Annotated in this window: 53 protein-coding genes (2 of these 53 cut by a window edge); 32 read left to right on the top strand and 21 right to left on the bottom strand. The window is 67.0% G+C overall.

Going from position 1 to position 54,469, the window contains the following annotated elements:
- Window positions 1-381, bottom strand: partial view of a TetR family transcriptional regulator gene (locus tag HMPREF1224_RS37215; RefSeq protein ID WP_003082643.1) — the 5' portion only. It extends 213 nt beyond the left edge of the window; 381 of the gene's 594 nt are visible here — the first part of the coding sequence; its start codon is at window positions 379-381; its stop codon lies beyond the left edge, outside the window.
- Between the two features lie 111 nt (window positions 382-492).
- Between HMPREF1224_RS37215 and HMPREF1224_RS37220 the strand changes: the two genes are divergently transcribed.
- A complete protein-coding gene (locus HMPREF1224_RS37220; protein ID WP_003116035.1) occupies window positions 493-1,332 on the top strand; it encodes an alpha/beta hydrolase family protein in 840 nt (279 codons plus the stop codon).
- A gap of 21 nt (window positions 1,333-1,353) precedes the next feature.
- Here HMPREF1224_RS37220 and HMPREF1224_RS37225 read toward each other — a convergent pair whose 3' ends face one another.
- Entirely contained in the window at window positions 1,354-2,208 is an 855-nt protein-coding gene (locus HMPREF1224_RS37225) for a sulfurtransferase (RefSeq protein WP_010793954.1), read from the bottom strand.
- Window positions 2,209-2,508: 300 nt separating this feature from the next.
- Window positions 2,509-3,570 carry an SMP-30/gluconolactonase/LRE family protein gene (locus tag HMPREF1224_RS37230; RefSeq protein ID WP_003082649.1) on the bottom strand — a complete coding sequence of 354 codons (1,062 nt, stop codon included), beginning with the start codon at window positions 3,568-3,570 and terminating at the stop codon, window positions 2,509-2,511.
- Between the two features lie 140 nt (window positions 3,571-3,710).
- On the opposite strand from HMPREF1224_RS37230, the gene rnd reads away from it, so the two are divergent.
- From rnd to HMPREF1224_RS37245, 3 genes are all read left to right on the top strand, one after another.
- Complete coding sequence (rnd, locus tag HMPREF1224_RS37235) at window positions 3,711-4,835, top strand: ribonuclease D (protein ID WP_003145300.1); 1,125 nt, start codon at window positions 3,711-3,713, stop codon at window positions 4,833-4,835.
- Window positions 4,832-5,125 carry a YcgL domain-containing protein gene (locus tag HMPREF1224_RS37240; protein WP_003082651.1) on the top strand — a complete coding sequence of 98 codons (294 nt, stop codon included), beginning with the start codon at window positions 4,832-4,834 and terminating at the stop codon, window positions 5,123-5,125. The genes rnd and HMPREF1224_RS37240 overlap by 4 nt, the downstream gene beginning before the upstream one ends.
- A gap of 254 nt (window positions 5,126-5,379) precedes the next feature.
- A complete protein-coding gene (locus HMPREF1224_RS37245; protein WP_003082652.1) occupies window positions 5,380-6,312 on the top strand; it encodes a D-2-hydroxyacid dehydrogenase in 933 nt (310 codons plus the stop codon).
- Window positions 6,313-6,323: 11 nt separating this feature from the next.
- On the opposite strand, the gene aitP is transcribed toward HMPREF1224_RS37245, so the two are convergent.
- Window positions 6,324-7,307: a CDF family iron/cobalt efflux transporter AitP gene (aitP, locus tag HMPREF1224_RS37250; RefSeq protein WP_010793955.1), complete on the bottom strand. Its 984-nt coding sequence runs from the start codon at window positions 7,305-7,307 to the stop codon at window positions 6,324-6,326.
- 67 nt (window positions 7,308-7,374) lie between these two features.
- On the opposite strand from aitP, the gene HMPREF1224_RS37255 reads away from it, so the two are divergent.
- The 5 genes from HMPREF1224_RS37255 to hxuC all read left to right on the top strand — a co-directional run bounded on the left by HMPREF1224_RS37255 (window position 7,375) and on the right by hxuC (window position 12,516).
- A complete protein-coding gene (locus HMPREF1224_RS37255) occupies window positions 7,375-7,650 on the top strand; it encodes a metal/formaldehyde-sensitive transcriptional repressor (protein ID WP_003082658.1) in 276 nt (91 codons plus the stop codon).
- 76 nt (window positions 7,651-7,726) lie between these two features.
- Entirely contained in the window at window positions 7,727-8,176 is a 450-nt protein-coding gene (locus HMPREF1224_RS37260; protein WP_003082662.1) for a YcgN family cysteine cluster protein, read from the top strand.
- Between the two features lie 148 nt (window positions 8,177-8,324).
- Window positions 8,325-8,852: an RNA polymerase sigma factor gene (locus tag HMPREF1224_RS37265; RefSeq protein WP_003082669.1), complete on the top strand. Its 528-nt coding sequence runs from the start codon at window positions 8,325-8,327 to the stop codon at window positions 8,850-8,852.
- Window positions 8,849-9,832 carry a FecR family protein gene (locus HMPREF1224_RS37270; protein ID WP_010793956.1) on the top strand — a complete coding sequence of 328 codons (984 nt, stop codon included), beginning with the start codon at window positions 8,849-8,851 and terminating at the stop codon, window positions 9,830-9,832. The genes HMPREF1224_RS37265 and HMPREF1224_RS37270 overlap by 4 nt, the downstream gene beginning before the upstream one ends.
- A 128-nt stretch (window positions 9,833-9,960) precedes the next feature.
- A complete protein-coding gene (gene hxuC / locus HMPREF1224_RS37275; protein WP_003112363.1) occupies window positions 9,961-12,516 on the top strand; it encodes a heme receptor HxuC in 2,556 nt (851 codons plus the stop codon).
- A gap of 6 nt (window positions 12,517-12,522) precedes the next feature.
- Here the strand turns inward: hxuC and lepB are convergent, their stop codons facing one another.
- Entirely contained in the window at window positions 12,523-13,062 is a 540-nt protein-coding gene (gene lepB, locus HMPREF1224_RS37280) for a signal peptidase I (protein WP_010793957.1), read from the bottom strand.
- Window positions 13,063-13,138: 76 nt separating this feature from the next.
- Window positions 13,139-15,190: a S9 family peptidase gene (locus tag HMPREF1224_RS37285; RefSeq protein ID WP_010793958.1), complete on the bottom strand. Its 2,052-nt coding sequence runs from the start codon at window positions 15,188-15,190 to the stop codon at window positions 13,139-13,141.
- A 148-nt stretch (window positions 15,191-15,338) separates the two neighbouring features.
- On the opposite strand from HMPREF1224_RS37285, the gene HMPREF1224_RS37290 reads away from it, so the two are divergent.
- The 4 genes from HMPREF1224_RS37290 (at window position 15,339) to HMPREF1224_RS37305 (ending at window position 17,665) form a co-directional block, all read left to right on the top strand.
- A complete protein-coding gene (locus tag HMPREF1224_RS37290; protein ID WP_003086834.1) occupies window positions 15,339-15,812 on the top strand; it encodes a hypothetical protein in 474 nt (157 codons plus the stop codon).
- Between the two features lie 63 nt (window positions 15,813-15,875).
- A complete protein-coding gene (locus HMPREF1224_RS37295) occupies window positions 15,876-16,337 on the top strand; it encodes an HIT family protein (protein ID WP_003145285.1) in 462 nt (153 codons plus the stop codon).
- Between the two features lie 3 nt (window positions 16,338-16,340).
- On the top strand, window positions 16,341-17,114 hold the full coding sequence (locus HMPREF1224_RS37300) for a class II glutamine amidotransferase (protein WP_003082680.1): 774 nt from the start codon (window positions 16,341-16,343) through the stop codon (window positions 17,112-17,114).
- Between the two features lie 26 nt (window positions 17,115-17,140).
- Complete coding sequence (locus HMPREF1224_RS37305; protein ID WP_003082681.1) at window positions 17,141-17,665, top strand: DUF2937 family protein; 525 nt, start codon at window positions 17,141-17,143, stop codon at window positions 17,663-17,665.
- Between the two features lie 8 nt (window positions 17,666-17,673).
- Here HMPREF1224_RS37305 and HMPREF1224_RS37310 read toward each other — a convergent pair whose 3' ends face one another.
- Entirely contained in the window at window positions 17,674-18,534 is an 861-nt protein-coding gene (locus tag HMPREF1224_RS37310; protein WP_003082684.1) for a LysR substrate-binding domain-containing protein, read from the bottom strand.
- Window positions 18,535-18,701: 167 nt separating this feature from the next.
- On the opposite strand from HMPREF1224_RS37310, the gene phnW reads away from it, so the two are divergent.
- Together phnW and phnX are read left to right on the top strand one after the other, a co-directional pair.
- A complete protein-coding gene (gene phnW, locus HMPREF1224_RS37315) occupies window positions 18,702-19,817 on the top strand; it encodes a 2-aminoethylphosphonate--pyruvate transaminase (protein ID WP_003086851.1) in 1,116 nt (371 codons plus the stop codon).
- A gap of 35 nt (window positions 19,818-19,852) precedes the next feature.
- Window positions 19,853-20,680 (top strand): phosphonoacetaldehyde hydrolase, encoded by an 828-nt coding sequence (gene phnX / locus HMPREF1224_RS37320; protein ID WP_003100114.1) that lies wholly within the window; start codon window positions 19,853-19,855, stop codon window positions 20,678-20,680.
- A 50-nt stretch (window positions 20,681-20,730) separates the two neighbouring features.
- Here the strand turns inward: phnX and HMPREF1224_RS37325 are convergent, their stop codons facing one another.
- Window positions 20,731-21,642 (bottom strand): LysR family transcriptional regulator, encoded by a 912-nt coding sequence (locus HMPREF1224_RS37325; RefSeq protein ID WP_003082689.1) that lies wholly within the window; start codon window positions 21,640-21,642, stop codon window positions 20,731-20,733.
- 107 nt (window positions 21,643-21,749) lie between these two features.
- Between HMPREF1224_RS37325 and HMPREF1224_RS37330 the strand changes: the two genes are divergently transcribed.
- Entirely contained in the window at window positions 21,750-23,108 is a 1,359-nt protein-coding gene (locus HMPREF1224_RS37330) for an MFS transporter (RefSeq protein ID WP_010793959.1), read from the top strand.
- A gap of 13 nt (window positions 23,109-23,121) precedes the next feature.
- Window positions 23,122-23,508, top strand: a complete 387-nt coding sequence (locus HMPREF1224_RS37335) for a DUF4440 domain-containing protein (RefSeq protein ID WP_010793960.1) — start codon at window positions 23,122-23,124, stop codon at window positions 23,506-23,508.
- A gap of 7 nt (window positions 23,509-23,515) precedes the next feature.
- Here the strand turns inward: HMPREF1224_RS37335 and HMPREF1224_RS37340 are convergent, their stop codons facing one another.
- Complete coding sequence (locus HMPREF1224_RS37340) at window positions 23,516-24,130, bottom strand: TetR/AcrR family transcriptional regulator (protein WP_003082696.1); 615 nt, start codon at window positions 24,128-24,130, stop codon at window positions 23,516-23,518.
- A 157-nt stretch (window positions 24,131-24,287) separates the two neighbouring features.
- On the opposite strand from HMPREF1224_RS37340, the gene HMPREF1224_RS37345 reads away from it, so the two are divergent.
- The 12 genes from HMPREF1224_RS37345 to HMPREF1224_RS37400 all read left to right on the top strand — a co-directional run bounded on the left by HMPREF1224_RS37345 (window position 24,288) and on the right by HMPREF1224_RS37400 (window position 39,014).
- The gene (locus HMPREF1224_RS37345; RefSeq protein WP_003100101.1) at window positions 24,288-25,829 is read left to right on the top strand and encodes an MFS transporter; all 1,542 of its coding nucleotides are present in this window, start codon (window positions 24,288-24,290) and stop codon (window positions 25,827-25,829) included.
- 626 nt (window positions 25,830-26,455) lie between these two features.
- A complete protein-coding gene (cyoA, locus tag HMPREF1224_RS37350) occupies window positions 26,456-27,451 on the top strand; it encodes a ubiquinol oxidase subunit II (RefSeq protein WP_003082702.1) in 996 nt (331 codons plus the stop codon).
- A 6-nt stretch (window positions 27,452-27,457) separates the two neighbouring features.
- Complete coding sequence (gene cyoB / locus HMPREF1224_RS37355) at window positions 27,458-29,434, top strand: cytochrome o ubiquinol oxidase subunit I (RefSeq protein WP_003082705.1); 1,977 nt, start codon at window positions 27,458-27,460, stop codon at window positions 29,432-29,434.
- A 3-nt stretch (window positions 29,435-29,437) separates the two neighbouring features.
- The gene (gene cyoC / locus HMPREF1224_RS37360) at window positions 29,438-30,067 is read left to right on the top strand and encodes a cytochrome o ubiquinol oxidase subunit III (protein WP_003086858.1); all 630 of its coding nucleotides are present in this window, start codon (window positions 29,438-29,440) and stop codon (window positions 30,065-30,067) included.
- Complete coding sequence (cyoD, locus tag HMPREF1224_RS37365) at window positions 30,067-30,402, top strand: cytochrome o ubiquinol oxidase subunit IV (protein WP_003109258.1); 336 nt, start codon at window positions 30,067-30,069, stop codon at window positions 30,400-30,402. The genes cyoC and cyoD overlap by 1 nt, the downstream gene beginning before the upstream one ends.
- A 10-nt stretch (window positions 30,403-30,412) precedes the next feature.
- Window positions 30,413-31,303, top strand: coding sequence for a heme o synthase (gene cyoE, locus HMPREF1224_RS37370; RefSeq protein ID WP_003082726.1), 891 nt, complete (start codon window positions 30,413-30,415; stop codon window positions 31,301-31,303).
- Between the two features lie 238 nt (window positions 31,304-31,541).
- Window positions 31,542-33,740, top strand: a complete 2,199-nt coding sequence (locus HMPREF1224_RS37375) for a TonB-dependent receptor (protein ID WP_003082728.1) — start codon at window positions 31,542-31,544, stop codon at window positions 33,738-33,740.
- 132 nt (window positions 33,741-33,872) lie between these two features.
- Window positions 33,873-34,205, top strand: a complete 333-nt coding sequence (locus HMPREF1224_RS37380) for an ElaB/YgaM/YqjD family protein (RefSeq protein ID WP_003082731.1) — start codon at window positions 33,873-33,875, stop codon at window positions 34,203-34,205.
- Between the two features lie 59 nt (window positions 34,206-34,264).
- Window positions 34,265-34,777, top strand: a complete 513-nt coding sequence (locus tag HMPREF1224_RS37385; protein WP_003123080.1) for a hypothetical protein — start codon at window positions 34,265-34,267, stop codon at window positions 34,775-34,777.
- A gap of 265 nt (window positions 34,778-35,042) precedes the next feature.
- Window positions 35,043-35,450 (top strand): YybH family protein, encoded by a 408-nt coding sequence (locus tag HMPREF1224_RS37390; RefSeq protein ID WP_003082737.1) that lies wholly within the window; start codon window positions 35,043-35,045, stop codon window positions 35,448-35,450.
- Window positions 35,447-36,994, top strand: a complete 1,548-nt coding sequence (gene ilvA / locus HMPREF1224_RS37395) for a threonine ammonia-lyase, biosynthetic (protein WP_003159875.1) — start codon at window positions 35,447-35,449, stop codon at window positions 36,992-36,994. Before HMPREF1224_RS37390 ends, ilvA begins: the two co-directional genes overlap by 4 nt.
- A 91-nt stretch (window positions 36,995-37,085) precedes the next feature.
- On the top strand, window positions 37,086-39,014 hold the full coding sequence (locus HMPREF1224_RS37400; protein WP_003159877.1) for a DNA/RNA non-specific endonuclease: 1,929 nt from the start codon (window positions 37,086-37,088) through the stop codon (window positions 39,012-39,014).
- A 3-nt stretch (window positions 39,015-39,017) separates the two neighbouring features.
- Here HMPREF1224_RS37400 and HMPREF1224_RS37405 read toward each other — a convergent pair whose 3' ends face one another.
- Window positions 39,018-39,926, bottom strand: coding sequence for a LysR family transcriptional regulator (locus tag HMPREF1224_RS37405; RefSeq protein ID WP_010793961.1), 909 nt, complete (start codon window positions 39,924-39,926; stop codon window positions 39,018-39,020).
- A gap of 84 nt (window positions 39,927-40,010) precedes the next feature.
- Between HMPREF1224_RS37405 and HMPREF1224_RS37410 the strand changes: the two genes are divergently transcribed.
- Window positions 40,011-40,442: a GlcG/HbpS family heme-binding protein gene (locus HMPREF1224_RS37410; protein ID WP_003082743.1), complete on the top strand. Its 432-nt coding sequence runs from the start codon at window positions 40,011-40,013 to the stop codon at window positions 40,440-40,442.
- 5 nt (window positions 40,443-40,447) lie between these two features.
- Window positions 40,448-41,227 carry an SDR family oxidoreductase gene (locus HMPREF1224_RS37415; protein WP_003082745.1) on the top strand — a complete coding sequence of 260 codons (780 nt, stop codon included), beginning with the start codon at window positions 40,448-40,450 and terminating at the stop codon, window positions 41,225-41,227.
- Window positions 41,228-41,282: 55 nt separating this feature from the next.
- Here the strand turns inward: HMPREF1224_RS37415 and HMPREF1224_RS37420 are convergent, their stop codons facing one another.
- Complete coding sequence (locus HMPREF1224_RS37420) at window positions 41,283-42,830, bottom strand: TerC family protein (RefSeq protein WP_003159878.1); 1,548 nt, start codon at window positions 42,828-42,830, stop codon at window positions 41,283-41,285.
- A 325-nt stretch (window positions 42,831-43,155) separates the two neighbouring features.
- Here HMPREF1224_RS37420 and HMPREF1224_RS37425 point away from each other — a divergent pair, with 325 nt between their 5' ends.
- Entirely contained in the window at window positions 43,156-43,779 is a 624-nt protein-coding gene (locus HMPREF1224_RS37425; protein WP_003449511.1) for a class I SAM-dependent DNA methyltransferase, read from the top strand.
- 5 nt (window positions 43,780-43,784) lie between these two features.
- Here the strand turns inward: HMPREF1224_RS37425 and HMPREF1224_RS37430 are convergent, their stop codons facing one another.
- The 10 genes from HMPREF1224_RS37430 to HMPREF1224_RS37475 form a co-directional block, all read right to left on the bottom strand.
- Window positions 43,785-43,991 (bottom strand): hypothetical protein, encoded by a 207-nt coding sequence (locus HMPREF1224_RS37430; protein ID WP_003086874.1) that lies wholly within the window; start codon window positions 43,989-43,991, stop codon window positions 43,785-43,787.
- A 194-nt stretch (window positions 43,992-44,185) separates the two neighbouring features.
- On the bottom strand, window positions 44,186-45,298 hold the full coding sequence (locus tag HMPREF1224_RS37435; protein WP_003082755.1) for an alkene reductase: 1,113 nt from the start codon (window positions 45,296-45,298) through the stop codon (window positions 44,186-44,188).
- A gap of 327 nt (window positions 45,299-45,625) precedes the next feature.
- On the bottom strand, window positions 45,626-46,951 hold the full coding sequence (locus HMPREF1224_RS37440; protein WP_003104097.1) for a two-component response regulator AauR: 1,326 nt from the start codon (window positions 46,949-46,951) through the stop codon (window positions 45,626-45,628).
- Window positions 46,948-48,849, bottom strand: coding sequence for a sensor histidine kinase (locus HMPREF1224_RS37445; protein ID WP_003115580.1), 1,902 nt, complete (start codon window positions 48,847-48,849; stop codon window positions 46,948-46,950). Before HMPREF1224_RS37445 ends, HMPREF1224_RS37440 begins: the two co-directional genes overlap by 4 nt.
- Before the next feature lie 95 nt (window positions 48,850-48,944).
- A complete protein-coding gene (locus HMPREF1224_RS37450) occupies window positions 48,945-50,033 on the bottom strand; it encodes an asparaginase (RefSeq protein ID WP_003104093.1) in 1,089 nt (362 codons plus the stop codon).
- 85 nt (window positions 50,034-50,118) lie between these two features.
- A complete protein-coding gene (ggt, locus tag HMPREF1224_RS37455) occupies window positions 50,119-51,792 on the bottom strand; it encodes a gamma-glutamyltransferase (RefSeq protein ID WP_003086881.1) in 1,674 nt (557 codons plus the stop codon).
- Window positions 51,793-51,869: 77 nt separating this feature from the next.
- Window positions 51,870-52,604, bottom strand: a complete 735-nt coding sequence (locus HMPREF1224_RS37460) for an amino acid ABC transporter ATP-binding protein (protein WP_003159882.1) — start codon at window positions 52,602-52,604, stop codon at window positions 51,870-51,872.
- Window positions 52,601-53,269, bottom strand: coding sequence for an amino acid ABC transporter permease (locus HMPREF1224_RS37465; protein ID WP_003082765.1), 669 nt, complete (start codon window positions 53,267-53,269; stop codon window positions 52,601-52,603). The genes HMPREF1224_RS37460 and HMPREF1224_RS37465 overlap by 4 nt, the downstream gene beginning before the upstream one ends.
- On the bottom strand, window positions 53,266-54,012 hold the full coding sequence (locus tag HMPREF1224_RS37470) for an amino acid ABC transporter permease (protein ID WP_003082767.1): 747 nt from the start codon (window positions 54,010-54,012) through the stop codon (window positions 53,266-53,268). The genes HMPREF1224_RS37465 and HMPREF1224_RS37470 overlap by 4 nt, the downstream gene beginning before the upstream one ends.
- Window positions 54,013-54,214: 202 nt before the next feature.
- A protein-coding gene (locus HMPREF1224_RS37475; protein WP_003082770.1) for a glutamate/aspartate ABC transporter substrate-binding protein crosses the window boundary here: on the bottom strand, window positions 54,215-54,469 show its 3' portion. Its footprint extends 654 nt past the window's final position; only the last 255 of its 909 coding nucleotides appear in the window; its start codon lies beyond the right edge, outside the window; the stop codon is at window positions 54,215-54,217.

Here is a 54,469-nt window from a genome sequence, read left to right on the forward strand (position 1 = left end):
CGAGTCGATGCGTTTCCATCGCTCCCAGCCGACGACCGTGATCACCTCCTGCAGCGACAGTTGCCGCTTGCCGCGCGCCATCACGCTGTCGATGAAGGCCTCGGCCAGTGCGGCGGCCTCCGCCCACTTGTCGACATGCGCCGGCACCCTGTCCAGGTCCTCGGCGATCGTCCGTACCTGGCGTTCGTAGCATTCGGCGAGCAGTTCCTGCTTGCTGCCGAAGTGGTGGTAGAACGCGCCCTTGGTCACGCGCGCCTCGCGGGCGATGGCGTCGATGGAGACGCCGCCATAGCCATGTTCGATGAAGGCGGAGAGGGCGCTTTCCAGCAGCGCCTCACGGGTCGCCTCGGCATTTTCCTGCTGCCTGCTCTTGACATTCATACTGCTGCCTTCTTACATACCGTCGGTATGTTCATGCTAGCACGCCTGGCGATCCGTCGAGCATTGCGTCCGTCCCGGCTGCTCGAACCCGCACGGCAAAGGAGGGAGCGAATGAGTACCGCAGTGGAGATCGCCTGCCGTGACGGTGTGCGCCTGGCCGGCGACCACTTCCCGGCCGTCGGCGATGCGCAGGGGAGCATCGTGGTGGCCTGCGCGCTCGGCGTCAGGCGCGCCTTCTACCAGCGCTTCGCCGTCCTGGCCGCGGCTTCCGGCTATGAGGTGCTGTTGTTCAGCTACCGCGGCAGCGAAGGCGACGACCCTGCCGTGGCTAGCTATCGCCTGGCCGACTGGGGACGCGAGGACATCGATGCGGCGCTGGCCTGGTGCCGAGCGCGCGCGCCGGAGCTACCGCGCTATTTCGTCGGCCACAGCATCGGCGCGCAGTTGCTCGGTCTGGCTGGTCAGGCCAGCGGATTGAGCGGCGCCGCGTTCGTCGCCGGTTCGTTTCCGTACTGGAGGCGCTGGCGAGGCAGGCAACGCTGGCAGATGTTCGGCCTGTTCTGCGTGGCGGTGCCGCTACTGACCGGACTGCTCCGACGCTTTCCCAGTCGTTTCTTCGGCCTCGGCAGCCTGGATATGCCGAGTCATTTCATGCGCGACTGGGCGCGCTGGGTGCGGCAGCCGGACTACCTCCTGGCACCGCGCTTCGGATTGCAGCGGCAGGGTTACGAGGCGCTGGACATCCCCGTCGCCAGCTTCCTGTTCGAGGACGACGACTACGTGCCGTGGGCTGCGGCGGAAAAGCTTCACCAGGTCTATGCCGCGGCGCACCTGGAGTTGCGTCGCAAGGGACGGGCCGAGGGGGCGGTCGGGCATTTCGGGCTGTTCCGCAACGAGGCGTTGCAGAAGGAGTTGCTCGACTACTTCAGGAAGCTGCCCGACGCGGCGTAAGCCGCGTCCGAGCGTATGGCGTCAGTCGCCGGTGGCGACCGGGCGGCGCGGGTCGGTGATCCACTCGCTCCACGAGCCGGCGTAGAGGCGCGGAAGCGGGAAGCCGGCGAGGCTCAGGGCGAACAGGTTGTGGCAGGCGGTGACGCCGGAGCCGCAGTAGGCGACCAGCTCGTCCACCGGGCGACCGCGCAACAGGGCGGAGAACCGCAGGTGCAATTGTTCCGGCGGAAGGAAGCGGCCGTCGCTGCCAAGGTTGTCGGTGAAGGCGGCGCACTGGGCACCGGGAATGTGTCCGGCGACCGGATCTATGGGCTCGACTTCGCCACGGAAGCGCGGCTGCGCGCGAGCATCGAGCAGCGCCAGTCCGGGTTGGCCCAGTTGGGCCTGGAGGGTGGCGGCGTCGATCAACAGCGAGGCATCGGGCTGGCCCTGGAAATCGCCGGGTCGAAGACTGCTTTCGCCATTGGTCAGTGCCAGCCCCGCAGCCTTCCAGGCCGCCAGGCCACCATCGAGGAGGTAGACCCCATCGCGCTTGCCCAGCCAATGCAACAGCCACCAGGCGCGGGCGGCGAATGCGCCGGGGCCGTCGTCGTAGAGCACCACCTGGCTATCCTGGCGCAGGCCCCAGGCTTGTAGCTTGAGCGCTAGCTCGGCGGGATCCGGCAGCGGATGGCGACCGGTCACGCCCTTGCGCACGGGAGCGGAAAGATCCCGTTCGAGGTCGGCGAAATGCGCGCCGGGAATGTGGTTCTCCTGATAGACGCGGGCACCGTAGGACGGGTCTTCGAGGGCGAAACGGCAGTCGAGGACCAGCAGGTCGGGTTCGCTGAGGCGGGCGGCCAGTTGTTGCGCGGTCAGCAGTTGGGCGGACGACATCGCGGACTCCTTGGGTCGGGAAGCAAAGCCGGTGGCGAATGGGTGGATCATGCCCCTTGGACCGCGTCGCGTCATCCCGGCGTCGCGCGGCGAGGTGGAGAAATGGCGAAAGGAAAGGGCTGGCTCCAGGCGAGGAAGATTCCTACTCGGTCATCAGCCTCGCCCGGCAGCGGGGGATTTGTCCAGACATGCAGAATCGGCTCGTTCCGAGATACCCGCTCCTGTGTTCTATCCCTCGGGACGCTTGTCCGATTGGCTTGGCCCGACGCTTGCGCCGGGCTTTTTTTCGCCTCGGCCTTTTCAGGGGATCGCCAGGCGGCCGATCCGGTCGTTTTCCAGGCTGCCGAAGTAGAGCTGGTCGCCCACCGGCTTCGCCGAGGTGATCATGCGCAGGTGGTGGCCGCTGGTGTCGTGCAGGCTGCGGACGATCCTGCCCTGTTCGTCGATGGCGATGACCAGCCCGTAGGCGGTCGGCTTGGGCAGGAACATGCGCGGCAGCTTGGCCAGCTGCGCCTTCAGCCAGGGATGCCGGTGGAGGAAGTCGGCGTCGGCCTTGCGCGGGGTCGGCAGGGCCACCCAGAAGGTACCCTTGCGGTCGCCCTGGAGGTTGTCCGGCAAGCCCGGCAGGTTGTCGATGAACACCTCGTGCTGGCCAGCCTTCTCGCCTTTCAGCCAGTAGCGGGTGATGCGATAGCGGTAGGTCTCGTTGACCAGTACGAAGTCCTCGTTTGCCGAGAGTGCCACGCCATTGGCGAAGTACAGGTCCTTGAGCAGCACCTCGGTCTTGCCGGTGGACGGGTCGTAGCGCAGCAGGCGGCCGTGCGGTCGGGCCTCGAGCAGGTCGAGGATGTAGTCGGGCTGGTGGAACTTGCTGGAAGCGTCGCTGAAGTAGATGCGGCCGTCGCTGGCGATGTCGAGGTCGTCGGTGAAGGCGAAGGGGACACCGTCGGCCTCGGTGGCGAGGGTTTCCACCTTGCCCTGCGGATCGATGCGCAGCAGGCCTTTCCAGGCGTCGGCGAGGATCAGGTTGCCGGCGGCATCGAAGTCCATGCCCAGCGGGCGGCCGCCGGTGTCGACGAAGGTCTCGACCTTGCCGCTGGCGTCCAGGCGTACCACGCGGCCGTCGGCGAGACCGGCATAGACGCGGCCCTGGCTGTCCACGGCGGTGTCTTCGGGGCCGTGCAACTGGCCCTGGCCAAGCAGCTCGGCCTTCATCAGGGTGTCGTTGGGTTCGAGGACCCCGGTCATCTGCGGAGCGGCCGGAGCATCCCAGGCGAGCGGGTCGATCGGGCTGGTCTTCAGGGCCAGGTAAAGAGCCGCGCCAGCCAGCAGGAGGACGATTATTCCGCTGAGCTTCTTCATGCAGTTCCCTTGTTCGGATTGTCGGACAAAGGGCGGAGTATGGACATTCGCTACGCTCATCGGCAAGCGCGGTGCCGAGCGGAATGCTCGCATGGCGCCAGGCTCTATATAATGCGCCGCACTTGACCAAGGAGATGTTCGTGACCGCGCCCGAAATCCAGTGGATCCGCGATGATGCCAGCCTGGCGCAGCAATGCCGGGAATGGCGCACACAGCCGTACCTCGCGCTCGATACCGAGTTCATGCGCGTCGATACCTTCTATCCCGCGGCCGGTCTGGTGCAGGTGGGCGATGGCCGGCAGGAGTGGCTGATCGATCCGCTGCTGATCCAGGACTGGAGCCCCTTCGCCGAGCTGCTCGAAGACGAGCGGGTGGTGAAGGTGCTGCATGCCTGCAGCGAAGACCTCGAGGTGTTCCTGCGCCTCACCGGCAGCCTGCCGGTGCCGCTGTTCGATACGCAGTTGGCCGCCGCCTATCTCGGCATGGCCCATTCGATGGGCTACTCGAAGCTGGTGAAGGAGGTGCTGGACATCGACCTGCCCAAGGACGAGACCCGTTCCGACTGGTTGCAACGGCCGCTCACCGAGATGCAGATGCGCTACGCCGCCGACGACGTCCAGCACCTCGCCCAGGTCTACCTGGCCCTGGATGCGCGGCTGAGCGAGGAGAAACGCGCCTGGCTGCTGGAGGACGGCGCCGAACTGGTCGCCAACCTCTGCCGCGAGAGTGATCCGCGCGAGGCCTACCGCGAGGTCAAGCTGGGTTGGCGGCTGCGTCCGCAGCAACTGGCGGTGCTCCGCGAACTCTGCGCCTGGCGCGAGGAGCAGGCACGCCTGCGCAACCGGCCGCGCAACCACGTGCTGCGCGAACGTACCCTGTGGCCGCTGGCGCGCCTGCTGCCGAAGAACAAGACCGACCTGGCGGCGATCGAAGACATGCATCCGCGCACCGTGCGCCAGGACGGCGACTTCCTCATCGAACTGATCGCCCAGGCTTCGCGCCTGCCGCAGAGCGAATGGCCCGAGGCGCTGCCCGAGCCGCTGCCGCCGGAGGTCACCCCGCTGCTCAAGAGCCTGCGCGCCATCGGCCAGCGCGAAGCGGAGACCCTGGGCATGGCGCCTGAGCTGATGCTGCGCAAGAAGATCCTCGAGGCACTGCTCAAGAGCGGCTATCCCGACGGTCCCTACGAACTGCCCGATTCCCTCCGCGGCTGGCGCCGCGAACGCATGGGCCAGGCCCTGCTGGACGCCCTGGAGAGCGCATGAAACGAATCTGTTCCGTCTACAAGAGCCCGCGCAAGAACGAGATGTACCTCTACGTCGACAAGCGCGAGGCGTTGAGCCGCGTACCCGAGGCCCTGCTGGTGCCGTTCGGCGCGCCGCAACATGTCTTCGACCTGCTGCTCACCCCCGAGCGCCAACTGGCCCGCGAGGATGTCGCCAAGGTCCTGGAGAACATCGAGAAGCAGGGCTTCCACTTGCAGATGCCGCCGGGCGAAGAAGAGTACATCGAGCATCTCCCGGAAGAGTTGCTGCGCATGAACGACCCGCTCTGACGCGAGCCGTACCCCGCTGGCGCCGGCTTCCCGGCGCCACTTTCACGACGTGAAACCCGCTCTGTGCAAGGCTGCGCCTTCGGTGCATGATGTCCGCAAGATGTCGCACGATAGCGGAACCCCTGGCAGCGACCGTGGTCTACCAGCGCCAAACCTGCTGCTCTCGAGGGCTTCCCTCCAGGAGCCGTGATGCATGAAAGAACAATATTCTCCGGCCTGATCGCCAGCCCTTGTCCGGCTTGGCAGTGTGACCCATGCGCTTGCTGATTCTCGAACGTGACCACGCTCTCTATGCCGCGCTGCTGATGGCGGCCGACCCCAGCCTGAAGGTGGTGGCGGGGGACGATCCCCTGCAACTCATCGACGCCGCCAGCGAGTGCTCGATCTGGCTCGGCCAGCCCGACCTGGTGGCGCAGATGCTGCGCCAGGGCGTGCATCCGGTCTGGGTGCAGTCGACCTGGGCGGGCATCACGCCGCTGCTGGCCGCCGACCTGCCGAAGGACTACAGCCTGACACGCGCGGTAGGCATCTTCGGCCAGGTGATGAGCGAATACCTGCTGACCTATATGCTCGCCCACGAGCGCCAGTTCCTCGGTCGCCTGGCCAGCCAGGTCGGTTCGCAATGGGATAGCCGCACGCCTGGCGGGTTGCGTGGCCGGCAGGTGGTGATCGTGGGCACCGGGGAGATCGGCCAGGCGGTGGCGCATACCCTGTCCGGCTTCGGCATGGACCTGACCGGGGTGGCGAAGAATCCGCGTTCGCTGGTGCCGTTCAACCGCATGGGGTCGCTCGACGACCTCGGTCGCCTGGTGGAGACGGCCGACTACCTGATCAACCTGCTGCCCGACACCCCCGATACCCACGACATCTACGACCGTGCGCTGTTCGCCCGGCTCAAGCCCACGGCGCTGTTTATCAATGCCGGGCGTGGTGTCGCGGTGGTGGACGCCGACCTGGTGGCGGCACTGGAGAACAACCAACTGGCCGGCGCGGTGATCGACGTCTGCCGCGAAGAGCCGCTGCCGGCCAACCACCTGTTCTGGCATACCCCGCGCCTCTTGCTGACCGGGCACACCGCCGCGCCGACCCTGCCGGGGGCGATGGTCGAACTGTTCCGCGACAACCTCGCGCGCTTCTGGGCGGGTACCGCCATGCGCGGCGAGGTGGACTTCGCTCGCGGCTACTGAGCCGCGTTCCCTCAGGCGGCGAGCGGGAGCAGCGGGTTCACCTCGACGGTGATGTGCACCAGTTCCTCATGCTCGGCCAGGCGGCGCTTGAAATAGTCGGCGCTGCCTTCCTCGGTGGTCAGCAGACTCAGCAGGCAGGCGTACTTGCCCTGGCCGACCTGCCACAGGTGCAGGTCGAGCAGTTCCGCCGGCAGCGGGCTGCTGGCGATCGCCGCGCGGATTTCCGCAGCCACCGGCGCGTCCATCTGCGCATCCAGCAATACCCGGCTGCTCTGCCGGATCAGGCCGCATGCCCAGACACTGACCAGTACCGCGCCGACGATACCCATCAGCGGGTCCAGCCAGGCCGCGTTCCACAGCAGGCCGCCGGCCAGCGCGACGATCGCCAGCAGCGAGGTGGCGGCATCCGCCAGCACGTGCAGGTAGGCGGCGCGCAGATTCAGATCGTGCCGGTGGGCATGATGGTCGTGGTGGTGGTGGTGGTGGTGGTGGTGGTGGTGGTGGTGGTGGTGCGAGTGGCCGTGCCCGTGGTGGGCATGGCCGTCGCGCAGCAGCCAGGCGCAGGCGAGATTGACCAGCAGGCCGAGCGCGGCGACCAGCATCGCCTGCTGGTAGTGGATCGGGCTGGGGTCGAGCAGGCGGTCGACCGATTGGTAGAGCATCAGCCCGGCCACCAGCAGAAGCAGCAGGGCGCTGGTGTAGCTGCCGAGCACCTCGATCTTCCACGTACCGAAGCTGAAGCGCGGGTCGTTGGCATAGCGCCGCGCGGCGCCGTAGGCGAGTACCGCAAGACCCAGGGCCAGGGCATGGGAGCTCATGTGCCAGCCGTCGGCGAGCAGGGCCATGGAGTTGAACAGCCAGCCGCCGGCGATTTCCGCGACCATCATGCAGGCGGTGAGCAATACCGCCCAGCGCGTGTTGCGCTCGGCCAGCGGGTTGCCCTGGTCGAACCGATGGGAATGGCGCAGGGGCTGGGTAGTCGGGGTGCCGGGCATTTGCTACTGTCCTGTCGAGACGTCGAAAATATACTATACCCCAGTATATTACCTTGAGGAGAGAGCGGTGGCCCATACCATCCATGGGAAGAAGAAGCTCCTGGCGCGGGTGCGCCGCATCGCCGGGCAGACCCGGGCGCTGGAGCAGGCGCTGGAAGAGGGCAGCGAATGCGCGGCGGTGCTGCAACAGATCGCGGCGATCCGCGGTGCGGTGAACGGCCTGATGAACGAAGTGCTGGAGGGGCACATCCGCGAACACCTCGGCGCCGAGCAGGCGAGCGCGGAGCAGCGTCGCGAAGACCTGGAACTGGTGGTGACCGCGCTGCGTTCCTACCTGAAGTAGCCATGTGCCGGCCGGTGCTTGGCCTGGAGGGGGCGGGGGACTAGACTATCGCGCCTTTTCACCAGCCCCCGATGCCATGGCCGCCAAAGTCGAACCCTTCTGGAAACGCAAGACCCTCGCCCAACTCGACCAGGACGAGTGGGAGTCGCTGTGCGACGGTTGCGGCCTGTGCTGCCTGCAGAAGCTCGAGGACGAGGACGACGGCAGCGTCTACTACACGCGTATCGCCTGCAAGCTGCTCGACCTGCAAAGCTGCCGCTGCACCAACTACGCCGAGCGCATCCGTTTCGTCCCCGACTGTATCCAGCTCACCCCGGCGCAGGCCGACGAGTTCCAGTGGTTGCCGCCGACCTGCGGCTATCGCCTGGTTGCCGAAGGCAAGGACCTGCCGCTCTGGCACCACCTGGTCTGCGGCGACCCGGAGCGGGTCCACAAGGAACGCATTTCCCAGTCCGGGCGCATGCTCAGCGAGACCCAGGTGGCCGAGGACGACTGGGAGGACTACCTGATCTTCCGCGCCGGCTGAGCTCGCGTCCGTCGCACTTCCTTACCTTGTGAAATGATATGTATTATCATTCGCATATTTGCAAGGGACTTCCGTATCCGACGGAAGCGGGGAGGCGAGGTGTTGCAGCGGGTCAACGGCGCGGGGGGCGCCGCCGGAGGATGCACGGATGGATGAGCGCTTCCGTGGTTCCGTCTCGCATGCCTATCAGGCGTTCCATGGCGAGTTGCTGCGCTTCCTGCGCAAGCACCTGGGCAGTTCGGCGGACGCCGCCGACCTCGCCCAGGATACTTTCGCCCAGTGGCTGAAATGGCCGGGCCGGCAATCGGTCGAGCAGCCGCGCGCATTTCTTTTCCAGATCGCCCGCAACCTGTTGCGCGACCATTGGCGCCGGCAGCAGAGCCGCGGCCAGGATCTCGACCGGCCGGCGGCGAACGACGAACCCGCCGCGCTGGAAGGCGAGGCGGCCGGGCCGGGCGAGCGTTTCGAACAGCAGCAGCGTCTCAGCCACCTGGCGGCCGCGCTGGCCGAGCTGCCGCCGCGGCGGCGCGAAGCGTTCGTCCTGCACAAGTTCGACGGCCTGTCCCAGGTCGAAGTGGCCGAGCGCATGGGAATCTCCCTGAGCATGGTGGAAAAGCACATCGCCAGCGCCTTGCTGCACTGCAAGCGGCGGCTTGGCCAGGGAGGCGAAGGATGAAGCCGCTGGAACGACTGGAACCGCTGTTCGCAGACGAAACCGAAGAGGACATCGATCACCGCGCCGCCTACTGGTTCAGCCGGCGTCGTTCCGGGCATTTCAGCGCTGCCTGCCGGGCCGAGCTGGAGGATTGGCTACGCGCCGATCCGCGCCATCGCGAAGCGCTCGAGGGCATGGAGCGGCTCTGGCGAGAGTTCGACGGCCTGCCGCGCCCGGCGCTGGACGATATTCCCGAGCCGGTGCCGGCCTGGCGCCTGCCCCGGGCGCTGGCGGCGGCGTTCTTCGTATTCTGCGCGCTGCTCGTCGCCACCCTGTTCTGGCGCGACCAGTCGCTCGGACCGAACCTCGCCTACGGCACGGCACCTGGCGAGCAGCGCGAGGTGGTCCTGGCGGACGGATCGAAGCTGTTCCTCGACGTCGATACCCAGGTGCAGGTGCGTTACGCCGAGCGCACCCGCGACGTGCTGTTGGAGAAAGGCGAGGTGTTCTTCGTGGTCAGCCACGATCCGGCCCGGCCTTTCCGGGTCGGCAGCGGCGACAGCCGGGTCACCGTACTCGGTACCCAGTTCAGCGTCCGGCGCAACGCGCAGGCCCTCGCCGTGGCGGTGAAACAGGGGCGCGTGGCGTTGCAGCCGTCCCTGGAGAAGGATGCCGAACATGTGCTGCTGGCTGGCGACAGCGCGCGCCTGGACCTCGCCGAGCAGCGCCTGGAACTCGGCCATGTGGCGCCGGAGCAGGTCGCCAGTTGGCGCGATGGGCAACTGGTGTTCCGCGACAAGCCGCTGGGCGAACTGGTGGAGGAACTGTCGCGCTATCGTGCCGCGCCGATCCGCCTGGGAGATCCCCGGCTTGCCGGCAAGCGGGTCTCCGGTACGGTGCGGATCGCCCGCCCCGACGATTTTCTCCTCGCCCTGCCGGCGCTATTGCCGGTGCGGGTGCAGCCGCAGGCTGGTGGCGAGGTGCTGATCCTGGCGCGCTGAGGCGCGTCGTCAGCATTAATGAAAATATTTTTCATTCGCATATGTGGGTTTTTCTCCCTGCTGCGTCTTCTCTGCTGTCCGTCGCCGCTGCCGGCGACATCCAGCAGTCACTTGGGGAGAGTTCCAGCATGACCTTGCCTTTCACCCGCGCCGCCTGGCGCCCGCTGTGTTCCGCCGCCGTGCTCGGCGCCGCGTTGTGGGCCGCCGGCGCCAGCGCTGCCGAACGACGCTTCGACCTGCCGGCGCAGCCGCTGGCCGCCTCGCTGTCGCGCCTGGCGCAGCAGGCGCAGGTCCAGGTGCTGTTCGACGAGTCGCTCCTGCGGGGCCTGCGCGCTCCGGCGCTGAGCGGCAGCTACGGGGTGCGCGAGGCGCTGGAGCGGTTGCTGGTCGGTTCCGAGCTGGAGCTGGTGGAGGCGGGCGGCGGCTACGTGGTGCGCCGGCGCCAGGTCGACGCCTACAGCGACAACGCGCTGCAACTGGACGCGCAGACCATCGTCGGCAACGGTCGCGAAGTGGACGCCAGCAACGTCGGCCGTTCGACCCTGACCCGGCGGGATATCGAACGCCAGCAGGCGGACAACATCCCCAGCCTGCTGCAGACCCTGCCCGGAGTGACCATGGGCGGCTCGCCCAAGCCGGGCGGACAGACCACCAACATCTGGGGCCTGGGCGACGCCGAGGACGTGCCCTATACCCTGGACGGCGCGCAGAAGAGCGGCTTCGAGCGCTACCAGCAGGGCACCGTGTTCATCGAACCGGAAATGATCAAGCGCATCGAGGTGGAGAAGGGACCGCACTCGGTGTTCACCGGCAATGGCGGCTTCGGCGGCACCGTGCACATGGAGACCAAGGACGCGCCGGACCTGCTGCGCGAAGGCCGCGACGTCGGCGCCATGCTCAAGTACGGCTATCACTCCAACGACCAGCAGAAGATCTACTCCGGCGCCGTGTTCGGTCGCAGCGAAGACCGCCGCGTCGATGCCCTGCTCTATCTCAACGGTCGCGACGGCCGCGACATGAAGCTGGCCGACAACCTGCCGCTGTCGCCCACCGACTACCCGATCAACCCCAAGCGCCTGCCCAACAGCGCCCAGGACGAGAAGACCGGCCTGTTCAAGCTCAACCTGCACCCCACCGAGGAGCACGACCTGGGTTTCACCTACCTGCGCTCGAAAAGCTCGCGCTGGACGCCGTTCTCCGCCAGCAGCTACCCGACCCCGCCGAGCCAGTGGACCATCGACCGCTACGGCTACGAGCTGGGCCTGACCCGCCTGCTGGCCCATCGCGATACCACCGACACCACCTGGACCGGCAAGTACAACTACCATCCGCTGGACAACCCCTGGATCGACCTGCAACTGAGCTATTCCGACGCCCGCACCGAGCAACTCGACCGTCGCGAGGACACCGCCTTCTACCAGCTCGCCACCGGTGGCAAACGGATGCGTACCGAGTACCAGGACAAGGTCCTGGAGCTGCGCAACACCAGCCGTTTCGATACCGGAGCGCTACAGCACGAGCTGACCCTGGGCGCGGCGCTGCACAAGCACAAGCGCGACATCCTCATGCACATGCCGGGCAAGACCTACGAGACCCCGCGCTACAACTACGGCTGGCTGCAACCGGCATTCATGCCGGCCGGCAAGCAGGACACGCAGAGCTTCTACATCCAGGACGCGATCACCTACGGCAGCCTGACCGTCACCCCATCGATGCGCTTCGACAGCGTGCGCAACGACGGCCAGGCCAACCTGGCGCCGATCTACGACAATCCCAAGCTCGGCCATGACTATCGCGCCCAGACCTACTCCGGCTGGTCGCCGCGGCTGTCGGTGTTCTGGACCGCGACGCCGAACCTGGCGTTCTTCGCCGACTACACCGAGACCTGGCGAGCGCCGGTGATCGACGAGCAGTACGAAGTGCAGAACAGTTCGACCATCGGTGGCAGCAGCCGCGACCTGGACGCCGAGCGCATCCATGCGATCCGTGGCGGCAGCGTGATCAACCTGCCGGACCTGCTGGTCGCCGGCGACAGCCTGCAGATCCGCACCACGTTGTTCCAGAACCGCATCAAGGACGAGATATTCCGCACCCGCAGCGTCGGCTGCCGCCAGCAGTCGATCGACAACGGCAGTATCGGTGGTAGCTGCGGCGACATGCTGCCGCTGAGCAACTACCGCAACTTGCCGGGCCTGACCATCAAGGGCTTCGAGATCGAGAGCTTCTACGACAGCCAGCGGCTGTTCGGCAGCCTGTCCTACTCGTGGATGACCGGCAAGCACGATGGGGCCTACAGCAATCCCTGGGGACCGAACGTGTGGGCGCGCGACATCCCGCCGCCGAAGTGGGTGGCCATGCTCGGCCTGAAGGTTCCGGAATGGGATGCCAAGCTCGGCTGGCAGGGCGAGTTCGTGCGCAAGACCGACCGCCTGCCCAGCGATCGCTACAGCGGCGGGATGGGTACCGGTTCCGGCGATATCTACTGGGATCACGCGGCCAACGACAGCTACGACACTCATCGGCTGTTCGCCGAGTGGGTCCCGGCCAAGCTGGGCCTGAAGGACACCCGCATCGACTTCACCGTGGACAACCTGTTCAACCGCTCCTATCGCCAGCCGCTGGGCGGCGACCTGGTCTACAGCCAGGGACGCAACGCCAAGATCAGCGTCACCCAGTTCTTCTGAGGGGCGTCAGTGCACCGAACCGATGCGCCGGGTGTCCTCGGCATACCAGACGGCGAACACCCAGCCGACCAGGTCGGCGCGCGGTACGTAGCCCCAGTAGCGGCTGTCGTTGGAGTTGTCGCGGTTGTCGCCGAGCATGAAGTAGTGGCCGGCGGGGACGGTCCGCTCGGCCATGCGCAGGGAGTCCGGCTGGCGCAGCGCCTGTTGCGCCAGGTAGGGCTCCGTCACCGGGCGCTCATTGACGTAGAGCCGGCCGCCATCGATCCGCACGCGATCGCCGGGTATCCCGGCGATGCGCTTCACATAGGCGATGCTGCGCTGCGGCGGGAAGCGGAACACCACCAGGTCGCCGACCTGCGGGTCGGCGAAGGCGTAGCGCGCGGCGTTGGCGAGGATGAAGTCGCCCTGTTGCAAGGTCGGTTCCATCGAGCGCGAAGGGATCTTGTACAGCGCCACGCCGAGGAGCCGCGCGCGCGGGTCGAGACTGGCGGTGCCGAACGGATTCGCCAGGTAGACGGCCAGCATGATCGCGGCGAGCAGGCCCATGGCGGGCCAGAAGCGTCGTTTCACGAAGGTTCCCTTTTTCGTGGCGGAAGGCCGGCGTCGCCGGCCCCCGCGGTGGTCATACCAGGCCGAGGACCTTGAGCAGGAAGGCGTATTCCAGCGCCACGTCCTTCAGCCCCTGGTAGCGGCCGCTCATGCCGCCGTGGCCGGCGCCGAGGTCGGTCTTGAGCAGCAGCAGGTTGGTGTCGGTCCTGGTCGCCCGCAGTTTCGCCACCCACTTGGCGGCTTCCCAGTACTGCACGCGGCTGTCGTTGTAGCCGGCGACCACCAGCAGGTGCGGGTAGTCCTGGGCCCTGACGTTCTCGTAGGGCGCGTAGGCGGCGATCCGCGCATGCACCTCGGGCTCCTGCGGGTTGCCCCACTCATCGTATTCGGTGACGGTCAGCGGCAGGTCCGGATTGAGCATGCTGTTCAGCACGTCGACGAAAGGCACCTCGGCGATGGCCGCGCCGAACAGTTGCGGGCGCTGGTTGAGCACCGCGCCGATCAACAGCCCGCCGGCGCTGCCGCCGCTGATGGCGAGACCCTCGGGACGGCAGTAGCCCTCGGCGAGCAGGTGCTCGGCGCAGGCGATGAAGTCGTCGAAGCTGTTCTGCTTGTGTTCCAGCTTGCCGGCCCGGTACCAGGCTTCGCCCAGTTCGCCGCCGCCACGGACATGGGCGATGGCGAAGACGAAGCCGCGTTCGAGCAGGCTCAGGCGGGCGTGGGAGAACCAGGGATCGAGGCTATGCCCGTAGGCGCCGTAGCCATAGAGATAGAGCGGCGCGGGGCGCCCGGCGGCGATGCCGTCGAGGACTTCCTTGCGCGCCACCAGGCTGACCGGCACCTGCGTGCCGTCGCCGCTGCTGGCCCAGATGCGCCGGCTGGCGTAGGCGTCGGCGTCGAATGGGCCTTCCACCGGGGTCTGCTTGAGGACGGTCTGCGTGCCATCGGCGAGGTTCAGCTGGCGTACCTGCGCCGGACGGTTCAGGGCCTCGTAGCGCAGTCGCACGCAGGGGCTGTCGAATTCCAGGCTGTCCTGCACGTAGAGGCTGTAGGCGGCGTCCGGCAACTGCACGCGGTAGGCCGGCAGGCCCTGCGGTTGCACCTCGATAACCGGCAGGCCGCCGTCGCGCAGGCCGAGGATCACCGCCTCGGCGTTCAGGCTGACATCTTCCAGGGTCCGCTGCGGGTCGTGGGCCACGCGCAGTTGCCAGTGCTCGCGAGTCGGCCGCGACTCCTCGGCCTGGTAGAGGGCGAAGTTGATCCCCGCCTGGTTGCTGCGGATCAGCCACAGGCCCCGGCCGTCGAGGCGACCGTGGTCGGGGTAGTACTCGTGGCCTTCCTCGCGCGGCGCCAGGCAACGGAACGTTCCCTGCGGCTGGTCGGCGTCGAGCACCCAGGCCTCGCTGGTGGTCTTGCTGTTGAGCAGGAGGATCAGCTGGCGTTCCGAGCTGGAGCGGTAGCAGTGCAGGAAGAAGCGCCCGTCGCCTTCCTCGAACACCAGCTCGGCGCCGGCCTCGCCCAGGCGGTGGCGATAGAGCTTGTGCGGGCGGTGGGTGTCGTCCAGTTCGCCGAAGAACAGCGTGCGGTTGTCGTTGGCCCAGGTCAGGCTGCCGTCGCAGTCGTCGAAGGGCAGGGCCTGCACCGCGCCGCTGGCGAGGTCCTTGACGAACAGGCGGTAGATCTCGTCGCCGCTGGTGTCCAGGCTGTAGGCCAGCAGGCTCTGGTCGGGGCTGATGCTGAAGGCGCCGAGGGAGAGGAAGCCGCCGTCGGCCAACTGGTTGGGATCGAGCAACAGTTGCTCGGCGCCTTCGTCGACCGCCAGGCTGCCGTCCGCCGGACGCGGGCAGCGGTAGTGGCGCGGGTATTCGTCGCCGGCGGTGGTGCGCTGGTAGTACAGCCACGGACCCCACGGACTGGGCAACGACAGGTCGGTCTCGCGGATGCGTCCCCTGATCTCCTCGAACAGGGTCTCGCGCAAGCCGGCCTGGTCGGCCAGTTCGCTATCCAGGTAGGCGTTCTCGGCCTTCAGGTAGTCGAGCACCTCCGGGGCGTCGCGCTCCTCCAGCCAGGCGTAGGGGTCGCTTCCGGCGTCGCGGCGGGCGATGGGGGGCTGCGGATGGGGCATCGGGAATCCTCGTCGATCCGGCCATGCGCGAGGCCGGGAAATCTGAATAAAACTGGCGGCGCGGCGCCCGCCATCGGTGGGTAGGCGCGTCGGCATGCAAAAGCGGCTATCATAAGCCCCCCATCACCGCTATCGCCACGCACGCCGCATGAATGAACAAGACTATCTGATCGCCTGGGGCGCCTACGCCATCGCCGGACTCGGCCTGATGCTGGTGTTCTGGCTGATGACCGGCTGGATGTGGCGCTGGCTGCGCGAACCCCTGCGGCTGATCGTCTTCATCCTGCTGTTCACGCCGACTCCGGTGGACCCGCAGAACGACCTCTACGCCCCGGCCATCGCCATCACCGCGCTGGATGTCGTGTTCAAGGTCGGCAACAACGCCTGGCGCGCGGTCTCTGACCTGGCCCTGGTGGCGCTGCTCGGTTTCGGCCTGTACCTGCTGATCGCCGCCATCCGCTGGCCGCTGGAGCGGGCCTGGAAGAATCGTCGGCATCCGTCGCAGGACGCCGAGGACGAGCCGACCCTGCGGCAGATGATGCAGCCCGAGTTGATGCCGGACGTCGACACCCGCACCGACGAGCACGGCGACCGGCGCATGCGCATCGAGCCGCGCCTGTAGCCTTTCGCGACGAAATCCATTCTTGCGCTACGCCCGGCAGGCGTTCAGCATGAGGCGAGGCCTATGTCGGGATTTCCCATGGATTGCGTGTTCTGCGCCATAGCGGGTGGCCGCGAGCCGGCGCACAGACTCTTCGAGGACGAGCATTTCATCGTCCTGCTGGACATCTTTCCGCTGCGACCGGCGCACGTGCTGATCGTAGCCCGCGAGCACGCCCCGCACCTGAGCGATCTTTCCGCCGCCGCCCGCGACGCCCTCCTGGCGCTCGCCGAGCGTATCGGTCGCGCATTGCGCCGGGCCGGTTTCGGCGTGGAAGGCATCAACCTGTTGCTCAACGATGGCGTGGCGGCCAACCAGCACGTGGCGCACCTGCATCTGCACCTGATTCCCCGGCGTCTCGGCGACCTGCCGCGACTGCTCTGGCGCGCCCTGACCCGTTTCCTGCCGGTCGGTCGCGCGAGCCTGCAGGCGCGTCTGCAGCGGGAACGAGAACTACTACGTACAGCCTTGCTCAGGGAGGTTTGAGCCATGTGTGAACTATTGGGCATGAGCGCCAACGTCCCGACGGACATCGTCTTCAGCTTCACCGGACTGATGCAGCGCGGCGGCGGTACCGGCCCGCACCGCGACGGTTGGGGCATCGCCTTCTACGAAGGACGCGGCGTGCGGCTGTTCCAGGACCCGCTGGCGAGCGTCGATTCGGAGGTGGCGCGGCTGGTGCAGCGCTTCCCGATCAAGAGCGAGACGGTCATCGGGCACATCCGCCAGGCCAACGTCGGCAAGGTCGGGCTGAGCAACACCCACCCCTTCATCCGCGAACTCGGTGGGCGCTACTGGACCTTCGCGCACAATGGCCAACTGGCCGACTTCCAGCCCAAGCCCGGTTTCTACCGCCCGGTCGGCGAGACCGACAGCGAGGCGGCCTTCTGCGACCTGCTGAACCGCGTGCGCCGGGCTTTCCCCGAGCCGGTGCCGGTGGAGGTGCTGTTGCCGGTGCTGATCTCGGCCTGTGACGAATATCGCAAGAAAGGTGTGTTCAATGCCCTGATCAGCGACGGCGACTGGCTGTTCACCTTCTGCTCCAGCAAACTCGCCTACATTACCCGCCGTGCGCCATTCGGCCCGGCGCGGTTGAAAGATGCCGACCTGACCGTGGACTTCCATGCGGAAACCACGCCGGACGATGTGGTCACGGTGATCGCCACCGAGCCGCTCACCGACAACGAGAACTGGACCTTGCAGCAGAGCGGCGAGTGGGTCCTCTGGTGGGGCGGCGAGGTGTTGGCCAAGGGGCGGGTCTGAATCGCCGCCGTGAACGAGGAGAGCGCATGTTCCGCAGTTACCTGAGACTGCTGCTGTTCACCCTGGGCCTGCTGCTCGGGGTGCAGGTGCCCGGTTTCATCGACGACTACGCCAAGCGCGTCGACGCCCATCGCCTGGAGGCCGCGCAGAACATCCAGGGCTTCCAGCAGACCGCCGGGCAGTTCTTCAACGGTAGCCTGGAGGAACTGGTCAGGCATTACCGCAGCAACAGCGATCCGGTGTTCCAGCGCGACGGCGAGAACCTCGACCGCCTGATGCGTCGCGCGCGCATGCTCGACGCTGAGTGGCAGGCCATGCAGGGTCCCTGGTACGCCCGCGCCTGGCACATGCTGCGCGCACCGAACCATGAGTTGCTGATGGAAACCTATGCCAGCTACAGCTACCAGGTCCTGCTCAAGCCCGAGGTGATCGCCTGGGGCCTGGGCTGCGCCTTGCTGGTCGCCTGGATCGCCGAGCTGATCGTGTATTCGCTGGCCTCGCTGTTCGGCTTCGGCGAAGACCGCCGCACCCGCGAGCGTCACTGGAGCTGAGGCGCGACTCAGGCCGCCGCCAGTTCCAGGAATGCCCTGATCACCCGTAGGCCGCGGCGCTTCTCCAGGCAGCCGATCAGGTGGCGGTTGGTCAGCTCGGGACCGACCAGCGGCACCGCGCGAACCCGCGGATCGTTGCCGACCTCCAGGGAAGACACCACGCCGACGCCCAGTTCGGCGGCCACCGCTTCGGTCACCGCTTCCCGGCTGTCCAGCTCCAGCAGCACCCGCGGCTGCACGCCCTGCTCGGCACAGGCGCGGTCGAAGGTGCGGCGGGTGATCGAACCGGGTTCGCGCAGCACCATGATCTGCTGGTCGAGCTCTTCCAGCGGTACGCCTTCGTTGCGTTCGCACCAGGGATGCTGGCGAGGCAACAGGGCGCAGATGCGCGAATTCACCAACTCCTCCAGGAACAGCCCGGGACGCGCCTCGACCTCGGTCAGCACGGCGACGTCGACGTGTTCGCTGAGCAGCGCCGCGAGGGTCTCCTGGGCGTTGCCCAGACGCAGGTTGACGGTGATTCCCGGATAGCTCGCGCGCAGCCGGGCGAGCATCGGCATCACCAGGTGCGGGCCGTCGGCGGCGACTTCGAGGCGGCCGGAGACCAATTGTCGATTGGCGTCGAGCAGGGCCTCGGCTTCTTCCTCCAGGGCGAACAGGGTGCGCGTGATCGCCACCAGGCGCGAGCCCTCCTCGGTCAGTTCGATGCGCCGGGCGGTGCGCCGGAACAGGGTGACCTGGTAGTGCTCCTCGAGTGCCTTGACGTGTCCGGTCACCGCCGGCTGGCTGATGCACAGGCGCTCGGCGGCGCGGGTGAAACTGCCTTCGCGGGCGACGGCGTCGAAGGCGCGGAGCTGGAAGAGATTCATGGTATCGGCCTGGCTTATGGCTGGCATCGGAACAAACAATTTGAACGATAGTAGCGCGGCGCTCACCTTATGTCTCCAGGCTTCCCTGGAACGCCGGCGCGGAACGACCGCCCGGACCGCGAAGCCCGATCCGGTTTCTTTGGCCGATTCCCGCAGAGGAAATGAGCATGAGCACTGCCGAACGCGCACCCATCCTGCTGACCCCCGGTCCGCTGACCACCTCCTACCGTACCCGTCGGGCGATGATGGTCGACTGGGGCTCCTGGGACAGCGATTTCAACGAACTCACCGCCAGCGTCTGCCAGCGCCTGCTGAAGATCGTAGGCGGCGAAGGCAGCCACACCTGCGTACCGTTGCAGGGCAGCGGCACCTTCGCCGTGGAAGCGGCGATCGGCACCCTGGTGCCGCGCGACGGCAAGGTCCTGGTGTTGATCAACGGTGCCTACGGCAAGCGCCTGGCGAAGATCTGCGAGGTTCTGCAACGGCCCTTCAGCACCTTCGAGACCGAAGAGAACGTGCCGACCACCGCCGCTGACGTCGAGCGTCTGCTGGCCGCCGATCCGGCGATCAGCCATGTGGCGCTGATCCACTGCGAGACCAGCACCGGCATCCTCAATCCGCTCGAGGCCATCGCCAAGGTCGTCGAGCGTCACGGCAAGCGCCTGATCGTCGATGCCATGAGCTCCTTCGGGGCGATCGGGATCGATGCCCGGAAAGTTCCGTTCGATGCCTTGATCGCCGCCTCCGGCAAGTGCCTGGAGGGCGTCCCCGGGATGGGCTTCGTCTTCGCCCGCAGCGCCGCCCTGGAAGCCAGCGCCGGCAACTGCCACTCCCTGGCCATGGACCTGCAGGACCAGCACGCCTATATGCGCAAGACCGGGCAGTGGCGCTTCACCCCGCCGACCCATGTGGTCGCCGCCCTGCACGAAGCGCTCAGCCAGTACGAAGAGGAGGGCGGCCTGCCGGCGCGCCAGCGGCGCTACGCGAGCAATTGCGAAACGCTGCTCGGCGAGATGGCCCGGCTCGGTTTCCGCAGCTTCCTGCCGGCGGAAATCCAGGCGCCGATCATCGTTACCTTCCACGCGCCGCGCGATCCGCGCTACCGCTTCGCCGACTTCTACCAACGCGTGCGGGAGAAGGGCTTCATCCTCTATCCGGGCAAGTTGACCCAGGTGGAAACCTTCCGCGTCGGCTGCATCGGCCACGTCGACGCCGCGGAGATGCGGCAGGCGGTCGCCGCCATCGGCGAGGCGCTGCGCGAACTGGAAGTCCTCGAGATCTGAACTGAACGACAACGAGCAGAAAAGGGTTCACGACAATGAATTACAACCAGCCAGCCACCCTCCAGGCCGCCATCCTCGACTGGGCGGGAACCGTGGTCGATTTCGGCTCCTTCGCGCCGACCCAGATCTTCGTCGAGGCTTTCGCCGAATTCGGCGTCCAGGTCAGCCTGGAGGAAGCGCGCGGTCCGATGGGAATGGGCAAGTGGGACCACATCCGCACCCTCTGCGACATCCCGGCGATCGCCGAGCGCTACCGCGCCGTCTTCGGCCGCCTGCCCAGCGACGACGATGTCACCGCCATCTACGAGCGCTTCATGCCGCTGCAGATCGAAAAGATCGCCGAACATTCGGCGCTGATCCCTGGCGCCCTGCAGGCGATCGCCGAACTCCGCGGGATGGGCCTGAAGATCGGTTCCTGTTCCGGTTACCCGGCGGTGGTGATGGAGAAGGTGGTAGCCCTGGCCGAGACCAACGGTTACGTCGCCGACCACGTGGTGGCCACCGACGAAGTGCCCAACGGCCGGCCATGGCCGGCCCAGGCGCTGGCCAACGTGATCGCCCTGGGGATCGACGATGTGGCGGCCTGCGTGAAGGTCGACGACACCTGGCCGGGTATCCTCGAAGGGCGCCGCGCCGGGATGTGGACGGTGGCGCTGACCTGCTCGGGCAATGCCCTGGGCCTCACCTACGAGCAGTACAAGGCGCTGCCGGCGGCCGAACTGGAGCGCGAGCGGACGCGTATCGAACAGATGTTCGAAGGTTCGCGTCCGCACTACCTGATCGAGACCATCGCCGAGCTGCCGGCGGTGGTCCGCGACATCAATGCGCGCCTGGCGCGCGGCGAGATGCCGCAGGGTAACTGAGCCACGTCTGTGCCGAGGCCGCCGCGGGCAACCGCGGCGGCCTCGGTTTTCTAACCGGCGTCCGGGTGCCCCAGGCGAGTCTTGAGGAAGTCGATGAACGCGCGGACCTTCGACGGCAGGTGGCGGGTCGGCGGATAAACGGCATGCACGCCCTGGAGCGGAAACCCGTGGTCCGCCAGCAGGCGTTGCAGTGCGCCGCAGCGCAAGTCGGCCTGCACCAGCCAGTCCGGCAGCACGGCGATACCCAGGCCGTCGAGGGCAAAGGCGCGCAGGGCCGCGGCGTTGTCGGCCAGCAGCATGGGATGGCGCGGTCCGCGGTAGCTGCGCAGGGCGCCGTCGGGGGCGCGTACTTGCCAGGGCAGGGAGTCCGCCAGCCGGCTGTGACCGAGATTCTGCAGGCGCTCCAGACTCTCCAGGTCGGTCGGCGGCGGTTCGCCGAGCGCCGCCAGGCAGGCCGGGCTGGCCACCGCCAGGACCTCGAAGCTGGCCAGTTGCACCGCATGGTGGGTGGAGTCCTCCAGGCGCCCCAGGCGGATCGCGACGTCGAAGCGTTCGCCAATCAGGTCGGCATGCAGCGATGAGGTCGACAATTGTACCTGCAACGCCGGGTGCAGCCGGGCGAATGCCTGCAGGGCCGGCACCAGTTGGCGCAGGCCGTATTCCTGGGTGGTGGTGACGCGCAGGCTGCCACGCAGTTCGCCATGCTCGGCGCGGGCGTCGTCGATGGCCAGGCGCGCCTCGTCGAGCACCTTCACGCAGCGCTGGTAGAAGCGTTCGCCAGCATCGGTCAGGGCCATCCGCCGGGTGCTGCGGCTGAGCAGAGAAACGCCCAGCTCGGCCTCCAGCCGCTTGAGGTTGAAGCTGACTACCGCACGCGTCTGGCCGAGGGTGTCGGCGGCGGCGCTGAGGGAACCGCAGTCGACCACGGCGCGAAAGGTTTCGAAGCGGTCGAGGCTGACCATGGAAGGCGACCCTATTGTCAAATTCAATTTGACAGTCTATGCGCGATTAGCCTCTCCAGATAGCGCGAGCGCCTCGCTATGCTCCCCGGCAAACCTCCGGAGCGCCCATGAATCAACCGTCCCGCCTGGCCACTTTGTACCTGCTGGGGTTCGCCCTGGACCTGGTGAACATCTTCATCGCCAGCGTCGCCTACCCGGACATCGGGCGTTCCCTTGGCGCTTCGGTGGCGACCCTGGCGTGGATCGGCAACACCTACCTGCTCGGCTTGACCCTGGTGATTCCGTTGAGCGTCTGGCTCGCTTCGCGCCTGGGAGAGCGGCGACTGATGCTGCTGGCACTGGCCGGTTTCGCCAGCGCTTCGCTGGGTTGCGGCCTGGCTGGATCGGCGGCTACGTTGATCGTCTGGCGCCTGTGCCAGGGGTTGGCCGGCGGGTTACTGATCCCCCTCGGCCAGGCCATGGCCTATCGGAATGTCCCGGCGTCGGCACGGGCCGGCCTGACCGCACGGGTGATGCTGGTGGCGCTGATCGTTCCCGCCGTGGCGCCTGCCCTCGGCGGCTGGCTGGTGGACAGCCTGTCCTGGCGTGGGATCTTCTTCGCCAGCGTGGCGCCGGCGCTGCTGGTGCTGGCCCTGGCGATGCGCTGGCTGCCCAGGCACAAGCATGCGGCGCAGCGCCTGGACCTGCGCGGCCTGCTGCTCGGCTCGGCGGCGCTGGCCACGCTGCTGGTGGCGCTCGCCTGGCTGGGATCGCCCGGCGGCGGCGGGCGTGGCCTGCTCCTGGCGCTGCTGGCCTGCGTGCTGGGCTGCTGCTACTGGCGTGACGGGCGCGCTCGTACCGACGCGCTGCTCGACCTTGGCTTGCTGGAGGCGCCATTGCTGCGTACGGCGATGCTGGTCTATCTCTGCGTGCCGGGAGCCTTCATGGGCGCCAACCTGGTCGCCATGCTCTATCTGCAAGGCCCCCTCGGCCTCAGCGCGAGCCGTGCCGGTGCGCTGATGCTGCTCTGGGCGCTGGCGGCCGGCCTGGCCATCGGCCTGACCCGGCGACGCTTCAATCGCTGGGGGCCGAAATCCTTGCTGCTGGCGGGCATGGCGATACAGGCCGGCGGCCTGCTGTGGCTGGCTCGAAGCGGGGAGGGGAGCGGCTTCTGGCAACTGGCGGGGGCCTACGCGACCATGGGATTCGGCGGCAGCCTGTGTAGCAGCGCGGCACAGGGCATGGCCTTGCTCGACGTCCCGGCGGCGCGCATGGGCCATGCCAGCGCCTTGTGGAACATCAATCGGCAACTGGCGTTCTGCCTGGGCATGGCCGTGCTCGGTGGGTTGCTCAACCTGTTGCAGGCGCGGGCCGACCCCGCAGCCTTCGTCCACTGCTTCCTGTTCGCCGCCGCTTTCACGCTATTGCCTCTGCCGTGGGTGAGGCGTATCGATTCCGCCGGGGTTCGCGCCCTGGTCCAGACCTGAAAGGAGCTACACCATGACTTGTGCCTACCGCCGGGAAATCCACCATGCCCACGTGGCGATCCGCGACTGGCTGGCCGGCGACTCACGGGCTGACGCGCTGGATGCGTTGATGGCGCGTTTCGCCGAGGACTTCTCGATGGTCACGCCGTATGGCGTGGTCCTGGACAAGACTGCTCTGGGCGAGCTGTTCCGCAGCAAGGGCGGCACCCGTCCTGGGCTGCGCATCGAGATCGACGGCGAGAGTCTGCTGGCTTCAGGCGTGGATGGCGCGACCCTGGCCTATCGGGAAATCCAGTCCGACGCGGCGGGTCGCAGCGAGCGCCTGTCCACCGTAGTCCTGCACCGTGACGACGAAGGGCGGCTGTACTGGCGCCACCTGCAGGAAACCTTCTGCGGCTGAGCTTGCCTCAGTCGCTGGCACCGAGCAGGCGCAGGAAGGCATCGGCGAGTTCGCCGGCCAGCGGCTGGGTATCCAGGCGGCCGCCGGCGATGGCGTCGTCGGCGGCGCCATGCAGCCCGGAGTAGAGCAGCAGGGCGTTCAGCCGTGGGTTGCGCAGCGGCCAGGCGCCGGCCGCCGCGCCGTTCTCCAGTAGCTCCGCCAATTGCTCCAGCACGCGGTCGCGCTCCTGGTTGCCGCGCTGGTGGTGATGGTGCTCGCTGTAGACCACATCGTGCAGCCGGTAGCCCTCCAGGTAGCCCGCCAGGCCGCTCTCGGTCCAGGCGCGCAGGCGGCCGGGATGGTCGTTCGCCGGACAGGCCTCGACGGCATTCGCGATGCGCTGCTGGAAAGCCTGGGTGAAGCGCTCGCGCAGGGCCAGGAGGATGTCGGTCTTGGCTTGGAAGTAGTGATAGAAGGTACCCTTGGCGACCCCCGCGGCAGCGACGATGTCGCTGATGGTGGTGGCGTCCACACCCTTGTCTAGGAACAGTTGCTGCGCCGCCGCCATCAGTTCCTCGAGACGAACCTCCGCAGGCTTGGTGCGCGGTTGGCGGGCAGGCTGTTCGGCGTGGCGATCGGGCATGGAGCGCGGATCCGGTGGTTGGGTTGGCCGCAGTGTAAAAGAGCGTGGAGGGGAAGACGAGGCATGACAGGAAGATGAGAATGTTTCGCGATATTTATTGACTGACCGTCGGTCAATGGATTATTCCTGGGCCAGCGCCCTCTCATCGGAGTACTCCATGAACCCTTCGCGTCGTGTCGCCCTGGTCGCCGCCATTTACCTGGGAACCTTCATCGCCTCGCTCGACATCAGCATCGTCAACCTCGCCCTGCCGACGCTGCAGTACGCCCTGGATACCGACCTGGCCGGCCTGCAGTGGGTGGTCGACGCCTATGCGCTGTGCCTGAGCGCCTTCATGCTGTCTTCCGGACCGCTGAGCGACCGCTACGGTCGCAAGCTCACCTGGCTGCTCGGGGTCGGCCTGTTCAGCTTCGGTTCGCTGCTCTGCGCGCTGGCCACCTCGCTGCCGCTGCTGCTGTTCGGACGCGCGGTCCAGGGCATCGCCGGGGCGCTGTTGATACCCGGCGCGCTGTCGATCCTTACCCAGGCTTTCCACGATCCCGGTCAGCGCGCCCAGGTGATCGGCGGCTGGACCTCCTTCAGCGCGCTGTCGCTGATCCTCGGCCCGCTGCTCGGCGGCCTGCTGGTGGAGCACGCCGGCTGGCAGAGCATCTTCCTGATCAACCTGCCGCTCGGCCTGCTGGCGCTCGCCCTGGGCCTGTGGGGCATCGAGGAAACCGCGCACCCCGAGCACGCCGCCTTCGATCCCCTGGGGCAGCTGCTCAGCGTGGTCTGGCTGGGGGCGTTGACCTACGCCCTGATCGCCGCGGGAGAGGGCGGCTGGTTGTCTCCCACGGCCTGGCCGGCGCTGCTCCTGGCCGGGGTCGGCCTGCTTGGCTTCCTCTTCGTCGAGCGGCGGACCGCCCGACCGCTGCTGCCCCTGGGGTTGTTCCGCCAGGCCGGGTTCGCCGTCTGCAACCTGGCCTCGTTCGTCCTCGGTTTTTCCGGCTACGCCAGCCTGTTCTTCCTCTCCCTGTTCTTCCAGCAGGTGCAGGGTGCCTCGGCGCAGCAGGCCGGCTTCTACCTGGCGCCGCAGTTCCTCGCCATGGGCGCACTGTCCATGCTGTTCGGCCGGTTGCAGCGGCACGTACCGCTGCGACGCCTGCTGGTGCTGGGCTACCTGGTGATCGGCCTGGCCATGCTGGCGCTGGCCGCTTGCGGTACGGGAACCGCGTATCCCTGGGTCGGCCTGTTGCTGGTGGCGCTCGGCCTGGGCATGGGCCTGGCCGTTCCCGGCACCGGTCTGGCGGTCATGGCGAGCGTGGCCCGCGAGCGTTCCGGGATGGCCTCGGCGACCATGAATACCCTGCGCCAGGCCGGCATGGCCGTCGGCATCGCGTTGCTGGGAGCGCTGCTGAGCGGGCGGGCGATCGTCGTCCTGGGCGATCGGCTGGAGGAGCTGGGGATTGCCGATGCGCAACGGCTCGCCACCCAGGCGATCACGGCCCATCGCTTGCCTGGTTCCCTGGCGGGGCTCGACGCCGAGCTGCCGGCCGCGCTGGCCGAGGGCTTCCGTCTGGCTATGCTGGTGGCCGGAGCCAGCGCCCTGCTGGCCGCCGCGCTGCTCTGGCGCCTGCGCGTTAGCGCCGGCCCGGCGGCGGATACAGTTGGTGCATCTGGACGAACGGCAGGGGTACAGTTGCAGGCCGATAGACACTGACTCTCGGGTCACGATGCTGGCGTGGGGGCGATTTCCTTGCGTTATGCTGCTCGAAGCGAAGAATATTCGCGTATTCCAACTGTTGTGCTAGGGTATGGCCTGCGACAACCTGTCGCAGGCAGGTAAAAGCCCTACTTTATCTATGTTTGAGAAAGTCTATTGCAAGATGTGTCATAGGCTCCTCAGCTGAAATGAATTGTAATAACTGACGCTCAGTTTCGGTCCAACGAGCGTCGCGCGAGTCTCTGCTCCGCATCGCGATAAATGGGTTCCTGCCTTGCCTGTTGCACAACAAATAGCCGACCGATAACTGCGACCTGATCACCCGGCGGGAAGGGCAATCCTTCTCGCCCAGGCATGCACGTGCCTTGGCCGCCCTTGGCCTCTTCCGGCACAGCTTCGAAAACGCTGTTCATCAAGGAACGACTCAGCGCGTGGAACGAGTCCGCCACCGGAATCGGGAAAGGTATCCGCTTGCCTTCTCCCGTGGCCGGGCAATGGCCGTTCCGTACCCCGGCGGCGACTGCATGTCTGGAACTGGCTGAAGCCAGCGGTCTCCGCCACAAGCCTTGCAAGGAGACATCCATGAGCGACCACTCGCTCCTTCCATCGATTAAGGCCGGAAGATGACCAAAGCAAACCCGTTTGCCGCATTGAAATGGCTTTCCCTGGCGCCCGCGCTGCTGCTCGGCGGCTGCGACATGACCCTGTTCAACCCGAAAGGGCAGGTGGGCATGGACGAGCGCACCCTGATCATTACCGCGACCCTGCTGATGCTGATCGTGGTCATCCCGGTGATCGTGATGACCCTGGCGTTCGCCTGGAAGTACCGCGCCTCGAACACCCAGGCCGAGTACAAGCCGGACTGGCACCACTCCAACCGCATCGAGGCGGTGGTCTGGCTGGTGCCCTGCGTGATCATCGCGATCCTCGGCTGGATCACCTGGGAAAGCACCCACAAGCTCGACCCGTACCGTCCGCTGGACTCCGAGGTCAAGCCGGTCACCATCCAGGCCGTTTCGCTGGACTGGAAGTGGTTGTTCATCTACCCGGAGCAGGGTATCGCCACGGTCAACGAGATCGCCTTCCCGAAAGACACCCCGGTGAATTTCCAGATCACCTCGGATTCGGTGATGAACTCGTTCTTCATCCCGCAGCTGGGCAGCCAGATCTACTCGATGGCCGGGATGATGACCAAGCTGCACCTGATCGCCAACGAAGAAGGCGTATTCGACGGTATCTCCGCGAACTACAGCGGCGGCGGTTTCTCCGGCATGCGCTTCAAGGCCATCGCCACCTCCGAGCAGGGCTTCCAGGACTGGGTCGCCAAGGTCAAGGCGGCACCGGCCAGCCTGTCGATCGGCACCTATCCGGAACTGGTCAAGCCGAGCGAGAACGTTCCGCCGACCTACTTCTCTTCGGTCAGCCCGGAACTGTTTGGCCACATCCTCACCAAGTACGAGCACCACGGCGACGCCAAGGGTGCCGCGCACGGCGAGCACGCCGGGGCTGAGCACGAAGCCGCCATGACCGGTCACGACATGCAGGACATGGACATGCAAGCCATGCAGGGCATGAAAGACATGAAGGACATGCACATGCAACCGAGTACCCAGGAGTAAGCGCAGATGTTCGGGAAACTGACACTCTCGGCCGTGCCTTACCACGAGCCCATCGTCATGGTCACACTGGCCGTCGTCGCCCTGCTGGGCCTCGGCGTGGTCGGTGCGATCACCTACTACCGCAAGTGGACCTACCTGTGGACCGAGTGGCTGACCTCGGTCGACCACAAGAAGATCGGCGTGATGTACATCGTCGTCGCCCTGGTCATGCTGGTCCGCGGCTTCGCCGACGCGATCATGATGCGCGGCCAGTTGGCCCTGGCCGAAGGCGCCAACCACGGCTACCTGCCGCCGGAGCACTACGACCAGATCTTCACCGCGCATGGCGTGATCATGATCATCTTCATGGCCATGCCGTTCATGACCGGCCTGATGAACCTGGCCGTGCCGCTGCAGATCGGCGCGCGCGACGTGGCGTTCCCCTTCCTCAACTCGCTGAGCTTCTGGCTGCTCGTGGTCAGCGCCATGCTGGTCAACGTGTCGCTGGGCCTGGGCGAATTCGCCCGTACCGGCTGGGTGGCCTATCCGCCGCTGTCGGAGCTGGCCTATAGCCCCGGGGTAGGGGTGGACTACTACATCTGGGCGCTACAGATATCCGGGATGGGCACGTTGCTCACGGGGATCAACTTCCTGGTCACCGTGTTCAAGATGCGTGCCCCGGGCATGAAGCTGATGCAGATGCCGATCTTCACCTGGACCTGCACCTTCGCCAACATCCTGATCGTCGCCTCGTTCCCGATCCTCACCGCTGCGCTGGGCCTGCTGTCGCTCGACCGCTACCTGGACATGCACTTCTTCACCAACGAGCTCGGCGGCAACGCCATGATGTACATCAACCTCTTCTGGGCCTGGGGCCATCCCGAGGTGTACATCCTGATCCTGCCGGCCTTCGGTATCTTCTCCGAGGTCACCGCGACCTTCGCCGGCAAGCGCATGTTCGGCTACAAGTCGATGGTCTGGGCCAGCGCCGCGATCACCTTCCTCGGCTTCACCGTGTGGCTGCACCACTTCTTCACCATGGGTTCGGGCGGTGACGTCAACGGCTTCTTCGGCGTGGCCACCATGCTGATCTCGATCCCCACCGGGGTGAAGCTGTTCAACTGGCTGTTCACCATCTACAAGGGCCGCCTGCGCTTCAGCACGCCGATCCTGTGGACCCTGGGCTTCATGGTGACCTTCACCATCGGCGGCATGACCGGCGTCCTGCTGGCCATCCCGGGCGCGGACTTCCTGCTGCACAACAGCCTGTTCCTGATCGCCCACTTCCACAACACCATCATCGGCGGCGCGGTATTCGGCTACCTGGCCGGCTTCGCCTTCTGGTTCCCGAAAGCGTTCGGCTTCACCCTCGACGAGAAGTGGGGCAAGCGTTCCTTCTGGTGCTGGCTGGTGGGCTTCTACATGGCCTTCATGCCGCTCTACATCCTCGGCTTCATGGGCATGACCCGTCGCCTGAACCACTACGACAACCCGCTGTGGAAGCCCTACCTGGTGGTCGCGTTCTTCGGCGCCGTGCTGATCTTCTGCGGCATCGCCTGCCAACTGATCCAGCTGTTCGTCTCGGTCCGCAACCGCAAGCAACTGGCCGACGTCAATGGCGACCCGTGGGAAGGCCGCACCCTGGAATGGGCCACTTCCTCGCCGCCGCCGTTCTACAACTTCGCCGAGCTGCCGAAGGTACAGGACGTGGATGCCTTCCACGACATGAAGAAGGCCGGCACCGCCTACCGCAAGCTGCCGGCCTACCAGCCGATCCACATGCCGAAGAACACCGCCGCGGGCTTCTCCATCGCCGTGTTCGCCTTCGTCTTCGGCTTCGCCGCCATCTGGCATATCTGGTGGCTCATGGCGGTCGGCTTCGTCGGCATGATCGGCTCCTTCATCGTGCGCAGCTACAACCAGGACGTCGACTACTACGTCCAGCCCGAAGAGATCGAGAAGATCGAAAGCGCCCGTTTCCAGCAACTCGCCAAGCAGGTCTGAACCATGTCGACGGCAGTATTGAACAAGCATCTGGCCGACGCCCACGAAGTGGGCCACGACCACGATCATGCACACGATAGCGGCGGCAACACCGTATTCGGTTTCTGGCTCTACCTGATGACCGACTGCGTGCTGTTCGCCAGCGTCTTCGCCACCTACGCGGTGCTGGTTCACCACACCGCCGGCGGCCCCAGCGGCAAGGACATCTTCGAGCTGCCCTACGTGCTGGTGGAAACCGCCATCCTGCTGGTTTCCAGCTGCACCTACGGCCTGGCCATGCTCTCTGCGCACAAGGGCGCCAAGGGCCAGGCGATCGCCTGGCTCGGGGTCACCTTCCTGCTCGGCGCCGCGTTCATCGGGATGGAGATCAACGAGTTCCACCACCTGATCGCCGAAGGTTTCGGCCCGAGCCGCAGCGCCTTCCTGTCGTCCTTCTTCACCCTGGTCGGCATGCACGGCCTGCACGTCAGCGCCGGTCTGCTGTGGATGCTGGTGCTGATGGCGCAGATCTGGACCCGCGGCCTCACCGCGCAGAACAACACCCGGATGATGTGCCTGAGCCTGTTCTGGCACTTCCTCGACATCGTCTGGATCTGCGTCTTCACCGTCGTCTACCTGATGGGGGCCCTGTAATGAGCAGCGCTGCACACGACAACCACGGCGCCGGCCACGGCAGCCTGGGTTCCTACGCGATCGGCTTCGTGCTCTCGGTGATCCTCACCGCGATCCCGTTCTACATGGTCATGGACGGCGGCTTCTCGCGCCACGCGACCATCCTCACCATGGTCGTCCTCGGCCTGGTGCAGGTGGTGGTGCACCTGATCTGCTTCCTGCACATGAACATGTCGTCGGAAGGGCGCTGGAACGTGATGGCGTTCATCTTCACGGTGATCGTCATCCTGCTGGTGGTCGGTCTCTCGCTGTGGATCATCTTCAGCGCCGACATGCTGATGATGCCGATGCCCTGAGGGCCATGACGTGAAGCTGAAACGCTATCTCCTGGTGGCCAAGCCGGGAATCATCTTCGGCAACCTGATCGCGGTGGCGGGGGGATACTTCCTCGCCGCCCGCGGCAGCGTCGAGCCGATGCTGTTGCTGGCCACGGTCATCGGCCTGTCGCTGGTGGTCGCCAGTGGGTGCGTGCTGAACAACTGCATCGACCGCGACATCGACCGGCACATGGAGCGGACCCGCGGGCGGGTCACCGTGACCGGGCAGATCTCGCTGAAGGCTGCCCTGGCCCACGGCCTGGTCCTCGGGGTCGCCGGCTTCGGCCTGCTGTGGTGGCGGACCAACCCGCTGACCACCGCGCTGGCCGGCTTCGGCTACTTCGTCTACGTCGGCCTGTACAGCCTGTGGTTCAAGCGTCGTTCGCAGTACGGCACGCTGGTCGGCAGCCTCTCCGGGGCGATGCCGCCGGTGGTCGGCTACTGCGCGGTGAGCGGCCAGTTCGACGCCGGCGCCGCCTCGCTGCTGGCGATCTTCTGCCTGTGGCAGATGCCGCACTCCTATGCCATCGCCATCTTCCGCCTGAAGGACTACGAGGCGGCTGGCATCCCGGTGCTGCCGGTGGCGCGCGGCATCGCGGTGACCAAGATCCACATCGTGCTCTACATCCTCGCCTTCATGGCGGCGACCCTCGCCTTGTGCCTGGGCGGCTACGCCGGCTACGGCTACCTGCTGGTGGCGGTGGCGGTGAGCCTGTGGTGGCTGGCCATCGCCCTGACCGGCTACTGGACCGCCGACGACCGGGTCTGGGCGCGCAAGCTGTTCGCCTTCTCCATCGTCGCCATCACCGCGCTGAGCGTGATGATGTCCATCGACTTCCAGGTGGCGCCCGCCACCCATCTGGTCGCCTCGCTGTTCTGAGGCGACACGCTTTAGGGAAAGCCCCGCCGGTCGATTGGCGGGGCTTTTTTTTGTCTGCGCGATGGCAGGGATGCGGTCGCCGCCTGGCAGAAGGGCCGCGCGGCGAGCCCTCTGTTCCGGGACTCTGCCGTTGGTTATCAGATTTTTCCGGGAGCTTTTTCGGAGCTGTCCGGCTTGTGAAAAAAACCCTCCATCAATCAAATGCCAATGATTCTCAATAACCAAGATGGAGTACTTCATGGATCGTCGCAACGAGCCGTCCCCCTTGCCCACCAAACGCCCGCTGGCGCCGCTGATGCTGTTGATGGCCGCCTGCTCCTCGCCGGCCCTGGCCGAGGACGCGGCGCGCAAGGACGATCCCCTGGAACTGGGAGCCGACACGGTCACCGGCGAGCAGGCGTCGTCCAGGGTCGAACGCTCGGCCTCGGCCAAGTACGCCGTGCCGCTGCTGGATACCCCGCAGACCGTCACGGTGGTGCCGCAAAAGGTGATCCAGGAGCAGAACGCCCTGAGCCTGCGCCAGGTGCTGTCCAACGTCTCCGGCATCACCTTCAACGCCGGCGAGGGCGGCGGCGGTTCCGGCGACAGCATCAACATCCGCGGCTTCAGCGCCAACGCCAACATGCAGGTGGACGGGCTGCGCGACAGCGCCCAGACCAGCCGCAGCGACCTGTTCAACCTGGAGGCGGTGGAAGTGATCAAGGGACCGAACTCGGTGTTCGGCGGCGCCGGCACCAGCGGCGGCAGCATCAACATGGTCAGCAAGCAGCCCAAGGCCGAAGCCTTCACCCACCTGGGCGCCGGGCTGGGCACGGACCGCTACCGGCGCCTGACCCTGGACACCAACCAGCCGCTGGAAGGGCTTGGCGAATCGACCGCCTTCCGCCTCAACCTCATGGCCCACCACAACGACGTCGCCGGGCGCGAACAGATCGACAAGCAGCGCTGGGGCATCGCGCCATCCCTGACCTTCGGCCTGGACACCCCGACCCGCCTGACCCTGAGCTACTTCCACCAGCGCGACGACAACCTTCCCGACTATGGCGTGCCGGCGCTGAACGGGCGCAAGCTGGACGGCGTCAGCCGCCACGATTATTTCGGCTGGCGCAACCTGGACGAGGAACGGATCGACAACGACGTCGCCACCCTCAAGCTCGAACACGATTTCAGCGACGACTTCCAGTTGCAGAACCTCATCCGCTATTCCCACCTGCATCGGGACACGGTGATCTCCGCTTCCCACGTCAACCAGAAGGGCCTGCCGCCGGGTCGCTACCTGCCGGCGGGACCGCAAGCCTACGGGCGCGATTCGAAGACGCGGATGTGGATCAACCAGACCAACCTCACCGGCCGCTTCGATACCTTCGGCCTGGCGCATACGCTGATCGGCGGCTTCGAGCTGTCCCGCGAGACCTACGACCGCACCACCTACTCCTACAACCTGGGCAAGTTCTACCCGGCCAACGGCTTCGACCTGCACAACCCGCCGGGCTACTGGAACGGCCCCACCGACAAGCGCGACAGCGCGCGCAACCGGACCGAACTGGAGGTCAAGGCGCTGTACGCCTTCGACACCATCGCCCTGGACGAGCGCTGGGACCTCAGCCTGGGCCTGCGCTACGACTGGATCGACGGCACCTCGCGGAGCACGCCCTCAGGCAAGCCGACGGTGCGCGCCGACAGTTCCGACGGCAAGCTGAGCACTCGGGCGGGGCTGGTATTCAAGCCGCTGGAGAACGGGCGGGTGTACTTCTCCTACGGCACCTCCTTCAACCCCTCGGCGGAACACCTGGTCACTACCGGCTCGGGCGTGACCGAGGCGACCGGAGGCCTGGCGCCGGAGAAGAACAGTACCTACGAGCTGGGCACCAAGTGGGAGTTCCTCGGACGGCGCCTGGAGCTGGACGCGGCGCTGTTCCAGGTGAAGAAGGAGGACGCTCGCGAACGCCTGGCCGACGGCAGCTACGTGCTTGCCGGCGAACAGCGCGTGCGTGGCCTGGAGCTGAGCGCCAGCGGCAAGCTGAACGAGCACTGGGACCTCTTCGCCACCTACACCTACCTCGACAGCGAAACCCTGAAATCCAGCAACCCGCAGCGTGAGGGACAGGCCCTGGGCAATACCCCGCCGCGCTCGTTGAGCCTCTGGAGCACCTACGAACTGCCCGAGGGCGTGACCCTGGGCTATGGCGCACGCTACGTCAGCCAGCGCAACGTCACCTCGGTGGACAACGGCAAGCTGGATGCCTACTGGGTGCACAACATGATGCTCGGCTACCAGGCGACGCGCGACCTGAAACTGCAACTCAACCTCGACAACCTGTTCGACAAGGCCTACGTCGAGCGGGTGCGCCAGGTGTACGGCAACCAGTCGCGCTCCTCGGCCATCGAGTATGGCGACGGTCGCACGGCGATTCTTTCGGCGATCTACGCGTTCTGACGGCAGGCAGGCAGGCCATGGAAGCCGGCGCTCACTGCCTGGGCGCCGGTTCTTCCCGGCGATTTCCTCTGAACTTTTTCACTGCGGCGCCTATCAACTCCTTTGCAAGTCATTTTTCAGGGAGCCTCTTCGATGGCACGCAAGAACGCAGTGAAAGACAACCTCGAGCAGATTCAGCACCAGAGCTACAGCGAGCTGCAGGAACTGCTCTCCGAAGCCAACAGCATGCTCGCCGACAGCGCCGCCTTCGCCGGCGACAAGGCCGATAGCGCCCGTGCGCGGATCGGCGCGCTGCTGGAGAAGGCCAACGATGCCCTCGGCAAGGGCGGTAGCGCCGTGGCCGAACGCAGCCGCCACGCGGTGGATGCGACGGAAAGCTATATCGGCGCCAATCCCTGGCAGACCGTGGCCATCACCACCGCGGTGGGCCTGCTCGCCGGCTTCCTGCTCGGGCGTCGCTCCTGAGCACGCGGTCGGTGCCGCACAACGGACTCGTTACCTTCGCTTGAAAAAAGGAATTGCCCATGCTTTCGATCAAGAAGAACCTCGGCCTCCTGGCCATGACCGCGGCCCTGGCGGCCTGCGCCTCCAATCCCAACGACCTGCCGGATTTCCCGGAGCATGAATACGCGGCGACCCAGCAGGTGGGAGAGGGCGTGATCAACGGCGACCTGTACCTGACCAGCGCGTCGGGTGCGATCCAGAAGGGGACCAACACCAAGGTCACCCTGGAGCCTGCGACCAGCTACATGAAGGCCTACTACGCGAAGTTCGGCAACCTCGATGCCGCCAAGCGCGATCCCGACGTGCAACCGCCGGTGCTCGACCCGCGACGCGCCACCTACGTGCGCGAGGCGACCACCGACCAGAACGGTCGCTTCGACTTCGACCACATCCCCAACGGCACCTACTACATTTCCAGCGAGCTGACCTGGAGCGCCCAGAGCGATGGCAAGACCATCACCGAGGGCGGCACCGTCACCAAGCTGGTCACCGTGAGCGGCTCGCAGCCGCAGAAGGTGCTGCTGACCCGCTGACCTCCGGCGGTGTTCGGCCAAAACGGCAAGCCCCTGCCATCGCGGCAGGGGCTTTTTCCTGCCGGCGCGGCCGGACCGCTTGACAGCCAACGGGCCTGCGCCGTAGTTTCGATACCCATGACCTTCGCGACCCTGCTTACCCGCCGCAGCATTATTACCGCCATTCCAGCTATGGCGGGTTAGCCAGCGTCCACTCCGAACCCGCCCTCGAGGCGGGTTCTTCGTTCTGTCTCCTGGGCCAAAACCACCGAACCGGGAGAACAGCATGCAGCACCAGACCCTCCAGAACCTCGTTGGCCGGGCCGACGCCCTGATCAATGCCGGGCAGTTCGATGCCCTGATGGATTTCTACTGCGACGACGCCACCCTGGTGGTCAAGCCGGGCCTCAACGCCTGCGGCAAGGCGCAGATCCGCCAGGCGTTCGACGCCATCGCCCGGCACTTCGAGCACAGCCTGCGAGTGCGCCAGCACGACCTACGGGTGATCGAGGCGGGAGATACGGCGCTGGTCATGGCCGAGGCGGTGATCGAGTCGAAGGCCGGACGCCTGCAACGTCGGGCCACCTACGTGTTCCGCCAGGAGGCCGATGGCCAGTGGCGCTGCGCGGTGGACAACTCCTACGGCACCGACCTGCTGGCCTCGGTGGCGGCGAGCGCGGAGGCCAGCCGATGAGCGCCTCGACCCTCAGCGCAAGCAAACCCCTGCTGGCCGGCTACGTGGAAAGCATCCTGGCCGCGCCGGTGTACGACGTCGCCGTGGAAACCCCCTTGCAGGTCGCGCCGCAGTTGTCCCAGCGCCTGGGCAACCGGGTGCTGCTCAAGCGCGAGGACCTGCAGCCGGTGTTCTCCTTCAAGATCCGCGGCGCCTACACCCGTGTCGCGCGCCTGAGCGACGAGCAGAAGGCTCGCGGGGTGATCACCGCCTCCGCCGGCAACCATGCCCAGGGCCTGGCCCTGGCGGCGCAGCGCCTGGGCGTGCGGGCGGTGATCGTGATGCCGCGCACCACTCCCGAGCTCAAGGTCAAGGGCGTGCTGGCGCGCGGCGGCGAGGCGTTGCTGCACGGCGACGCCTTCCCCGATGCGCTGGCCCATGCCCTGCAACTGGCCGAGCGCGAAGGCATGACCTTCGTCCCACCCTACGACGATCCGGACGTGATCGCCGGACAGGGCACGGTGGCGATGGAGATCCTCCGCCAGCACAGCGGCCGCCTCGACGCGATCTTCGTGCCGGTCGGCGGCGGCAGCCTGATCGCCGGGATCGCCGCCTACGTCAAGCACCTGCGTCCGGATATTCGCGTGATCGGCGTCGAGCCGGAGGATTCCAACTGCCTGCAGGCGGCGCTGGCCGCCGGCGAACGGGTGGTGCTGGGCCAGGTCGGGCTGTTCGCCGACGGGGTGGCGGTGGCGCAGATCGGCGCTTGCAACTTCGAGGTCTGCAAGGACCATGTCGACGAGGTGATCACCGTCGGCAGCGACGAAATCTGCGCGGCGATCAAGGACATCTACGACGACACCCGTTCGATCACCGAGCCGGCCGGCGCCCTGGCCGTAGCGGGGATCAAGAAGTACGTGGCCCGCGAACGCACCGAGGGGCAGACCCTGGTGGCCATCGACTCCGGTGCCAACATCAACTTCGACCGCCTGCGCCACGTTGCCGAGCGCGCCGAACTGGGCGAACAGCGCGAAGCGATCATCGCCGTCACCGTGGCCGAGCGGCCGGGCAGCTTCAAGGCCTTCTGCGCGGCGCTGGGCCGGCGCCAGATCACCGAGTTCAACTACCGCTACCACAGCGACCGCCAGGCCCACCTGTTCGTCGGCGTGCAGACCCATCCGCTCATCGACAGCCGCGCCGACCTGCTCGCCGGCCTGCGCGAGCAGGGCTTCCCGGTACTCGACCTGACCGACAACGAGATGGCCAAGCTGCACATCCGTCACATGGTCGGCGGCCACGGTACCGAGGTGCGCCGCGAGCGGCTGTTCCGCTTCGAGTTTCCCGAACGCCCCGGGGCCTTGCTGAACTTCCTCGACAAGCTCGGCTCGCGCTGGAACATCAGCCTGTTCCACTACCGCAACCACGGCGCCGCCGACGGTCGGGTGCTGGCCGGATTGCAGGTGCCGGACGAGGAGCGCGGCGAGCTGGAGGCGGCGTTGCAAGCCATCGGCTATCCGTACTGGGAGGAAACCCACAACCCGGCCTACCGGCTGTTCGCCGGTTGAGCTGCGCGGCGGTGCGCCAGCGGGACATGGCCCTGTCATGTCCCTCGGCTAGACTCCTGCCAGGGATATCCGCCCAGCGAGGGACATGGCCATGCGCAAGCGCAACCCCCGGCGGGCCACGCCGGAAGAACTGCGGGTCTGCTCGGTACTGAAGGAAAAGGGCACCCGCGAGGAACTCGCCCACCTCGCCGCCCGCGGTGAGTGGAGCAACGTGCCGGCGTACAACGCCAGCCGCGAGCAGATCGCCGACCACCTGGGCAAGAGCGTGTCGCCGGAATCCGACGCCTCGTTCTTCGACTCGCGGCGCTTCAGCGAGGCGATCGTCCTGCTCAAGAGCCGGCCGGTGCTGCTGGTGAAGAACGGTATCTTCGACGAAGCGCCGCTGGCCGGCCTGGAGCAGCGCCTGAAGAAGCATCGCGCCGCGCTGGCCACGCCGATCCGCTCGGTCGGTCGGCTGGAATTGATCGACCACGACAGCATGGACTGGTGCGGTACCGGCTGGCGCATCGAGGACGACCTGATCGTCACCAACCGGCATGTCGCCAGCCTGTTCGCCGAACGCCAGGGCAGCCTGTTCCGCTTCCGTCTCAACCAGGCCGGCAAGCAGGTGCGCACCCGCGTGGACTTCCGCGAGGAATACCGCCAGCCGGAAAGCGACGAGCATGTGATCGCGCGGGTCCTGTGGATCGCCCCGGACGTCTCCGAGGCGCCGGACATGGCGATCCTCCAGGTAGTGAAGGGCGACTTGCTGCCGCCGCCGCTGGTCCTCGCGCGCCAGGATGCCGAGCCGCGCCAGGCGGTGGCGGTGGTCGGCTATCCGGCGCGCGACAGCCGCAACGACGCCGGGGCGATGGAAGATATCTTCGGCAACATCTACGACGTCAAGCGCTTCGCTCCCGGCGAAGTCGTGGGATTGCCCCATGACGCCTGGTACCTGACCCACGACTGCTCGACCCTGGGCGGCAATTCCGGCTCGGCGGTGCTTTCGATCGACGGCGGCGAGGTGGTCGGCCTGCACTTCGGCGGCCAGTTCCGCAAGACCAACTATGCGGTGAAGGCCAGCGTGATCCGCAGCCTGCTGGCGCGTCGCGCCTGGGTGCCGGTGGCCGGGGCGGAGCTGAAGCGCGGCGTGCCGCGCTTCCAGGAAAAGCAGCGCAGTGTCGCCGACCTGGCCGAGCGCAAGGGTTTCGACGAGGCCTTCCTCGGGCCGAAGGCGGCCTTGCCCAAGCCGGGCAAGAGCCACCAGGTGCTGCCGGTGGGCAAGGGCATGCGCCTGGACTACCTGCATTTCTCGGTGGTGATGAGCGCCAGCCGGCGCTTGCCGATCCTCACCGCGGTGAATATCGACGGCGCGCTCAAGCGTTCGCTCAAGCGCAAGGATTCCTGGGGCTTCGACCCGCGCATCGAGGCGGCCGCGCAGGTCGGACACAAGGACTTCTACGGCCCGGCTTCGTTCGACAAGGGCCACATGGTGCGTCGCGAGGATCCCGGCTGGGGCGACAGCGATGCCGTCGCCCGGCAGGCTGAGGACGACACCTTCGTCTACACCAACGCGGTGCCCCAGGTGGCGCAGCTCAACCAGCGCAGCTGGCTGTCGCTGGAGGACTACGTGCTGCAGAACGCCAGGAGCGAGGGCTTCCGCATCTCGGTGTTCACCGGTCCGGTGTTCCGCGACGACGATCCGCTCTACCAGGGCGTGCAGGTGCCGCTGGAGTTCTGGAAGGTGGTGGCGATGATCGACGCCGACAGCGGCGAACTGGGAGTGTCCGCCTACCTGCTGGGGCAGGAAGGGATGATGCCCAGCGAAGGCTTCCGCTACGGTGCGTTCAAGACCTACCAGGTGCCGTTGGCGAAGGTCGAGGCCAGCGCCGACCTGCGTTTCTCCAGCGCCCTGCGCAAGGCCGACGTGCTCGCCGGCACGCCGCTGGAGGAGGCGCTGGAAAGCGGTCGCTTCATCGAGATCGACGGACCGGACGACCTCCTGCTGAGCCGGCCGGGGCCGGCCGGCAAGGGCCGCTGAGGTTCAGGCCGGCTGCCGCCACTCGCGTAGCAGTTCGATGAAGGCGCGCAGCTTGGCCGGTACGTGGCGGCGGTTCAGGTAATACAGCCACATCGGCGGCAGCGGCAGGCAACTGCCAGGCAGCACTTCCACCAGGCGCCCGGCAGCGAGGTCCGCGGCGACTCGCTCGCGGATGAATGCCTGGGCGATCCCTGCGCCGGCGCGGGCCGCCTCGATGATCGTCTCGGTGTCGGTGCTGACGAAGCGTGCCGGCAGGTCCACTTCCAGTTCCCGCCCGTCTTCCCGCAAGCGCCACTTGTGCAGGCGGCCGCTGCGCGGGAAACGGAAGCGCACGGCGGCATGCCCATCGAGGTCGGCGACGCTGGCCGGCGTACCGTACTCGGCGAGGTAGGCCGGAGTGGCCACCAGCAGGCACGCCAGCGGCGCTGTCAGTTGCACCCCGACCATGCCCGGCTGCAGGGCGTCGGCCAGGCGGATGCCGGCATCCAGTCGTTCCCTGACGATATCCACCAACTGGTCCTCGTAGCGGATCTCCAGTTGTACCTTCGGGTAGCGTCGCACGAACTCGTTGAGCATCGGTGCGATCACCAGGTTCTTCGCCAGGTGCAGGGCGCTGATGCGCAGCTGCCCGGAGGGTTCCGCGAGGCTTTCGCCGAGCGCTTCGCGGGCGCGCACCAGGTCGCGGTAGGGCTGTTCGGTCTGTTCGTGGTAGCGCTGCCCGGCCTCGCTCAGGCTGACCCCGCGGGTGGTGCGGTGGAACAGCTTGAGACGCAGCTTGGCTTCCAGTTGGTTGATCGCCTGGCTCACCGCTGCCGGCGTCACCCCGAGCAGGGCGGCGGCGCGGGTGAAGCTGCCGGTGTCGGCGACCTGCCTGAAGACATGCAGGCCGGCGAGGGGATCGCGTCGATTCATTGTTAGAAAAACTTGAAAGTCTACGTAGGAGAAGGCCGGTTCTGTTAAAGCTTCGACCTTTCTAGACTGGCCCGCAAGCACTCGATGAGGACGCCGGCCATGTCTACCCACCTGTCTCTGCAACATGCCCAACGCTGCATCGCGGCGGCCATTGCCGAAGCGCAGCGGCAGCGCCTGGCGGTCTGCGTCGCGGTGGTCGACGCCCATGCCAACCTGCTGGCGTTCGTACGGATGGACGATAGCGTTCCCGGTGCCATCGACCTGGCCCAGCGCAAGGCGCGCAGCGCCGCGCTGTTCCGCCTGCCCAGCGGCGAGCTGGGCCGACTCGCCGGGCCGGGCCAGCCGTTGTGGAGCATCGAGCAGAGCAACGGCGGGCTGGCCTGCTTCGCCGGCGGCATGCCGCTGGGCGATGCCGGCGGTTCCTGCCTGGGTGGCGTCGGCGTCTCCGGCGCCAGCGCGGCCCAGGACCAATCCATCGCCGAGGCCGCCGTGGCCATGGCAACAATCCAGAGGTAATCGAGATGAAACAGAAGCGAATCCTGGTGACCGGGGCCGGCAGCGGCTTCGGTCGGGAAGTGGCGTTGCGCCTGGCCGCCCGCGGCCATCGGACGATCGCCGGCGTGCGCGGCGCCGGGCAGGCCACCGACCTGCGCGAAGAGGCCGGGCGACGTGGCGTCCCGCTGCGGGTGGAAACCCTCGACATCACCGTCGCCGCTGATCGCGAACGCGCCTGGGAATGGGATATCGACGTGCTGCTGAACAACGCCGGCAGCGCCGAGGCCGGGGCCAGCGCGGAGATCCCGCTGGAACTGGTGCGCGCGCTGTTCGAGACCAACGTGTTCGCCAACCTGGAACTGACCCAGGGTTTCGTCCGGCGCATGGTCGAGCAGAAGCGTGGCGGCAAGGTGCTCTTCGTGTCGTCCATCGCCGGCCTGATCACCGGACCCTATACCGGCCCCTACTGCGCCTCCAAGCATGCCCTGGAGGCCTTCGCCGAGGCCCTGCATGCCGAACTGAAGCCGTTCGGCATCCAGGTTGGCACCATCAATCCCGGCCCGTACCAGACCGGCTTCAACGATCGCATGATGGAAACCTGGAAACGCTGGTACGACCCGCAGCGCCACTTCACCGACCACAGCGGCGTGCGCTTTCCCTTCGAGCAGTACGATCCGGAGGAAATGATCGCGCGGATGGTCGAGCTGGCCGAGGCTGACGAAGGCCCGTTCCGCACCCTGTTGCCGCAAGCTTTCGTCGAGGTGGTGAAGGACGAGCAAGCGCAGGCCTGGCAGCGCCGCCTGTAGCGGTCTGCCGCTGCGCCGGGGAGGACGGCGGCCGGATCGGCGGCCGCCGCTTCGCTCAGCCCCTGCGCAGCAGGACCCGGGTCACCCGGCGTTCTTCCACTTCCACCACCCGCAGTTCCCAGTCCTGCCACTGCAGGCGGTCGCCGATCACCGGCAGGCGGTCGAGCAGGCTCATCACCAGCCCGGCGAGGGTCTGGTAGTCCTCCGTGGCGCGCGCGTCGAACCCCACGCGTCGACGCACCTGGCTGAGGTTCATGGCACCGCTGACCAGATAGCCGTCGTTCTCCTCGACCACGTCCGGACCGTCGATCTCACTGGCGTCGGGCAGCTCGCCGGCGATGGATTCGAGAATGTCGGTCAGGGTCAGCAGGCCGATGAACTCGCCGAACTCGTTGACCACGAAGGCCACGTGGGTCGAGGCCTCGCGCATCTGCTCCAGGGCGTTGAGGATCGAGCAGTCCTGCAACAGGTTGAGCGGCTGGCGGGCCAGGCTTTCCAGGTCCGGCTGGGCGCCGGCGAGCAGCTCCTTGAGCAGTTCCTTCTTGTGCACGAAGCCCAGCGGCTCCTCGACGCGCCCGTCGCGCACCAGCGGCAGGCGCGAGTAGGACGATTCGAGCAGCGCCGCGCGGATCGCCTCGCGGCCGCTGTCGAGGTCGATGCAGTCGACCTCGGCGCGTACCGTCATCAGGCTGCGGATGGGCTTCTCGGCCAATTGCAGCACGCCGCTGATCATCACCCGCTCGCGGCGGTCGAAGACCACCTGGTCGTCGCCCTCCTCGAACAGGTCGGCGACTTCCTCGCCGACCTCGTCGGCCTCCAGGCGCTGGCCGCCGAGCAGGCGCAGCACCGCATGGGCGGTACGCGCGCGCAGCGGGCGGTGGCCCTGCAGGCTCTTCTTGCGGCGCTTGCGGGCGACCTGGTTGAACACCTCGATGAGGATCGAGAAGCCGATGGCCGCGTACAGGTAGCCTTTCGGGATATGGAAGCCCAGGCCCTCGGCGGTCAGGCTGAAGCCGATCATCATCAGGAAGCCCAGGCACAGCATGATCACCGTCGGGTGACGATTGACGAAGCGGGTCAGCGGCTTGCTGGCGACGATCATCAGGCCGATGGAGACGATCACCGCGATCATCATCACTTCCAGGTGCTCGACCATGCCCACCGCGGTGATCACCGCGTCGAGCGAGAACACCGCGTCGAGCACCACGATCTGCGCGACGATCGGCCAGAACAGCGCGTAGGTCTTGTTGCCGGCGTGCTGGGCGACATGGCCTTCGAGGCGTTCGTGCAGCTCCATGGTGGCCTTGAACAGCAGGAACACGCCACCGAACAGCATGATCAGGTCGCGGCCGGAGAAGCTCTTGCCGAATACCTCGAACAGCGGCTCGGTGAGGGTCACCATCCACGAGATGCTCGCCAGCAGGCCCAGGCGCATCAGCAGCGCCAGCGACAGGCCGAGGACCCGGGCGCGGTCGCGCAGGTGCGGCGGCAGCTTGTCGGCGAGGATCGCGATGAACACCAGGTTGTCGATGCCGAGGACGATCTCCAGCACGATCAGGGTCGCCAGGCCGAGCCAGGCAGTCGGGTCAGCTATCCATTCCATGTGCGCTTACCTCCCGGTCCGGCTGGCCGTCGCGCTGGCGCGACGCTGCACGGCGCGGCTGCGGCAGCCGGCGGTGACGGAGGGGGACGAGGCGAGGGATTCGGCGTCGAGGGGCGGACGCAGGTGGCGAAGGCGAAGCGGGGAGGGTTGTCCGGAAGGACGACTGGGGGGCTCCGAAAGGGTGGTCATGATGGCCATTGAGAGTCAAAGGGAAGTCGATCCTACTGTGTCGCGGGCCCTCGCCACAGCGGGAAACTATTACAAAACCTTAGGCGAAACCCGTGCCGGCGCTAGACTGGGCGGAACCCCGCCACTGCGAGCAGACATGAGCACCGAGGATTTCGACGCGATCACCGCCACCACCCTGGCCGACTACCAGCGCAACGCCGAAGGCTTCCGCGAGGGCACCCGCGGCCATGACGTGAGCCAGAACGTCGAGGCGCTGCTGCGCCATATCGACGGGTCGCCGCCGTACCGGATCCTCGATTTCGGCTGCGGTCCCGGGCGCGACCTGGCCACCTTCCGCCGCCTCGGCCACCAGCCGGTGGGACTCGAAGGCACGCCGCGCTTCGTCGAGATGGCCAGGGCCGACAGCGGTTGCGAGGTATGGCAACAGAATTTCCTGGCGCTGCGACTGCCGGCCGGGCACTTCGACGGCATCTTCGCCAACGCCAGCCTGTTCCATGTGCCCGGCAGCGCCTTGCCGCGGGTGCTCGGCGAACTCTTCGAAGCGCTGCGGCCGGGCGGCGTGCTGTTCAGCTCCAACCCGCGCGGCGACAACCGCGAGGGCTGGAATGGCCAACGCTACGGTGCCTACCACGATTACCCGGCCTGGAAACGCCTGCTGGAGGAAGCCGGTTTCGTCGAGTTGGAGCACTACTACCGGCCGCCGGGCCTGCCGCGCGAGCAGCAGCCCTGGCTGGCGAGCGTCTGGCGGCGCCCCGTCTGAAGGCGCTACAGGGTCTGCCGGTGCGGCGTGCCGAGCACGCTGCGGTACTGGTCGAGGCGCTTCGGCGAGAGGTCGCTGCGTTCCAGGCTGTCGAGGGCGTAGGACTTGATTTCGGCGTCGCTGTAGGGGCGTTCGACGCTGCGCGGCGGGTTGGCGCAACCGGCCAGGACGACCAGGCTGGCGGCCAGGGAGACGATCAGGGACTTGCTCATGGCGGATTCCTCGAAATGTTCCTCGATGCTATCGGTGGTCCCCCCTGTCCAGGAAATCAGGCCTATTAATAATGAATATCTGGCGAATTGAGTCTAGGTCCCGCCAGCCGTGGGTTCTAGTCGACCAAAGGCGAGGTTGTGGCGGCATGTTTCGCCAACCGGCCGCGCGCTCGCGGTCCGGTCGGCTAGGGGTTTCAACCGGCCGCCTGCGGCAGGCTCGGGTAGTCGGTGTAGCCGGCGGCGCCGCCACCGAAGTAGGTCGAGCGGTCGCCGTCGGCCAGCGCCAGGTCGTGCTCCAGGCGGTAGGGCAGGTCAGGGTTGGCGATGAACGGCCGGCCGAAGCCGATCAGGTCGGCCCAGCCCCTGGCCAGGGCTTCCTCGGCGCGCGCCTTGGTGTACATGCCGGAGTAGATCAGGCTGCCACGGTAGACGATGCGCAACGCTTCCTTGAACGCCGCCGGCATGGCCGGGGCGTCTTCCCAGTCGGCCTCGGCGATGTGGATGTAGGCCACGCCGATCTCGTCCAGTAGCCGCGCCGCGGCCAGGTAGGTGGCTTGCGGGGTGTCGTCGACCGCGCCCTGCAGGGTGGTCAGCGGCGCCAGGCGCACGCCGATGCGCTCCCTGCCGACCACCGCGGTGACCGCCTCGGCGACTTCGCGGAGGAAGCGCAGGCGGTTCTCCAGCGAGCCGCCGTATTGGTCGTTGCGCGCATTGGCCTGGGAGTCGATGAACTGGTTGATCAGGTAGCCGTTGGCGCCGTGCAGTTCGACCCCGTCGAAGCCGGCGTCGAGGGCGTTGCGTGCGGCCTGGGCATAGTCGGCGACGATCTCCCGGATTTCCTCCACTGCCAGTGCGCGCGGCGCCGAGTGCTGGACCATCTCGCCGCCGCCGGCCTGCGCTCCGCGGCCCTGGGGATCGACGAAGACCTTCACGCCTTCGGCCACCAGCGCCGAGGAGGACACCGGGGCGGCGTTGCCCGGTTGCAGCGAGGTGTGCGAGACCCTGCCGACGTGCCAGAGCTGGGCGAAGATGCGCCCGCCGGCGGCGTGCACCGCGTCGGTGACCTGGCGCCAGCCGGCGACCTGCTCGGCGCTGTGGATGCCCGGCGTCCAGGCGTAGCCCTGGCCCTGCCGGCTGATCTGGGTGCCTTCGGAAACAATCAGGCCGGCGCCGGCGCGCTGGCTGTAGTACTCGGCCATCAGCGCGGTGGCGACTTCGCCACTGGCGGCGCGGGAACGGGTCATCGGCGGCATGACGATGCGATTGGGGAGGGTCAGGTGGCCAAGGGCATAGGGGCTGAACAGCATGATGGCGATCTCGCTCGTGAGGCCGGCCGCGGCGCGGCGTACTGGAAGAAGGTGGGCGCATTATTGGCGGAACGATTCGTGCGAAAAACCGCTGCCGGGGAAAATGACACTTGAGTTCAATTCATGAATGCCCGGATAGCGCGTTCCCCACACCGGCGGGTAGGGCGCACCGAGGGAGGAGGAATGGCCTATGACGCGCTGCGTCAGGCGGGTAGGGCGAATAACGCCCCCGGCGTTATCCGCCGAGCGGAATCGCAGGCGGGTGAGAAATGTCGGATGAAGCATCGCGCCCTGCGCCAGGCGGGCAGGGCGAAGAGGGCCCCCGGCCTATTGCAGGCCGTACTTCTTCACCTTGTCGAACAGTGTGGTCTTGGCCATGCCCAGGTCCTGGCTGGCCTGGGTCAGGTTGCCGTGGTGGCGGGCCAGGGCGTCGCCGAGCAGGGCCTTCTCGAATGCCTCCACCGCTTCGGCGAAGCGCGGGCCGCCGGTCTGTACGGCCTGGCCGCCCTTGTTGAACACCGGCAGGCCGAGGGCGAAGCGTTCGGCGACGTTGCGCAGTTCGCGTACATTGCCCGGCCAGTCGTGGGCCATCAGGCTGGCCACGGTGGCACGGTCGAGTTCCGGCGCGGGGCGGTCGAAGCGCAGCGAGGACTGCTGGAGGAAGTGTTCGAAGAGCAGCAGGATGTCCTCGCGGCGGTCGCGCAGCGCCGGCAGTTCCAGGCTCACCACGTTGAGCCGGTAGTAGAGGTCGCTGCGGAACTGGCCGCTCTTGCCCATGGCGGCGAGGTCTGCCTTGGTCGCCGCGATCACCCGGCAGTCCACCGGGATCGACTGGTTCGAGCCGAGGCGTTCCAGGGTGTGTTCCTGCAACACCCGCAGCAGCTTGATCTGCAGGTTGACCGGCATGCTCTCGATCTCGTCGAGGAACAGCGTGCCGCCGTTGGCATGCTCGATCTTGCCGATCCGCCGCTTGTTGGCACCGGTGAAGGCGTGCGCCTCGTGGCCGAATATCTCGCTGTCGAACAGGTTCTCCGGCAGGCCGCCGCAGTTCAGCGCGACGAAGGCATGCTGGTGGCGCCGGCTATAGTCGTGGAGGCAACGCGCCACCAGCTCCTTGCCGGTGCCGGTCTCGCCGAGGATCAGCACGTTGGCCGAGGTGTCGCCGACGTTGGCGATCAGCTCGCGCAACGCCTGGATCGCCGGCGAGCGGCCGATGATCCGTTGCGCCAGGTCCTGGCGGCCGGCCAACTGGCGACGCAGCGCGCTGACCTCGCGGGCCAGCCCGCGCTGCTCCAGGGCGCGGCGGGCGACCTCGACCAGGCGTTCCGGAGAGAAGGGCTTCTCCATGAAGTCGTAGGCGCCGGCGTGCATCGCCTGTACCGCCATGGAGATGTCGCCGTGACCGGTGATCAGCACCACCGGCAGGCTCGGGTCGAGGGACTTGAGACGCTCCAGCAGGGTCAGGCCGTCGATGCCGGGCAGGCGGATGTCGCTGACGACGATGCCGGCGAAGTCGCGGTCGACCCGTTGCAGCGCCTCCTCGGCGCTGCCGACGCCGATGCAGGGGATGTCCTCCAGCTCCAGCGCCTGCTGGCAGCCGAGCAAGACATGCGGATCGTCTTCGACGATCAGGACGGAAAGCGGCTCGTTCATCGGGCGGGACTCGCAGTCGGGGAATCGGGAACCAGGGACAGGCTCAGCTCGAAGGCGGTTCCGCCGCTTTCGGGGTGCTGCACGCTGAGGCTGCCGCCGGCGGCGGTGGCCAGGCTGGCCGAGAGGGTCAGGCCGAGGCCCAGGCCATGTTCGCCGGGCTTGGTGGTGAAGAAGGGTTCGAACAGGTGGACGCGCGCCGCCGGCGGGATACCGGGGCCGTTGTCGCGCACGCGCAGGACGTAGCGCTCCTCCTCGCGCCGGCCTTCCAGCCAGAGCTGGCGGTCGGCCTGCCCGCTCATGGCGTCGAGGGCGTTGGCCAGCAGGTTGACCAGGATCTGTTCCAGGCGGGTCTGGTCGATGCCCAGGCGCACGTCGTCGAAATGCCGGTGCAGGGTCGGCGGGTCCTGCTCCAGGCGCCCGTGCAGGATCAGCAGCGCCGCGTCCACCGCCTTGGCCAGGCTGGCCTGGCCGGCGTCGTCGCTGCGCCGGGCGAAGGCACGCAGGCTGGCGGTGATGCGGCCCATGCGGTCGACCAGTTCGTTGATGGTGGCGAGGTTGGTGCTGGCGGTCTCCAGCTTGCCGCGCTGGAGGAAGCGCACGGTGTTGCCGGACAGCGTACGCAGCGCCGCCAGCGGTTGGTTGAGTTCGTGGGCGATGCTGGTGGACATCTGCCCGATCACCGCCAGCTTGCCGGCCTGGACCAGTTCGTCCTGGGCCTTGCGCAGGGTGTCCTCGGCCTGCTGGCGCTCGTGGATCTCGGCGGTCAGGCGTGCGTTGCTGGCCTGCAGGTCGGCGGTACGTTCGGCGATCTTCACTTCCAGCTCGCCGTTGGCCCGTTGCAGCGCCTCGCGCGCGGCGAGGCGGGTGGCGAGTACCTTGCGCCGCTCGTTCCAGGCGATCAGCAGGAATGCCAGGAGGGCGAAACCGATGGCGGCCAGCATGCCGTTGCGCACCGCGTCGCGGCGCAGGTCTTCCAGCGGGCTGAGCAGGGTCAGGTTCCACGGTGTGTCGTTCAGCGCGCGGGTCTGCGCCAGGTAGGTGACCGCTTCGCCGCGCGGATGCTGCTCATCGGCGGGGAAGCTGAGCTTCTCCACACCGGCGGCCAGCGGCTCGCGCTGCAGCGGTTGCCACTCGTTCAGCGCCCACCAGTAGTACTGCATGCTGCGCGCCAGGCGCTCCTTGTCGTCGGCGCTCAGGGAGCGCACCGCCTTCAGGCGCAGGGCGGGGTTGCTGGAGAGGATGATGATGCCGTTCTCGTCGCTGACGAAGGCTTCCAGGCGCGCCTTCTCCCAGCGTTCCTCGAGGGCGTCCATCTTCACCTTGACCACCGCCACGCCGATGATCCGGCCGCCGTGGACCAGGCCGTGGGCCAGGTAGTAGCCCGGCTCGCCGCGGGTGCTGCCGATGCCGTAGAAGCGGCCCGGCTTGCCCTTCATCGCGTCCTGCCAGTAGGCGCGGAACGACAGGTCCTCGCCGAGGTAGCTGTCCGGGTCGCTCCAGTTGCTGGTGGCCAGGACCCGGCCGTTGGTGTCCAGCAGGTACACCGCGCGGCTGCCGGCGCGGCGGTTGAGGCCTTCGAGGTAGGCGTTGACCTGGTTGCGCCGGTATGGCGTCGGGTCGGTGAGCAGGTGACTGACGCTGCGCTCCAGCTCCAGCAGGCTGGGCAGGTAGGTGTACTTGCTGATCTCGCTCTCGACCGTCCGTGCATGCAGCTCCAGCTGGCGTTCGCCATTCTCGGCGAGGGCACGGATGCCGGCGCTCTCGCTGATCCGGTAGCCGCCGTAGCCGAAGCCGAGCATCAGCAGGAGCAGGGGAATGGGGAGCAGCAACTGGCGGACGAGGCGGGGCTTCACGGTCAGTGACGGAGGTACGCTGCAGGGCGGGTCGGGGGATTCCATCACAGTCGTCGCGGCTAGGCCAGCCCGCCGCCACGATGGGCGGCGGAGCGGGCGGTTTTCCGGCACGGCCGGCAGGCGGCGCCGGAAGGGTTCACTCAGTATTCCCAGAAGATCCGTTGCAGCTCCTTGCTGTCCTGGGTCTTGGTCATCGCGACCGCGGCCAGGATGCGCGCCTTCTGCGGGTTCAGGTCGTGGGCGACGATCCAGTCGTTCTTGTCGTCCGGCTGCTCGGCGTTGCGCAGGACGAAGCCGCCGGCATTGACGTGCGAGGAGCGGATGATCTGCACGCCCTGCTTGCGCAGTTCCTGCAGGGTCGGCACCACGCGCGCGGGCACCGAGCCGTTGCCGGTGCCGGCATGGATGATCGCCTTGGCGCCCGCCTGGGCCAGGGCCTTGTAGGCGGTGTCGCTGACGTTGCCGTAGCTGTAGGCGATTTCCACCGGAGCCAGCGCGGAGATCTGCTTGATGTCGAACTCGGAGTTCACCGTGTGCCGCTTCACCGGTGCGCGGAACCAGTAGCTCTTGCCCTCGACCACCATGCCCAGCGGGCCCCACGGGCTCTTGAACGCTTCGGTCTTGATGTTGACCATCTTGCTCGCGTCGCGGCCGGAGAGGATCTCGTCGTTCATGGTGATCAGCACGCCCTTGCCGCGTGCCGACTTGTCGCCGGCCACCGCCACGGCGTTGTACAGGTTGAGCATGCCGTCGGCGGACATCGCGGTGCCCGGGCGCATCGAGCCGACCACCACGATAGGCTTCTCGGTGTGCTCGACCAGGGTCAGGAAGTAGGCGGTCTCTTCCAGGGTGTCGGTACCGTGGGTGATCACGATGCCGTCGACGTCGTCGCTATCGGCCAGCTTGGCGACGGTCTTGCCCAGTTCCAGCAGGTTCTCGTTGGTGAAGCTTTCCGAGGCGATCTGGAACACCTGTTCGCCGCGGACGTTGGCGATGTCCTTGAGCTGCGGCACGCTGGCCAGCAACTGGTCGACCGGCACCTTGGCGGCGGTGTAGGTGGCGCTGTTGGCGGCGCTGGCGCCGGCGCCGGCGATGGTGCCGCCGGTGGCCAGGATGACCACGTTGGACAGTTTCTGTTGCGGTGCGACTTCCTTGGCCTGGGCGGCCTGCGGCAGCAGGAGCATCAGGGCCATAACACCGGGGGCGAACGCGTGGAGCAATGGCTTCATGGCGATATCTCGTGTCGGTAGGTTGGTAGGGTTATCGTCGTTGCACGCAATCAGGCGCGGGCGGCGTCGGCCGCCCGCCGTCCTGTCAGGGTTTCACCACCAGGCCGACGCCGCGGCCACGGGGATCGGAGGCGGTCTCCAGGGCCTTGCCGTCGACGCGGATGGCCTGGATATCGCCCATGTTCCAGCCCTGGTCCTCCAGGGTGTAGCCCATCGCCTTCAGCTCCTCGGCGACCTTGCCGGCGAGCGGCGCGTAGGCGTCGTAGTAGATCGTGTCCTTGGGCAGCAACTGGTGGTGCACGCGCTGCGCGGCCACGGCCTTCTCCAGCGGCAGGTGGAAGTCGTAGATGTTGTTCAGCACCTGGAAGATCGAGGTGAAGATCCGCGAGCCGCCGGGAGTGCCGACCACCAGGCTGACCTTGCCGTCGCGGGTGACGATGCTCGGGCTCATCGAGGAGAGCATGCGCTTGCCCGGCTCGATGGCATTGGCGTCGCTGCCGACCACGCCGAAGGCGTTGGCCACGCCCGGTTTGGCGCTGAAGTCGTCCATCTCGTCGTTGAGCAGGAAGCCAGCGCCCTTGACCACCACGCCGCTGCCGAAGTCCCAGTTGAGGGTGTAGGTGTTGCTCACCGCGTTGCCGTCGGCGTCGACGATGGAGAAGTGCGTTGTCTGGTGCGGCTCCAGGCCGGGACGGACCTTCTCGGTCGGCGAGATCGCCGTCGGATTGACCTCGGCGGCACGCTGCTTCAGGTATGCCGGATCGGTCAGGCGCGCCACCGGGACCTTGGAGAAGTCCGGGTCGCCGAGGTAGTCGGCGCGGTCGGCGAACACGCGTTTCTCGATCTCCGCCAGCAGGTGGATGTAGCGCGCGGAGTTCAGCTCGACGCCCTTGAAGTCGGCGGCACGGTTTTCCTTGATGCCCAGCAACTGGGCCAGGGCGATCCCGCCGGAGCTTGGCAGCGGCGCGGTATAGAGCGTGTTGCCCTGCCAGTCGACGCGCATCGGTTCGCGCCACCTGACCTTGTAGTCGGCGAGGTCCTGGTGGGTGATCAGTCCCTTGTCCTGCTGCATCTGTGCCACCAGCAGGTCGGCGGTATGGCCTTTGTAGAACTCGTCCGGTCCCTTGTCGGCGATACGCTCCAGGGTCTTCGCCAGGTCCGGCTGGAGGAACGCCTCGCCGGCCTTCATGTGGCCGAAGTAGTCGCCGAAGTTGGTCTTGCCGTTGAACAGGGCGACGGCGTCCTGGCGGTACTGGAACTGCTTGTCGGCGACCTTGAAGCCCTTTTGCGCGTAGCCGATGGCCGGGGTCAGCAGCTCGCTCCAGGGCAGCTTGCCGAACCGCTTGTGGGCTTCCCAGAGGCCCATCACGGTGCCCGGCACGCCGGCGGCCTTGGCGCCGACCAGGCTGAGGTTCTCGATCACCTCGCCCTTGTCGTCCAGGTACATGGTCTTGCTCGCGGCCTTCGGCGCCACCTCGCGGTAGTCGAGGAAGTACGGCTTGCCGTCCATGTACAGGGTCATGAAGCCGCCGCCGCCGATGTTGCCGGCCTCGGGGTAGGTGACCGCCAGGGTGAAGGCGGTGGCCACCGCGGCGTCCACCGCGTTGCCGCCGGCCTTGAGGATCTGCGCGGCGACCTTGGCGCCGTACTCGTCGGGCGCGGCGACGGCGCCGCCGTCGAGCGTGGCGGCGAAGGCCGAGGAGGATGCGGCGGCAATGGCGACGCCGAGGGACAGGGTTCTGAAGAGCACAGGTTGCATGGGCTTTCCCTATTTATTGTTATCGCAGGCGAGGGTGGAGCAGGCCCCCGCCGGGCGGGCCGGCGAGGGCGGGTACATCAGTGCGGGAGGATCTTGGCGAGGAACTGCTGGGCGCGTTCGGAGCGGGCGCTGACGTCGCCGAAGAACTCCTCCTTCTCGCAGTCTTCCACGATCTGCCCGCGGTCCATGAAGATCACCCGGTTGGCGACCTTGCGCGCGAAGCCCATCTCGTGGGTCACGCACATCATGGTCATGCCTTCGTGGGCCAGCTGGACCATCACGTCGAGCACTTCGTTGACCATTTCCGGGTCGAGCGCCGAGGTCGGCTCGTCGAACAGCATCACCACCGGGTCCATCGCCAGCGCGCGGGCGATCGCCACGCGCTGCTGCTGGCCGCCGGAGAGCTGGCCGGGGTGCTTGTGCGCGTGCTCCTTGAGACCGACGCGCTCGAGCAGGGTCAGGCCCTTCTTGGTGGCTTCTTCCTTGCTGCGGCCGAGTACCTTGATCTGCGCGATGGTCAGGTTCTCGGTGATGCTCAGGTGGGGAAACAGCTCGAAATGCTGGAACACCATGCCGACCCGCGAGCGCAGCTTGGGCAGGTTGGTCTTCGGATCGGCGATGGAGGTGCCGTCGACGACGATGTCGCCCTTCTGGAAGGGTTCCAGTGCGTTGACGCACTTGATCAGGGTCGACTTGCCCGAGCCCGACGGCCCGCAGACCACCACCACTTCGCCTTTCGCAACCTCGGTGGAGCAGTCGGTCAGGACCTGGAAGTCGCCATACCACTTGCTGACATTCTTGATGGAAATCATACGGTTAACCTTTTCTGCAGACGTTTGACGGCGAACGAGGCGGTGAAGCTTACGACGAAGTAGACCAGGCCGGCGAAAATCAGGAACTCGTTGGCCTGGCCGATGATGTCGCCGCGCGAACGGGCCGAATTGAGGAAGTCCATCAGGCCGACGGTATAGACCAGCGAGGTGTCCTGGAACAGGATGATGCTCTGTTGCAGCAGCAGCGGGGTCATCTTGCGGAACGCCTGCGGCAGGATCACCAAGCGCATGGTCTGCCCGTAGGTCATGCCCAGTGCCTGGGCGGCGCCCATCTGGCCTTTCGGGATGGCCTGGATGCCGGCGCGGACGATCTCGCAGTAGTAGGCCGCCTCGAACATCATGAAGGCCACCAGGCAGGAGGTGAACGCCCCCACCGGGGTGTCCTCGCCGGTGATCCAGCGCAGGATGAAGGGCACCGCGAAGTAGAACCAGGTGATCACCAGCAGCAGCGGGATCGAGCGGAAGTAGTTGACGTAGAAGCCGGCGATGTTCGACAGCAACTTGCTGTGCGACAGCCGCATCAGCGCCAGCACGGTACCCAGCGCGACGCCGCCGAGGACGCCGAGGACCATCAGCTTGAGGGTCATCAGCATGCCTTCCCAGAGGCTCGGCAGGGCGGGAACGATTCCACTGAAGTCCATCATTTACCTCCTACGGAGATCAGGCCCGGTACGGCGACCTTTCTCTCCACCAGGCGCATGATCAGCATCAGGCTCATGTTCAGCGTGAAGTAGATCAGCGTGGCCAGGGTGAAGGCCTCGAACAGGTTGGCGGAGAACTCGGCAGTCTGCTTGGTCTGCGCCAGCAGCTCCATCAGGCCGATCAGCGACGCCACCGAGGAGTTCTTGAAGATGTTGAGGAACTCCGAGGTCAGCGGCGGGATGATGATCCGGAAGGCCTGCGGCAGCAGCACGTGGCGGTAGATCTGCGGCAGGCGGAAGCCCATCGCGCGGGCCGCCGAGGTCTGCCCGTAGGGCAGCGCCTGGATGCCGGTGCGCACCTGCTCGCAGACCCGCGCGGCGGTGAACAGGCCGAGGCAGACGACCACGCTGAGGTAGGCCGAGGTAGTCGGGTTGAGGTCCTGCTTGAACCAGGTCTGCAGGCCCTCGGGCAGCAGGTCGGGTACCAGGAAGTACCAGATGAACAGCTGCACCAGCAGCGGCACGTTGCGGAAGATTTCCACGTAGGCGGTGGCGATCCCCGATACCAGGCGGTTCGGCACGGTGCGCATGACGCCGAGCAGCGAGCCCAGCGCCAGGGCGATGATCCAGCCGACCAGGGCGATGGCGATGGTCCAGCCCAGACCGGCGATGTACCAGTCGAGGTAGGTTTCGCTGCCGATCCCGGTGGACTTGAAGAACACGCCCCAGTCCCAGTTGTAATTCATGTTGGGGTTTCCCCTCGGTTCAATCGGTTGCAGACACTGGCGGGGAAGGCAGGCGCCGGCGCGGCCGTGCGGGCCGGCGGCGCTGCTCTTCCGGGGGAGACGGCTGGGGAGGGGCAGGCCCCTCCCGCGTCCCCGAGGCCCCGCTGCGAGGCGGGGGCGACGCGCGAAGCGCTGGCGCTCCGGGAGGAACGCCAGGCGCTCGTTACATCTGCTCGGCGGCCTTGTCGGTCGGGCTGGCGATCAGCTTCTTCAGCTCTTCGCTCATGGGGAAGTTGAGGTTCAGGCCCTTCGGCGGGATCGGCTGGGTGAACCACTTGTCGTAGATCTTGTTGACCTCGCCGGAGGCGTAGGTATCGGTGATGGCCTTGTCGACCACTTTCTTGAACGCCGCGTCGCCCTTGCGCACCATGCAGCCGTAGATCTCGAAGGACTGCGGGGTGCCGCCGACGACCCAGTC

Origin of the sequence: Pseudomonas sp. P179 (assembly GCF_000478485.2) — a bacterium.
Taxonomy (GTDB): Bacteria; Pseudomonadota; Gammaproteobacteria; order Pseudomonadales; family Pseudomonadaceae; genus Pseudomonas; species Pseudomonas aeruginosa.

What these genes read in the sequence shown, in the direction of transcription:
- HMPREF1224_RS37390 (WP_003082737.1), top strand. Translation starts at nt 35,043, where the DNA reads ATGCAGCACCAGACCCTCCAGAACCTCGTTGGCCGGGCCGACGCCCTG.
- HMPREF1224_RS37425 (WP_003449511.1), top strand. Translation starts at nt 43,156, where the DNA reads ATGAGCACCGAGGATTTCGACGCGATCACCGCCACCACCCTGGCCGAC.
- HMPREF1224_RS37220 (WP_003116035.1), top strand. Translation starts at nt 493, where the DNA reads ATGAGTACCGCAGTGGAGATCGCCTGCCGTGACGGTGTGCGCCTGGCC.
- cyoA (WP_003082702.1), top strand. Translation starts at nt 26,456, where the DNA reads ATGACCAAAGCAAACCCGTTTGCCGCATTGAAATGGCTTTCCCTGGCG.
- HMPREF1224_RS37300 (WP_003082680.1), top strand. Translation starts at nt 16,341, where the DNA reads ATGTGTGAACTATTGGGCATGAGCGCCAACGTCCCGACGGACATCGTC.
- HMPREF1224_RS37410 (WP_003082743.1), top strand. Translation starts at nt 40,011, where the DNA reads ATGAGGACGCCGGCCATGTCTACCCACCTGTCTCTGCAACATGCCCAA.
- HMPREF1224_RS37310 (WP_003082684.1), bottom strand. Translation starts at nt 18,534, where the DNA reads ATGAATCTCTTCCAGCTCCGCGCCTTCGACGCCGTCGCCCGCGAAGGC.
- HMPREF1224_RS37285 (WP_010793958.1), bottom strand. Translation starts at nt 15,190, where the DNA reads ATGCCCCATCCGCAGCCCCCCATCGCCCGCCGCGACGCCGGAAGCGAC.
- HMPREF1224_RS37265 (WP_003082669.1), top strand. Translation starts at nt 8,325, where the DNA reads ATGGATGAGCGCTTCCGTGGTTCCGTCTCGCATGCCTATCAGGCGTTC.
- HMPREF1224_RS37415 (WP_003082745.1), top strand. Translation starts at nt 40,448, where the DNA reads ATGAAACAGAAGCGAATCCTGGTGACCGGGGCCGGCAGCGGCTTCGGT.
- HMPREF1224_RS37295 (WP_003145285.1), top strand. Translation starts at nt 15,876, where the DNA reads ATGTCGGGATTTCCCATGGATTGCGTGTTCTGCGCCATAGCGGGTGGC.
- HMPREF1224_RS37470 (WP_003082767.1), bottom strand. Translation starts at nt 54,012, where the DNA reads ATGAATTACAACTGGGACTGGGGCGTGTTCTTCAAGTCCACCGGGATC.
- HMPREF1224_RS37465 (WP_003082765.1), bottom strand. Translation starts at nt 53,269, where the DNA reads ATGATGGACTTCAGTGGAATCGTTCCCGCCCTGCCGAGCCTCTGGGAA.
- HMPREF1224_RS37325 (WP_003082689.1), bottom strand. Translation starts at nt 21,642, where the DNA reads ATGGTCAGCCTCGACCGCTTCGAAACCTTTCGCGCCGTGGTCGACTGC.
- HMPREF1224_RS37430 (WP_003086874.1), bottom strand. Translation starts at nt 43,991, where the DNA reads ATGAGCAAGTCCCTGATCGTCTCCCTGGCCGCCAGCCTGGTCGTCCTG.
- HMPREF1224_RS37305 (WP_003082681.1), top strand. Translation starts at nt 17,141, where the DNA reads ATGTTCCGCAGTTACCTGAGACTGCTGCTGTTCACCCTGGGCCTGCTG.
- HMPREF1224_RS37290 (WP_003086834.1), top strand. Translation starts at nt 15,339, where the DNA reads ATGAATGAACAAGACTATCTGATCGCCTGGGGCGCCTACGCCATCGCC.
- HMPREF1224_RS37270 (WP_010793956.1), top strand. Translation starts at nt 8,849, where the DNA reads ATGAAGCCGCTGGAACGACTGGAACCGCTGTTCGCAGACGAAACCGAA.
- phnW (WP_003086851.1), top strand. Translation starts at nt 18,702, where the DNA reads ATGAGCACTGCCGAACGCGCACCCATCCTGCTGACCCCCGGTCCGCTG.
- HMPREF1224_RS37445 (WP_003115580.1), bottom strand. Translation starts at nt 48,849, where the DNA reads ATGGAATCCCCCGACCCGCCCTGCAGCGTACCTCCGTCACTGACCGTG.
- ggt (WP_003086881.1), bottom strand. Translation starts at nt 51,792, where the DNA reads ATGCAACCTGTGCTCTTCAGAACCCTGTCCCTCGGCGTCGCCATTGCC.
- HMPREF1224_RS37245 (WP_003082652.1), top strand. Translation starts at nt 5,380, where the DNA reads ATGCGCTTGCTGATTCTCGAACGTGACCACGCTCTCTATGCCGCGCTG.
- HMPREF1224_RS37385 (WP_003123080.1), top strand. Translation starts at nt 34,265, where the DNA reads ATGCTTTCGATCAAGAAGAACCTCGGCCTCCTGGCCATGACCGCGGCC.
- HMPREF1224_RS37400 (WP_003159877.1), top strand. Translation starts at nt 37,086, where the DNA reads ATGCGCAAGCGCAACCCCCGGCGGGCCACGCCGGAAGAACTGCGGGTC.
- phnX (WP_003100114.1), top strand. Translation starts at nt 19,853, where the DNA reads ATGAATTACAACCAGCCAGCCACCCTCCAGGCCGCCATCCTCGACTGG.
- ilvA (WP_003159875.1), top strand. Translation starts at nt 35,447, where the DNA reads ATGAGCGCCTCGACCCTCAGCGCAAGCAAACCCCTGCTGGCCGGCTAC.
- HMPREF1224_RS37435 (WP_003082755.1), bottom strand. Translation starts at nt 45,298, where the DNA reads ATGCTGTTCAGCCCCTATGCCCTTGGCCACCTGACCCTCCCCAATCGC.
- HMPREF1224_RS37335 (WP_010793960.1), top strand. Translation starts at nt 23,122, where the DNA reads ATGACTTGTGCCTACCGCCGGGAAATCCACCATGCCCACGTGGCGATC.
- HMPREF1224_RS37440 (WP_003104097.1), bottom strand. Translation starts at nt 46,951, where the DNA reads ATGAACGAGCCGCTTTCCGTCCTGATCGTCGAAGACGATCCGCATGTC.
- cyoD (WP_003109258.1), top strand. Translation starts at nt 30,067, where the DNA reads ATGAGCAGCGCTGCACACGACAACCACGGCGCCGGCCACGGCAGCCTG.
- aitP (WP_010793955.1), bottom strand. Translation starts at nt 7,307, where the DNA reads ATGCCCGGCACCCCGACTACCCAGCCCCTGCGCCATTCCCATCGGTTC.
- HMPREF1224_RS37330 (WP_010793959.1), top strand. Translation starts at nt 21,750, where the DNA reads ATGAATCAACCGTCCCGCCTGGCCACTTTGTACCTGCTGGGGTTCGCC.
- HMPREF1224_RS37230 (WP_003082649.1), bottom strand. Translation starts at nt 3,570, where the DNA reads ATGAAGAAGCTCAGCGGAATAATCGTCCTCCTGCTGGCTGGCGCGGCT.
- HMPREF1224_RS37460 (WP_003159882.1), bottom strand. Translation starts at nt 52,604, where the DNA reads ATGATTTCCATCAAGAATGTCAGCAAGTGGTATGGCGACTTCCAGGTC.
- HMPREF1224_RS37420 (WP_003159878.1), bottom strand. Translation starts at nt 42,830, where the DNA reads ATGGAATGGATAGCTGACCCGACTGCCTGGCTCGGCCTGGCGACCCTG.
- HMPREF1224_RS37345 (WP_003100101.1), top strand. Translation starts at nt 24,288, where the DNA reads ATGAACCCTTCGCGTCGTGTCGCCCTGGTCGCCGCCATTTACCTGGGA.
- hxuC (WP_003112363.1), top strand. Translation starts at nt 9,961, where the DNA reads ATGACCTTGCCTTTCACCCGCGCCGCCTGGCGCCCGCTGTGTTCCGCC.
- HMPREF1224_RS37260 (WP_003082662.1), top strand. Translation starts at nt 7,727, where the DNA reads ATGGCCGCCAAAGTCGAACCCTTCTGGAAACGCAAGACCCTCGCCCAA.
- lepB (WP_010793957.1), bottom strand. Translation starts at nt 13,062, where the DNA reads ATGGGCCTGCTCGCCGCGATCATGCTGGCCGTCTACCTGGCGAATCCG.
- HMPREF1224_RS37405 (WP_010793961.1), bottom strand. Translation starts at nt 39,926, where the DNA reads ATGAATCGACGCGATCCCCTCGCCGGCCTGCATGTCTTCAGGCAGGTC.
- cyoB (WP_003082705.1), top strand. Translation starts at nt 27,458, where the DNA reads ATGTTCGGGAAACTGACACTCTCGGCCGTGCCTTACCACGAGCCCATC.
- cyoC (WP_003086858.1), top strand. Translation starts at nt 29,438, where the DNA reads ATGTCGACGGCAGTATTGAACAAGCATCTGGCCGACGCCCACGAAGTG.
- HMPREF1224_RS37340 (WP_003082696.1), bottom strand. Translation starts at nt 24,130, where the DNA reads ATGCCCGATCGCCACGCCGAACAGCCTGCCCGCCAACCGCGCACCAAG.
- HMPREF1224_RS37240 (WP_003082651.1), top strand. Translation starts at nt 4,832, where the DNA reads ATGAAACGAATCTGTTCCGTCTACAAGAGCCCGCGCAAGAACGAGATG.
- HMPREF1224_RS37450 (WP_003104093.1), bottom strand. Translation starts at nt 50,033, where the DNA reads ATGAAGCCATTGCTCCACGCGTTCGCCCCCGGTGTTATGGCCCTGATG.
- HMPREF1224_RS37375 (WP_003082728.1), top strand. Translation starts at nt 31,542, where the DNA reads ATGGATCGTCGCAACGAGCCGTCCCCCTTGCCCACCAAACGCCCGCTG.
- HMPREF1224_RS37380 (WP_003082731.1), top strand. Translation starts at nt 33,873, where the DNA reads ATGGCACGCAAGAACGCAGTGAAAGACAACCTCGAGCAGATTCAGCAC.
- HMPREF1224_RS37225 (WP_010793954.1), bottom strand. Translation starts at nt 2,208, where the DNA reads ATGTCGTCCGCCCAACTGCTGACCGCGCAACAACTGGCCGCCCGCCTC.